Source organism: Amycolatopsis tucumanensis (assembly GCF_021654135.1).
Lineage (GTDB): Bacteria > Actinomycetota > Actinomycetes > Mycobacteriales > Pseudonocardiaceae > Amycolatopsis_E > Amycolatopsis_E tucumanensis.
This window is the reverse complement of record NZ_JAKGSD010000014.1, coordinates 117,758-163,979: the sequence shown is the minus strand read 5'-3', so window position 1 is coordinate 163,979 and position 46,222 is coordinate 117,758. Positions and strand designations below refer to the sequence as shown.

Genomic DNA, 46,222 nt, shown 5'->3' with positions numbered 1-46,222 from the left:
CGCCGACCGGCGGTGGGCTGCTCGGCTCGCGGCCAGGCTTCCTTCATCGGCAACTTGCCGGCCGCTCCGGCCCGTCGCGGGTCGTTGCCTTGACCGACGGCCGCGTTCCTCGGCGGCTGGCTAGGCCTCGTGGTCGGCCGGTTCCCGGTCGCCCCGGCCCGTCGTGCATGGTCAAGGCCCCGCCTGGCGGTCAGGCTTCCTCCGTCGGCAAGTTGCTGCCCGCTCCGGGCCCGTCGCGGGTGGTTGCCTTGACCTTCGGCCGCGTTCCTCGGCGGCTGGCTATGCCTCGTGATCGGCCGGTTCCCGGTCGCCCCGGCTCGTGGCGCGTGGTGAAGGCACCGACCGGCGGTGGGCTGCTCGGCTCGCGGCCAGGCTTCCTTCATCGGCAACTTGCCGGCCGCTCCGGCCCGTCGCGGGTGGTGGCCCTGACCGGAGGTCAGGTCCCTCGGTCGGCGGCCAAGCCGCAGCTCCCCGGCCGCCGCGGCCCGTCGCGCGTCGAGAACCGGCGGTCAGGCCTCCTCGATCGGGAGCTTCCCGGCCGCCCGGTCGGCGCGAAGCTGCGTCTTCAGCACCTTGCCGCTCGGGTTCCGGGGCAGCGCGGGCACCACCGCGATCTTCCGCGGCCGCTTGTACCGCGCCAGCCGGTCGAGGCACCACTTCTCCAGCTCGGCCGCCGTGGGCGCCTCGCCGGGCGAACGCGGTGAGATCACCGCCAGCGGCGTCTCGCCCCACTTCTCGTCCGGCACGCCGATCAACGCGACCTCGCCGATCTTCGGGTGCGCCGCCAGCACGTTCTCCACCTCGGCGCAGTAGATGTTCTCGCCACCGGAGATGATCATGTCCTTCTTGCGGTCCACCACGAAGTAGTAGCCGTCCTCGTCCTGCCGCACCAGGTCGCCGGAGTGGAACCAGCCGCCGCGGAAGGCCTCCGCCGTCTCGGCCGGCTTGTTCCAGTACTCCTTCATCACCATCGGGCTGCGGTAGACGATCTCGCCGACCTCACCGGGCTCGACGTCGTTCATGTCGTCGTCGACCACGCGCACCTCGACGTTGAGCATCGGCGTGCCGACCGAACCGATCTTGCGGATCGAGTCCTCCCCGCGCAGCAATGTGGTCACCGGGCTGCACTCGGTCTGCCCGAACGCCGTCGTCACCTCCGCCTGCGGGAACGTGTCGATCATCGTGCGCAGCAACGTCGTCGACGCGGGCGCCGCGCCCCACGAGATCTTCGACAGCGACGACAAGTCCCGCGAAGCGATGTCCGGCACGTTCACGATCGCCTGCCACTGCGCCGGCACCAGGAACACCGACGACACCCGCTCGCGCTCCATCAGGTCCACCACGGCCACCGGGTCGAACTGGCCGCTCGGCAGCAGCACCGTCCGCCCGCCGAGCAGCAGGTTCGGCAGCATCCCGGACAACCCGGCGATGTGGAACAGCGGCGCCGCGGCCAGCCACACCTTGTCGCCCGGCCCGGTGTCCAGCGAGGCCATGTTGCTGAAGGCGTGCATGAGCAGGTTGTGGTGCGTGAGCACCGCGCCCTTCGGCCGCCCGGTGGTGCCCGAGGTGTACATGATGAACGCGGCGTCCTGCTCGTCCACCGCGATCTCGTCGAACTCCGGCGACGCCGCGGCCAGCGCCTCCTCGTAGTCCTCCATGCCGTCGAACGCGCCGCCGAACACCAGGCACGGGCCCGGCTCCCCGACCTGCTCGCGTGCCTTGGCCAGCGCCGGGGCGAGCGGGGCGTGCACCACGCTGGCGCGCGCCCCGCTGTCGCTCAGCACGTAGGCGATCTCGTCGGCCACGAGCCGGAAGTTCACCGGCACGCAGATCGCGCCGAGGCGCGTCGACGCGAAGTAGACCTCGAGCACTTCCAGCGTGTTCAGGCCGAGCACCACGACCCGGTCGCCGTAGTGCACGCCCCGGTCCCGCAGCGCGTTCGCCAGCCGGCTCACACGCTGGTCGAACTGGCGGTAGGTGAGGGTGGTGCCCTCGAACGAGAAGGCGGGCTCGTCGCCCTGCTTGCGTGCGTGGCGGGCGAGCTGGTCGCCCATGGTCATCCCGCGCCCGAGGAGGCGTGGCACTTCGACAGCTCCGGACATCGGCAACCTCGGCGATCCGGTGGGTCAGGGTAACCGCGTTTCTACCGTGCGCCGAGGGAAACAGTCAACACTGACCGTCAGCGAAGAGCAGCCGGTGCGCCAGCGACTTCCACAACGCGACGTGCGGGTCGTTCGACGGCTGCCGCCGCCGTTCGAACGTGTAGGGCAGTGCCGCGCCACGCATGCTCGTGAACAACAGTTCCCGCAGCTCCGGGTAGTTCGGGTGCGTGCACACGGCCGGGCCCCAGATCCGGTCGCCGACCCGGCGGATCGCGTCACGCAGCGCCCGCTCCTCCGGCCGCAGCGCCGCGGCCAGCGCCTCGTTCGTGCGCGCCGCGGTCCACAGCTCGACGGCCGCCCAGAACACGGGCTCGTGGAAGGTCGTCCACAGCAGCTCGATGCACCGCTCGACCCGCCTCGGCCCCTCCGGTTCGCCGGCCAGCTGCTCCGCGACCTGGTCCTCGATCTGCGCGAGCCGGGTCGCGGTGAGGTGCTGCGTCGCCGCGACCAGCAGTTCGTCCCGCGACGGGAAGTGGTGCAGCAGGCGGCCACGCGACACCCCCGCCTTGGCCTGGATGGCCAAAGTGGACGCGCCCGCGTAGCCGAGTTCGACCAGGCACTCGACGGCCGTGTCCAGGATCAACGTGCGCGTGCTCGCCGCGCGGTCCTGCCGGGTCCGGGTTTCGGTCACCACACCGATCACCATAACCCGATAACAGTCGGTGTTGACTGTTACGCCGAATCCTTGCACTCTCGCAGGGGAGTTCAACGGTTCGAGGAGGAGCCGCATGTACCCGGGTACCCACGCCGACACCGACCCCGACAAACCGGCCGTGATCATGGCGGGCTCGGGGGAGCGGCTGACCTACGGCGAACTCGACGAGCGGTCCACCCGCCTCGCCGACGCCCTGACCAGCGCCGGACTCGGCGTGGGCGACACCGTCGCCCTGCTCAGCGACAACTCGGTCCGCGCCTACGAGGTCTACTGGGCCGCCATGCGCTCCGGCCGCTACCTGGCCGCGGTGAACAGCCACCTGTCGCCAGCCGAGGTCGCCTACATCGTCACCGACTCCGGCGCGAAGGCGCTGGTCGTCTCCGCCGCGCTCGGCCCGCTCGCCACCGCGGTGGCCGAGCTGCTCCCGGACGTCCCGGTCAAGCTGGTCTACGGCGGCGCGGCCGACGGCTACCGCGACTTCGACGAGTTCCTCGCCACCGGCTCGCCCGAGCGGCCGGCGGACCAGCCCGCGGGCGCCGACATGCTCTACTCGTCCGGCACCACGGGCCGTCCGAAGGGCATCAAGGTCGACCTGCCCGACCGCCAGGTGGACGAGCCCGGCGACGTGCTCACCCCCGTGCTGCAGCACATGTACGGCTTCGGCCCGGACACGGTGTACCTGTCCCCGGCGCCGGTGTACCACGCCGCGCCGCTGCGGTTCGGCGCGACCGCGCAGCGCCTCGGCGGCACCGTGGTGATGATGGAGCGCTTCGACGCCGAGGCCGCGTTGCGCGCGATCGAGACCTACCGCGTCACGCACAGCCAGTGGGTGCCGACGATGTTCGTGCGGATGCTGAAGCTGCCGGAGGAGGTGCGCGGCCGCTACGACCTGTCCAGCCACCGGGTCGCGGTGCACGCCGCGGCGCCCTGCCCGGTCGAGGTCAAGCAGGCGATGATCGGCTGGTGGGGGCCGGTCCTCTACGAGTACTACGCGTCCACCGAGGGCGCCGGGATGACGTTCATCGACAGCGAGCAGTGGCTCGCCAGGCCCGGCTCGGTGGGCCGCGCGGTGGTCGGGGTCGCGCACATCTGCGACGACGCGGGCAAGGAGCTGCCGACGGGCGAGGTCGGCACCGTCTACTTCGAACGCGACGAGGTGCCGTTCACCTACCACAACGACCCGGCCAAGACCCGCGAGGCGCAGCACCCCGAGCACGAGACCTGGACGACCACCGGCGATGTCGGCTACCTCGACGAGGACGGTTTCCTCTACCTGACCGACCGCAAGGCGTTCATGATCATCTCCGGCGGGGTGAACATCTACCCGCAGGAGGTCGAGGACGCGCTCGCCCTGCACCCGGCGGTGTACGACGTCGGCGTGATCGGCGTGCCGGACGAGGAGATGGGGGAGGCGGTCAAGGCCGTCGTCCAGCCCGCGCCCGGCGTCACGCCCGGCCCGGAGCTGGCAGCCGAGCTGCTGGCCTACGTCCGCGAGCGGATCGCCCACTACAAGGCGCCGCGCACCGTGGACTTCGTCGACGAACTTCCCCGCACCCCGACGGGCAAGTTGGTGAAGCGTCGGCTCAAGGAACGTTACGCGGCTCCGGCCGCCACCAAGTAGAAGGAGGAGCCGTGCGAGACGCGGTGATCGTGGAAGCGGTGCGCACCCCCGTGGGCAAGCGTGAGGGCGGCCTGTCCGGCGTGCACCCGGTGGACCTGTCGGCGCACGTGCTGCGCGGCCTCGCCGAGCGGTCCGGGATCGACCCGGCCGCGATCGACGACGTCGTGTGGGGGTGCGTGAGCCAGGCCGGTGAGCAGACCGGCGACATCGGCCGCAACGCCGTGCTGGCAGCGGGCTGGCCGGAGAGCGTGACCGGCGTGACCGTCGACCGGCAGTGCGGCTCGTCCCAGCAGAGCGTGCACTTCGCCGCCGCCGGGCTGATCGCGGGCCACTACGACGTCGTGGTGGCCGGTGGCGTCGAGTCGATGAGCCGGGTGCCGATGGGTTTCTCGGCGCAGGGCAAGAACCCGCTGGGCGACCAGGTGCTGGCCCGCTACGGCGGGGTGCGGCCCAACCAGGGCATCGGCGCGGAGATGATCGTCGAGCGGTGGGGCTTCAGCCGCACCCAGGTCGACGAGTTCTCCCTGGCCTCGCACGAAAAGGCCGCTGCCGCGCAGGACGCGGGCGCGTTCGACGAGCAGCTGCTGCCGGTCGCGGACGTCACCGCGGACGAGGGCGTGCGGCGGGGCGGGTCGCTGGAGAAGCTGGCCGGGCTCAAGCCCGCGTTCCGCGAGGACGGCGTCATCACCGCGGGCAACAGCTCGCAGATCAGCGACGGCGCCGCCGCCCTGCTGATGACGACCAGCGAGAAGGCCGCCGAGCTCGGCCTGCGGCCGATCGCGCGCGTGCACACCGCGGTGCTCGCCGGCGACGATCCGGTGATCATGCTGACCGCGCCCATCCCGGCCACGCGGAAAGCCCTGCAGCGCAGCGGGTTGTCGATCTCCGACATCGGCGTGTTCGAGGTCAACGAGGCGTTCGCGCCGGTGCCGATGGCCTGGCTGGCCGAGACCGGCGCGGACGCCAAGACCCTCAACCCGCACGGCGGCGCGATCGCGCTCGGCCACCCGCTCGGCGCGAGCGGCGCGCGCATCATGACCACCCTCGTGCACCACATGCGCGCCACGGGCATCCGCTACGGCCTGCAGACCATGTGCGAGGGCGGCGGCCAGGCCAACGCCACGATCCTGGAGCTGATCGCATGAGCGAGTTCCGCGAGAAGGTCCGCGCCTGGCTCGCCGAGAACGTCCCCGGCGACGAGGAACTGGCGACCGCCAAGCGGTTCCAGGCCGCGTTGTACGACGCCGGGCTGGCCGGAATCACCTGGCCGAAGGAGTTCGGCGGGCAGGGCCTCACCGCGGCCGAGCAGCAGGTCTTCGACCAGGAGTCGGCCCGCTACGACCTGCCCAACTCGGTGTTCCGGATCGGCATGGGCATGTGCGGGCCGACGATCCTCGACCTGGGCACGCCGGAGCAGAAGGCCCGCTACATCCCGCCGCTGCTGCGTGGCGACGAGATCTGGTGCCAGCTGTTCTCCGAGCCGGGCGCCGGGTCCGACGTCGCGAGCCTGCAGACCCGCGCGGTGCGCGACGGGGACCAGTGGGTGATCAACGGGCAGAAGGTGTGGACGACGGTCGCGCACCTGGCCGACTTCGGCGCGCTGCTCGCCCGCACCGACCCGGACGTGCCCAAGCACCAGGGCCTGACCATGTTCCTCATCGACATGCACGACCCGGCGGTCACCGTGCGGCCGCTGAAGGACATGACCGGGCGGGCGCCGTTCAACGAGGTGTACTTCGAGAACCTGCGCCTGCCCGCGGACGCGGTGCTCGGCCAGGTCGGCCAGGGCTGGCTCGCCGCGGTCACCATGCTCGGCCACGAGCGCGTGTCGATCGGCGGGTTCGTGCGCAAGCGGCACGACCCGCTGGCGCACGCGAACCTCGCCGAGACCGCCCGCCGCCACGGCCGCGACGCCGATCCCGTGGTGCGCGCCGAACTCGCGAAGCTCTACGCGGCGGAACGGGCGCTGGCCCTGTTCAACGTGCGGCTGCGGCAAGAGGCCGAGGCCGGGTCGCCGCCGGGCGCGCGCGGGTCGGTCGCCAAGCTCGCCGGCGCCCAGCTGCAGCAGCAGGCCGTCGCCGTCGCCGGGCTGATCGCCGGGCCGCGCGCGACGGCGTGGGAACCGGGCGACCCGGCAGGCGAGGAACTGGCGCTGGCGATCAACCAGACGCCGTCGTCGAGCATCGCGGGCGGCACCGACCAGATCCAGCGCACCATCATCGGGGACCGGATCCTCGGACTGCCCCGCGAACCCGTCGTCGACCGCGACGTGCCCTTCCGCGAGCTGCGGGTGGGCACGCAGCGACCCGCCTGAGAGGAGAGGGATCGTGCAGCTGGTGCTCGACACCGAACAGCAGCAACTGCGGTCGACGGTGCGCAAACTGCTCGCCGACCACAACAACGTCCGGTCCGTCGTGGACGGTGACGACGCTTACGACGCCGCGCTGTGGCGGCACCTGGCGGAGCTCGGCCTGACCGGGCTCGTCGTGCCCGAGGAGCTCGGCGGCGCGGGTGCGGGTCACGTGGAACGGGCCGTGGTGCTCGAAGAGCTGGGCCGCGCGCTCGCGCCGGTGCCGTTCTTCGCCTCCGCGGTGCTGGCGGTCGACGCGCTGGTGGCGCTGGGGGACACCGAGGTGCTGCCCGCGCTGGCGGCGGGGGAGAAGATCGGCGCGCTGGCGGTTTCGACGGAGTGGGGGCCCGCCCCGGTGAGCGCCACCGAACGTGACGGCGGCTGGGTGCTCGACGGGCACGCGCCGTTCGTCATCTCCGGTGACGTCGCCGACGTCTTCGTCGTCTACACCGCCGACGGGTGGTTCGTGGCCAAGGACGCGCAGCGGACGGCACTGACCACTTTGGACCCCACGCGCGGGCAGGCGAAGCTGGAGTTCGCCGCGACCCCGGCCCGCAGGCTGGACACCGCGGACCCGGCCGCCGTGCTGGAGGAGGTGCGGGACCTCGCGTCCGTGGCGCTGGCCGCCGAGCAGGTCGGCGGCATCGCGAAGGTGCTGGAAACCACGGTCGAGTACGCGAAGGTGCGGGTGCAGTTCGGCCGCGCGATCGGCTCGTACCAGGCGGTCAAGCACGCCTGCGCGGACCTCTACAGCACCAGCGAACGCGCGGAATCCCTGCTGCGCCACGCCGCGTGGGCCGCGGACCACGACCGGGAGGCGCTGCCGCTGGCCGCGGCCACCACGCAGGTGTTCACCGGGCCGGCCTACTTCGGGGCGGCGGCGTCCGGCCTGCAGCTGCACGGCGGCATCGGCTACACGTGGGAGCACGACGCGCACCTCTACTACAAGCGGGCCAAGAGCAGCGAGCTGTTGTTCGGCGGCCAGGACGTGCAGCTGGCTCGCCTCGCCGGGCGACTGGACGGTGCTCAGTGACGGACCAGCCGGTGCTGCTCGACCGGGCGGGGGCGGTGCTGACCGTGACCCTGAACCGGCCGCACCGCAAGAACGCGATCGACCAGCCGATGTGGGACGGGTTGTACGACGCGTTCCGCGACGCCGAACGGGACGACGACGTGCGCGTGGTCGTCGTCACCGGCGCGGGCGGCGACTTCTGCGCGGGCGCCGACCTGTCCGCGGCTCGGAAGGACCACCCGCTGACGCGGATGCACCGGGTCAACGACGTCGCGCTGGCCCTGAACGAGATCTCCAAGCCGACGATCGCGAAGGTCGACGGCGTCGCGGTCGGCGCGGGCTGGAACCTCGCGCTCGGCTGCGACCTCGTCGTGGCCACCGAACGGGCGCGGTTCAGTCAGATCTTCGCCAGGCGTGGGCTGTCGCTGGACTTCGGCGGCTCGTGGCTGCTGCCCCGGCTCGTCGGGCTGCAGCAGGCGAAACGGCTCGCGCTGCGCGCCGAGATGATCGGCGCGGCCGAGGCACTCGACCTCGGTCTGGTCACCTGGATCAAGCCGGCCGCCGAGCTGGATTCCTTTGTGGACGAGCTGACCGCCGAGCTGGCCGCGGCGCCGCCGGTCGCGCTGGCGCTGAGCAAGCGGCTGCTCGAAGAGGGCGCGAGCCGGACGCTGCGCGAGGCGCTGGAGGGCGAGGCGCGGGCGCAGACGGTGAACTTCGCGACCGAGGACGCGCCCGCCGCGTTCGAGGCGTTCCTCACCAAGACGGAAGCGGAATACACGGGACGATGGGCGGTGCGGTGAGCTACGACGAAATCACCTACGAGGTCTCCGACGGGATCGCCACGATCACGTTGAACCGGCCGGCGCGGCTGAACGCGTTCACGCTGGAGATGGCGCACGAGCTGGTCGCGGCGTTCGACGAGGTGGACGCCGACGACTCGGTGCGGGTGGTCGTGGTGACCGGCGCCGGGCGCGGGTTCTGCGCGGGCGCGGACCTCGAACGCGGCGCGGGCACGTTCGACAAGAACGCGATCGGCGACGTGAAGGGGTTCGGCGAGATCGACGGCGTGCCGCGCGACGCCGGCGGCGCGGTGGCGCTGCGGATCGCGGCGTGCAAGAAGGTCGTCATCGGCGCGTTCAACGGGCCCGCGGTCGGCGTCGGCGTGACCATGTCGCTGCCGATGGACATCCGGATCGCCAGTGAGAACGCCAAGTTCGGGTTCGTGTTCGCGCGGCGCGGGATCCTGCTGGAGGCCGCCTCCTCGTGGTTCCTGCCGCGGGTCGTCGGCATCTCGCAGGCGATGGAGTGGGTCGCGACCGGGCGGGTGTTCGACGCCGCCGAGGCCCGCGCGGGCGGGCTGGTCTCGCGGGTCGTGCCGCCGGACGAGCTGATCCCCGCGGCGACGGCGATCGCCCGTGAGGTCGCGGACAACACGTCGGCGGTGTCGGTCGCGGTGTCCCGGCAGCTGCTGTGGGGCATGCTCGGCTCGCCGACGCCGTGGGACGCCCACCGCGCGGACTCCAGCGTGCTGCTGCAGCTCGGTGCGGGCAAGGACGCGATGGAGGGCGTGATGGCGTTCCTGGAGAAGCGGGCGCCGGACTTCCCCGGCCGCGTCAGCACCGACTACCCGGACGGGGTCCCGCCCTTCCCCGGGACCCCGTGAGCCGGTGGCCCGGTCAGAAGCTGAGGTAACCGCCGTCGACGGTGATCGTGTCGGCGGTGTGGAACGCGCTGGCCGGGCTCGCCAGGTACACGGCGAGCGCGCCGAAGTCGTCGGGTTTGCCCCAGCGGCCGACCGGCATCCGCGGCAGCACCCGGCGCTGGAACCCTTCCGAGTCGAGCGCCGGGGCCGCCAGCGGCGTGTGCACCCAGCCGGGCAGGACCGCGTTGGCGCGGATGCCATGCCGGGCCAGCTCGACCGCGATCGACTTGATCATCGCGGTGAGCCCGGCCTTGCTCGCCGCGTACGCCTGCCCGCGCGGCTGGCCCTGCACCGCCGCGACGCTCGACGTGCCGACCAGGCTCCCGCCGGTGCCCTGCGCCAGCATCACCCTTGCCGCGGCGCGCAGGGTCAGGAACGCGCCGTCCAGGTCGACGCGGGTGACGCGGCGGAACTCCGCCAGCGACGTCTCGGTGAACCGGCTGCCGACCCCGCCGACACCGGCGTTGACGAAGCAGGAATCCAGGCGCCCCAGCGCTTCCACGCTGCGCGCCATAGCGGACTCCACCTGGTCCTCGTCGCCGACGTCGCAGCGCACGGCGAGGACCTTGATGCCGTGCCGGGACAGCTCGGCGACGGCTTCCTCGTTGCGCTCGGTGTTGGTGCCCCAGATCGCGACGTCGGCCCCGGCGGCGGCGAGCGCGCCGGCCATCGCGAGGCCGATCCCCGAATTGCCGCCGGTGATGACGGATGCGTGCCCGGTGAGGTCGAACGGGTTGGTCATCCGCGGATAGTGCCCCAGTTTTCCCCCGCCACGCAAGGAGTTGCCCCATGGACTTCGAGTTGCCCGCGGCGTTGCGGCAGCTGCTCGCCGACCTGGACCGGTTCCTCGAAGACGAGATCTGGCCGCTGCAACGGGAAGACGACAACGAGCGCTTCTTCGACCACCGCCGCGAGTTCGCCCGCACCGACTTCGAGGCGGGCGGCACCCCGCGCCGCGAATGGGAGGAGCTGCTGAGGGAGATGTTCCGGCGCGCCGACCGCGCGGGCTGGCTCCGGTATGGGCTGCCGAAGTCCGTCGGCGGCAGCGACGGCAGCAACCTCGACATGGCCGTGATCCGCGAGCACCTTGCCGCGAAGGGCCTCGGCCTGCACAACGACCTGCAGAACGAGTCCTCGGTCGTCGGCAACTTCCCGTTCGTGCACATGTTCCTCGCCGCGGGCACGCCGGAGCAGCAGAGCGAGTTCGTCGAGGACATGATCACCGGCCGCAAACGGGTCGCGTTCGGACTGACCGAACCGGACCACGGCAGCGACGCGACCTGGCTGGAGACCACTGCCGTGCCGGACGGCGACGGCTGGATCCTCAACGGCGCCAAGCGGTTCAACTCCGGCCTGCACTCGGCGACCCACGACGTGATCTTCGCCCGCACCTCCGGCGACGGCGGCGATCCCCGCGGCATCACCGCGTTCATCGTGCCCACCGACACGCCCGGATTCTCCGTCGACTTCCACTGGTGGACGTTCAACATGCCCACCGACCACGCCGAGGTCACGCTGTCCGACGTCCGCGTGCCCGCCACCGCGGTGTTCGGCGAGGTGGGCAAGGGCCTCGCGCTGGCACAGCACTTCGTGCACGAGAACCGGATCCGGCAGGCCGCCTCCGGCGTCGGCGCGGCGCAGTACTGCATCGACCGCAGCGTGGCGTACGCGCGGGAACGGCGGACGTTCGGCCGCCCGCTCGCCGAACGGCAGGCCATCCAGTGGCCCCTGGTCGAGCTGCAGACCGAGGCCGAGCTGGTGCGCACCCTCGTGCGCAAGACGGCGTGGGAGCTCGACCGCACCGACCACATGCTGATCAGCGACAAGGTGTCGATGTGCAACTACCGCGCGAACCGGCTGGTGTGCGACGCCGCCGACCGCGCGATGCAGGTGCACGGCGGGCTCGGCTACACGCGGCACACGCCGTTCGAGCACATCTACCGGCACCACCGCCGCTATCGGATCACCGAGGGCGCCGAGGAGATCCAGATGCGCAAGATCGCCGGCTACCTGTTCGGGTTCGCGGGGCCGGACAAGCGATGAGCGAGCTGGCGGAGGCGCTCGGACGGCGGCTGGGCGCGGCGATCACCGGACTGCGGCGGCTGAGCGGCGGGGCGAGCCGGGAGACCTGGGCGTTCACCGCCGAGCCGGGCGGGCGGCTGGTGCTGCGGCGGGACCCGCCGGGGGAGTGCCGCCCGGCGGAGATGGCGCGGGAGGCCGCGTTGATCCGGGCCGCGCGCGAGGCCGGGGTGCCGGTGCCGCGGCTGGTGGACCACGGGCCGGACGTGCTCGGCTCGCCGTACCTGATCACCGAGCACGTCGACGGCGAGACGATCCCCCGGCGGTTGCTGCGGGACCCGGAGTTCGCGGACGTGCGACCGAAGCTCGCCGCGGAGCTGGGGCGGGTCGCGGCGCGCATCCACACCATGCCCGACGTGCCCGGGCTGCCCGCGGCGGACCCGCTGGAGTCGCTGGTGGAGCTCTACGACGAGCTGGACCAGCCGTTGCCGTCGCTGGAGATCGGGTTGCGCTGGTTGCGGGACCACCGCCCGGAGCCGGCGGGGGACACCGTGGTGCACGGCGACTTCCGCACCGGCAATCTGATCATCGGCCCGGACGGGCTCGCCGCGGTGCTGGACTGGGAACTGGCGCACCGCGGCGACCCGCTGGAGGACCTCGGCTGGTTGTGCGTCAAGGCGTGGCGGTTCTCCTCGCCGCTGCCCGCGGGTGGGTTCGGCACGCGGGAGGAGCTGCTCGACGGGTACGCCGAGGTCGCCGGGTTCCGCCCGGATCCCGCGGCGGTGCACTGGTGGGAGGTGTTCGGGACGTTCCGGTGGGCGGTGCTCTGCCTGCGGCAGGCCGACCGGCACCTGAGCGGGCGGATCCGGTCGGTGGAGCTGGCGGCGGTCGGGCGGCGGGTGTGCGAGCAGGAGCACGACCTGCTGACGGCGCTCGGCACGCCTGCCGTCCCGGTGGACGCGGTGCCGGACCCGGCGCCGGACCTGCACGGCAGGCCGACCGCGGCGGAGCTGGTGGAGGCGGTGGCGGAGTTCCTGCGGGCCGACGTCATGCCGGGCACCGAGGGGCGGGTGTCGTTCCAGACGCGGGTGGCGGCGAACGTGCTGGGCATCGTGTCCCGCGAGTTGCGGCTCGGCGCCGCGCAGGAGCGGCGGCACGTGGACCGGCTCGCGGCGCTGGGGTTCGCGAAGCACGCGGAGCTGGCGCGGGCGGTGCGGTCAGGCGTCGTGGCGGTGGCGGACGTGGTCGCCGCGGTGCGTGCCGACGTGACGGACCGGTTGCTGGTGGCGAACCCGAAGTACCTGGAGACGGCGTGAAGGAGATCGTGAGCGGGCTGCGGTTCCCGGAGGGGCCGGTCGCGCTGGACGACGGTTCGGTGCTCGTGGTGGAGGTCGAGCGCGGCACGGTGTCGCGAGTGTGGCCGGACGGGACGGTCACGGTGGTCGCCGACTGCGGTGGCGGTCCGAACGGCGCGGCGATCGGACCGGACGGCGCCGTGTATGTCTGCAACAACGGCGGCTTCACCTGGCACCGGCGCGACGGGCTGACGATGCCCGGCGGCCAGCCGCCGGACTACCGCGGCGGGAGCGTCCAGCGCGTGTCCTGGGACGGCTCGGTGACGGTGCTGTACGAGTCGGTGGACGGCAGGCCGCTGCGCGGGCCGAACGACCTGGTGTTCGACGCGCACGGCGGGTTCTACTTCACCGACCTGGGCAAACAGCGGGAGCGGGACAGCGACCGCGGCGGGCTGTACTACGCGCGGGCGGACGGCTCGCTGGTCGAGGAGATCGCGTATGGCTTCACCGGGCTCAACGGGGTGGGCCTGTCACCGGACGGTTCGCGGGTGTACGCGGCGGAGACCGTGACCGGCCGGGTGTGGTTCTGGAACGTGGACGGGCCGGGCCGGATCTCGCGTGCGCGGGGCGAGGTGCGCGGCCCGGCGGGCGGGGTGCGCGGTCCGGCGGGCGCCACGCTGCTGCACGGCTTCGGCGGCTACCAGTTGCTGGACTCGCTCGCGGTGGATTCGGCGGGCAACATCTGCGTGGCGACGATCATGACGGGCGGGATCAGCGTGCTCAGCCCGTCGGGTGAGCTGCTGGACGTGGTGCGCCCACCGGAGCCGGACCCATTCGTGACGAACATCTGCTTCGGCGGCCCCGACCTGAGGACGGTGTACATCACCGCGTCCGGCACCGGCAAGCTCTGGGCCGCGGACTGGCCACGCCCCGGCCTGCGGCTCAACTACGCGGGCGCCGCGCCGCGGTGACGGCCACGCGCAAACCACTCGCCCGGGTGGGCTTTTCCGAGCACCGGCGCGGGGCGGCCGTTCCGGAGCCACCCGCCCGGGGTGGCTGTCCTGGAGCCACCTGGCCTGGGTCGCGGCTCGACTGCGTGCGCGTCGGGCGGCGTGGGACGGTGTGAGCTCCTCGCCGAGGGTGGCCTTTTCCGGGTTCACCCACTCGGTTTGCGGCTCGACTACGCCGGTGCCGCGCCGCAGTGACGGCCCGGGACAGTGCGCAAGCCCTTCGCCCGGGGGTGGCCTTTCCGGGGTCACCCACTCGGTTGCGGCTCAACCACGCGGGCGCCGCGCCGCCACGCGCGAGCCATCGCCCGGGGTGGTCATTTCCGAGCACCGGCGCGGGGCGGCCGTTCGGAGCCACCCGCCCCGGGCTGCGGCTCAACTGCCCTTCGTGAGCTTGTCCAGCTGGGTCTGCAGCTCGTCGAGCCGCGCGTGCAGCAGCGCGACCTCCGCCGACAGCAGCGGCACCAGCTCCGGCGCCGACGTCGTCGCGCCGGTCGTGAAGGCGACCGCCCGGTCGTCCCGGTGCACCGGCACCCCGGCCAGGCGGCTGAAGTGCTCCAGCGTGAGCGGCGGGCGGTTGCCCGCGCACGTCGAGCACACCGGCAGCAGCTTGCGCCACCCCACGACCCCGGTGCCGGTCGCCACGAACACCTGCGCCGGCCACCCGCACGCGCACAACCCGGCGTGCACGGCCGTCACCGTCTGCTTCGAGTACCGCACGCCCCGCTCGTACAGGAAGTAGCGCCCCGCGGCGTCCACCTCCAGCAGCACGCTCTGCTGGTACTGCGGATCGCAGGCCAGTGCGCGGGCGTCGGCGAGTTCGTGGAAGCAGTAGAACCCGCAGTCGCACAGGCGGGACGGGCTCTGGTGACGGCTGCTCTGCGCGCACTTCGCCTCGGCTGTCACCCGGTAGGCGTGCGTGCGCCCGAGCGACACCCCGGTGAACCCGGCTTCGGTGCCGTCGGCGGAGAGCATCGGGTAGGCGAGCTTGTAGCCGCGCAGCGGGACGTCGCGCCGTTCCTGGGGCGTGCGGCGCAACGACAGCCTGCCCGCCATGGCTCAGCGGTCGGCGGTGACGGGGGCGGGGCGCTCCGGTTCGGGGGTTTCGGCGGTTTCGCGCGGCTCCTCGACCGGGGTGACCTCTTCGGCCTTGGATTCCTCGACGACGCCCACGGCAAGCTTCCGGCCCAGTCTCATCGCAGCCTCCTCGCGGATCACGGGTGCGTTTTTCCAGCGTGACCCGTGAACGCGGCGATGTCCAGAGCTATTCGAACCGCGCGGTGTCCCCAGCACCCTTTCGGACGATCTCCGGCTCGCCGCTGGAGAAGTCGATCACCGTGGTGGGCTCGGTGCCGCAGTCGCCGGAGTCGACCACCGCGTCGACCACGTGGTCCAGCTCGTCCTTGATCTCCCAGCCCTGGGTGAGCGGTTCCTCGTGGTCGGGCAGCAGCAGGGTGCTGGAGACCAGTGGCTCGCCCAGCTCGTCGAGCAGCGCCTGGGCGACGACGTGGTCCGGGATGCGCACGCCGACGGTCTTCTTCTTCGGGTGCAGCAGCCGGCGCGGCACCTCCTTCGTGGCGGGCAGGATGAACGTGTAGCTGCCTGGGGTGGCGGCCTTGATCGCGCGGAAGACGGTGTTGTCGACGTGCGCGAACTGGCCGAGCTGGGCGAAGTCGCGGCAGACGAGCGTGAAGTGGTGCCGGTCGTCGAGGTGCCGGATGGCGCGGATGCGGTCCAGCCCGTCGCGGTTGCCGAGCTGGCAGCCCAGGGCGTAGGCGGAGTCGGTCGGGTAGACGATCAGGCCGTCCTGCCGCAGCAGGTCGACGATCTGGCCGATCGACCGGCGCTGGGGGTTGTCCGGGTGCACGTCGAAGTACTTCGCCATGGGTAGAGCTTAGGATCACGCCGCCGCCGCGGCTGCCTGGGTGCGCTGCGCCCAGGAACGTCGCGGCCTGGTCGCCGTCCGGCCGTCTCCCGAAACTGAGTGTGACGGAAGGGAGAACACCATGTCGGTTGTGGTCATCACCGGGGCGAGCAGCGGGATCGGCGCGGCCACCGCGGAGGCGCTGGCGGCGGCGGGGCACCAGGTCGTGCTGGGCGCGCGCCGGGAAGAGCGGTTGAAGGAGCTGGCCGCGCGCATCGGCGGCTCGTACCGGAGGCTGGACGTGACGGATGCGGAGGACGTGCGGTCCTTCGTGGACTGGGCGGTGGCCGAGCACGGCCGGGTCGACGTGATCGTCAACAACGCCGGCGTGATGCCACTGTCCGCTTTGGACCGGCTGAAGCTGGACGAGTGGAACCGGATGATCGACGTGAACATCCGGGGCGTGCTGCACGGCATCGCGGCGGGGCTGCCGGTGATGCGGCGGCAGGGTGGCGGCCACTTCGTGAACGTGGCGTCGATCGGGGCGCACGAGGTGGTGCCGACGGCGGCGGTCTACTGCGCGACGAAGTACGCGGTGTGGGCGCTGTCGGAGGGGCTGCGCCAGGAGACGGGCCCGGACATCCGGGTGACGACGATCTCGCCCGGCGTGACGGAGTCGGAGCTGGCGGACAGCATCACGGACGCGGAGGCCGCCGAGGGAATGCGGACGTACCGCGCGGGGGCGATCCCGGCCGCGGCGATCGCCCGGGCGATCACGTTCGCGATCGAGCAGCCCGCGGAGGTGGACGTGAACGAGATCATCGTCCGCCCGGCGGCTTAGCCGTAATCCAATCGCGACGTTGAACAGTGTTGCACCGAGCCGCTGGCTCCCGATCCAACTGACGTCTCCACGGCAAGCAGGCAGGGGCAGTCGGTGAAATCGAGAACTCGCTGGGAAATCGGCGTCGCGGTGGTCGGTGCGCTGGTGGTCGCCGGTGTGACGGTCGGCGTGACGGCTGCCCTCGACGGGACAGACGCTCCGCGCTCGGCCGGCTCGCCGGCGGCCACCACGTCGCGGTCGCCGGTCTTTTCGTCCACGGTGACGGCTGCGGCGCCGTCGAGCACGCCCGTAGCGCCGCTCATCCGGTCGCACGTGACCTCGATGGCCGCGGTCGACGACGCGGCGATCATGGACCTCGTCCGGACTATGTGCACGAAGCTCAGCGGCGGCGCTGATCCCAGAGCCCTGTTCGAGAGCGGCGTGAACTCCGGCTTCTCCGAGAGCGACTGGCAGGCGTTCATGGCCATGTCGGCGGCGCTGCACTGTCCCGCGAACAGTTCGAAGGTCACCTACGACGCGGTTGGCTGGCACCCCGGCGACAAACCCAAGCCCAAGAAGTCCATTTCCGAGGGCACGTTCGAAGTCGGGGTGGACATCGAAGCGGGCAAGTACAAGGGAAACTGCCCCAACGGTGGTTATTGGGCCCGCTACGCCGACGATTCCGGCAGCGACATCATCGCCAACGACCTCACCGAAGGGGCGTCCACGATGCAGTTCACCGCCAGGAAGGGCGAGTTCGTGTCGGTCAGCCGCTGCACCTTCACCAAGGTGAACTAGCTACCGCAGCAGGGAACCCAGTCGCTGGGCCGCCTCGACCACCGTGCGGCCCAGCGACTCCTCGTCGGGCGCGGAGAACAGTGACAGGCCGATGCTGACCTCCCGCCCGGGCACCACCGCGGAGATCCCGATGATCGACGGCGCGATTTCCCCGTAGGACACGGCGAAACCACGCTTGCGGGCCAGCGCGACCTCCTCCCGCTCGCCCTCCGCCGCCGGGGCCGCGGCCAGCAGTGCCAAGCCTGCCGAACCGCGGTCGATCGGGTCCACCTGGCCGGGCCGGAAGCTCACGTGCATCCGCGCCTGCCGCGGCTCGACGATCATCAGCATCCGCACCTCGTCCGCGCCCTCCCGCACCACCAGGTGCGCCGTCGCCTGGGTGACGTCCGTCAGCTCCTCCAGCACGGGCCGCGCGAGCGTCCGCAGGTCCTGCTCCACCGGCTCGGCCAGCCGCACCAGGCCCGTCCCCAGCGAGATCCGCTTGAACCGGTCCCGCCGGCACAACCGGTGCGCCTCCAGCGTCCGCACGAGCCGGTGCGCCACCGTCCGGTGCACGCCCACCCCTTCCGCGATCTCCGTCAGCGTCATCCCCTGCGGGTGCGCGACGAGCAGCTCGAGGATCTGCAACCCGTTGTGCAGCGTTTTCGACATCCCCGAGTCGACTTCGGACACGCGGGCACCCCCTTGACGACGAACGGACCGCGACCTACTGTTTCCGTAGTTCGCACGCTGCGTGCGATAATAGCACGCGAATCGCAGCGCGCAAGCCCCCGGAGGAGGTCGTCGTGGACGTGGAGACGCTCGTGCTCGTGCACCAGCTGTACGGCGCGCAGAGCCACTACATCGACGAGGGCCGGGCCACCGAGTGGGCGCACACCTTCACCCCGGACGGCGAGTTCTGCTCACCCAGCTATCCGGCTCCGGTGACCGGCACCGCCGAGCTCACGAAGTTCGCCGAGGACTTCGCCGCACATCAAGGCGTCACCCGGCACGTCCTCACCAACCTGCACGTCACGCCCGCGGACGACGGCCTCACCGCGCGCGCCTACCTGCAGATCGTGCGCACCCTCCCGGACAGCCCGCCCGAACTCCTCCGCCTGACCACGATCACCGACCACCTGGTCCGCCACGCGGGCACGTGGCGCATCCGCCGCCGGACGGTGCGCCGCGACGACACGAAGGAGAACCGATGACCGACACACGCGCCCAGCACGAGCCGACGACGGCCGTCTACCCGGAATTCGCGGGCAAGGTCGCGGTCGTCACCGGCGCGGCCCGCGGCATGGGCGCGCGCTTCACCGCCGCCCTGGCCACCCGCGGCGTGCACGTCGTCGGCGCCGACATCAACGAAGAGCAGATGCTGGAGACCGCGAACGAACTCACCGCGGAAGTCGCGAGCAGCGACAAGCCCGGCCAGATCATCGGCGCCCGCATCGACGTCACCAAGCCCGAGGACCACGAAACCGTGGCGCAGCTGGCGCTGGAGCGGTTCGGGCGCATCGACTTCTGGGTCAACAACGCCGGCATCTTCCCGTTCGCACTCGCCGACGAGATCACGCCGGAGCAGATCAACGCGACCCTGTCGGTCAACGTCGAGGGCGTCCTCTACGGCGCGCAGACCGCGGCGCGGCACATGGAACCCGGCGGCGCGATCGTGAACATGTCGTCGGTGTCCGCCGTGCGCGTCCGCCGCGGCCGGGCCGCCTACTGCACCTCCAAGGCCGCCGTCGCGCACCTCACCGAATCGCTCGCCGTCGAGTTCGGCGACCGCGGCATCCGGGTCAACGCGATCGCCCCCGGCTACATCGACACCGAGATGACCCGCTGGGTCAAGGAGGACCCGGCCGCGCTGCGGCACGCGCTCGACGTCGTGCCGCTGCACCGGCTCGGCTCGCCCGAAGAGGTCGTCGGCCCGCTGCTGTTCCTGCTCTCCGAAAGTGCCCGCTACGTGACCGGCCACAGCATCGCCGTCGACGGCGGGTCGCGGCATGTCTGAGTACCCGGACACGGTGCTCGTCACCGGCGCCGCCGCCGGCATGGGCGCCAGCCACGCCCGGGCCCTGGCGAAACACGGCACGCACGTGTGCCTCGCCGACATCGCCGACGCCACCCCGGTCGTCGAGGAGATCGAGAACGACGGCGGCTCGGCGTCCGCGCACGCACTGGACGTCACCGACCCGCGGGCGTGGGCCCGCGTCGTCGAGGAAATCCGGAAAACTCGCGGCCGTCTCACGGGCCTCGTCAACAACGCCGGCATCTCGCGCCGCCTGGAGTTCCTGGACACCACCGACGAGGTCTGGGAACAGGTCCTCCGCATCAACCTGTCCGGCCCGTTCTACGGCATGAAGGCCGTCGCCGGACTGATGCGCGACTCCGGCGGCGGCTCGATCGTCAACATCTCCTCGATCTCCGGTCAGATCGGCTACTTCTCGCCCGCCTACAGCTCCAGCAAGTGGGGGCTGACCGGACTGTCCAAATCGGCCGCGGGCAACTTCGCCAAGTGGGGCATCCGGGTCAACTCCGTCCACCCCGGACTCGTCGAGACCGCACTGCTCGCCGGTGCGGACTCGTTCGTCGAATCCGCGGTGGCCAGCATCCCGGCCGGGCGCATGGCGCAGCCCGCGGAGATCACCGAGGCCGTGTTGTTCCTGCTCTCGGACAGGTCCAGCTACATGACCGGCAGCGAGGTCACCGTGGACGGCGGCCTGGTGTCCAACGGCCTCTACCACCGCATTCTCGCCGAGACCGGAGGAGACCTGGCATGAACGACGACTGGGAAGTGGTGGTCGTCGGCGGTGGCGGCGCCGGGCTCGCCGCGGCCACCTCCGCCGCCGAGCGGGGTGCGTCGGTGCTGTTGTTCGAGTCCGAGACCGAACTCGGCGGGTCGACCCAGCTGTCCGCGGGCATGTTCACCGCCGCCGGCACGAGCGTGCAGGCCGCGCTGGGCGTCGAGGATTCCGCGGAGCGGTTCTTCCAGCACTACATGGACCTCAACTCCTGGCAGCTCAAACCCGGGCTGATCGAGGCGTTCTGCCGCCACTCGGGCCCGACGCTGGAGTGGCTGATCGGCCTCGGTGTGGAGATCCCGGCGAAGGTGTCCGGCAACGCGCACACGCCGGGACTGTGCCAGGCCGGGGTCGAGGACGTGTGGCGCGGCCACGTGCCGAAGGACCAGGGCTACGGCGTCGTGCAGGTGCTCGCCAAGGCCGCCCGCGCCCGGGGCGTCGAGATCGTCCTCAACACCCGTGTCGAGCGGCTCGTCGAAGACGACGGCCGGGTCCGCGGCGTCGTCGCCGACGGCATCGAGGTGCGGGCGGGCGCGGTGGTGGTCGCCAGCGGCGGGTTCGCCCGGGACCCGGAGCTGCTGGCCCGCTACTACCCGGCGGCGCTGCGGGCGGGCGAGGACCTGTTCGTCGTCGCCGCCGAGGGCAGCCGTGGCGACCACCTGCGCTTCGGTGAGCAGGTCGGCGCGGGCGTCACTGGCGACGGTTGGGGCCTGCTGCTGCCCACCGCCTACTTCCAGCGGCTGCACCACTGGCAGTCCGGGTTCCCGCCGAAGTCGCGGATCTACGTCAACGTCGCAGGCCGCCGGTTCATGGACGAGGACGCCTCCTACGCGGTGTCCAGCGGCATCATCGAGCGGCAGGGCGGCGCCGCGTGGGTGATCTTCGACGAGCGTGCCCGCCGCACCCTGCCCGCCGGGTACGCGCACTGGGACGCCGGCCACGTGCTGGCCGAGGCGGAAGCCGGGCGCACGCTGCGCGCCGGTAGCCTCGACGAACTGGCCGGCAAGGCCGGGATCCCCGCCGACGCGCTGGTCGCGACCGTGCGCCGATGGAACGAGCAGCTGCCGTCCGGCCACGACCCGGAGTTCCTGCGGCACCGCACGCTCGCCAACAAGGGCTCGGCCGGCCACCCGGACCCCATCGGCGAACCTCCGTACTACGCGGCGCGCCTGCTGCCCGCGGAGCTGGTGTGCACGCACGCCGGACTGGAGATCGACGCGCGTGCCGCGGTGCGCGACGAACGCGGCGAGGCCATCGCGGGCCTGTTCGCCGCGGGCGAGGCCGGAGCCGGCGTGCTCGGGCAGCGCTACGTCGGCGGCGGCAACGCGGTCGCCAACGCCCTGACCATGGGCCGCCTCGCCGGCGTCAACGCCGCGGCCTGACTTCGCGAGACACTCAACGAGGAGAGACATGAGCGAAACCACCGCTGCCGGGGAACTCGGCAGCCGGACGATCCGCAAGGTCAGCAAGAGAGTCCTGCCGCTGGTCGCGCTGCTGTACGTGTTCAACTACATGGACCGGTCGAACATCAGCTACGCCCAGCTGGGCATGCAGCACGAGCTGCTGATCACCACGGCCGTGTTCGGCACCGCGTCGGCGATCTTCTTCCTCGCCTACGTGGTGTTCGAGATCCCCAGCAACATGATCATGAAGAAGATCGGCGCGCGGATCTGGCTCGCGCGCATCGCGATCAGCTGGGGCATCGTCACCGCCGTCACCGGGTTCGTGCAGAACATCCCGCAGCTTTACATCGCGCGGATCGTGCTCGGCGTCGCCGAGGCCGGGCTCTACCCGGGCCTGCTGCTGTACCTGACGCTGTGGTTCCGCCCGAAGGAACGCGGCCGCGCCATCGCGACGCTGGCGATCGCGCAGCCGATCGCGATGATCCTCGGCAGCCTCACCGGCGGCCTGATCCTCGACCACATCAGCTGGTTCGGCCTGTCCGGCTGGCGCTGGGTGTTCATCCTGCAGGGCCTGCCCGCGGTGCTGGTCGGCCTGATCGTCCTGGTCTACCTGCCGAACAAGCCCAGCCAGGCGCGTTTCCTCTCGCGCGAGGAGAGCGAGTGGCTGGAGACCGAGATCAACTCCGACTACGCACCCGAGCAGAAGGAGACCTTCCTCGGCCAGCTGCAGGTCATGAAGGACCGCAAGGTGCTCTACATGGCCTTCGCGAACCTGTTCGCCGCGTGCGGCCTGTACGGGTTCACCTTCTTCCTGCCGCAGATCGTCAAGCAGATGGACCCGTCCTACTCGGCGACCAACATCGGGTTCCTCGGCGTGATCCCGTGGATCGTCGGCGCGGCCGGCATGCTGCTGGTGGCCCGCAACTCCGACCGGACGGGGGAGCGGCGCGGGCACGTCGTCGCGATGATGCTGCTGGCCGCGATCGGCCTGTTCGGCACGATCCAGTTCCGGCACACCCCGGTGGCGGCGCTGATCTGCCTGTCGCTGGTCGCGATCGGCGTGCTCGGCTACCTCGCGCCGTACTGGGCGCTGGCCTCGCGGGTGCTGTCCAAGGAGCACACCGCGGTCGGGCTGGCCGCGATCAACTCGATCGCCGCGCTGGGCGGGTTCTTCGGGCCGTACGTGATCGGCAAGAACGCCACCGCCGACGACGTGTCGGTGGGCCTGTACTTCCCGATCGCGTGCCTGGTCGTCTGCGCGGTGATGCTGTCGTTCCTCAAGGTGACGAAGGAACGGCGTGGCGCCCCGGCAGCTCGCGAGGTAGTTTAGATATTAACTACTTCCTCCGGCGATAGGGTTGCGGTCATGGCGGACGGTGGTGTTGGTGAGCTCGACTTCTGGTCCTTCGTCGAGCTCGCCAACCGCAGGCTCGCCGAGGAGTTCGGCTTCCGGCACCAGCTCGCCACCGAGGTGCTGCTGACGCTGAACCGGGCCTCCAACATCGTCACCTACGACCTGGAGGCCAGCGTCCACCGGCCGCGCGGCCAGTCCTGGTCCGGGTTCCGGCTGCTGTTCGTCACCTGGCTGGCCGGCCCGCTGGAGGCGAAGAAGGCCGCCGAGCTGACCGGCATGAGCCGCGCGGCGGTGTCCAACCTGTCGAAGACACTGGTGGCCGACGGGCTGCTGGAGCGCACGCCCGGCGAGCACGACGGCCGCTCGGTGCTGCTGTCGCTGTCCGAGCGCGGCCGCGCCGAGATGGTCGAGGTGTTCCGCGAGCACAACGAGCGCGAGCACGAGTGGACCAGCGTGCTCACCGAGGCCGAGCAGCGCATTCTCGTGATGCTGCTGGACAAGCTGATCACCAACCGCGACCAGTTCGACGTGCGCGGTCGCAACTGACCCTTGCGCGTCGGCGAAGTAGTACATACATTTACTACATCGGACCGGCAAGGAGGCGAGGTCATGGCGTACTACCGGCAGGTCGGTGCGGTTCCGCCGAAGCGGCACACGCAGCACCGCACGCCCGAGGGTGGCCTGTACTACGAGGAGCTGATGGGAGAGGAGGGCTTCTCCAGCGACTCGTCGCTGCTCTACCACCGCAACATCCCGTCGGCGATCGTCGACTCGGCGGTCTGGGAGCTCCCGGACCTGACCACCGAGGCCAACCACCCGCTCCGGCCGCGGCACCTCAAGCTGCACGAGCTGTTCCCCGGCGAGGAGTGGAAGTCCAACGACGTCGTCACCGGGCGCCGGCTCGTGCTCGGCAATGGCGACGTGCGCATCTCCTACGTCGTGGCGGGCGAGGCGTCCCCGCTGTACCGCAACTCGATCGGTGACGAGTGCGTCTACATCGAGTCTGGTGAGGGCGTCGTCGAGACCGTGTTCGGCGTGCTGCCGTTCCGCCAGGGCGACTACGTGATCCTGCCGCGCGCCACCACTCACCGCTGGGTGCCGGACGGCCCGGTGCGGGCGTACGCGATCGAGGCGAACTCGCACATCACGCCGCCGAAGCGGTACCTGTCCAAGTACGGCCAGCTGCTGGAGCACTCGCCCTACTGCGAGCGCGACCTGCACGGGCCCACCGAGCCGCTGCTGGTCGAGGGCACCGACGTCGAGGTGCTGATCAAGCACCGCGGCAGCAGTGGGATCGTCGGCACCCGGTTCGTGTACCCGCAGCACCCGTTCGACGTGGTCGGCTGGGACGGCTGCCTGTACCCGTACACGTTCAACGTCAGCGACTTCGAGCCGATCACCGGCCGCGTGCACCAGCCGCCGCCGGTGCACCAGGTGTTCGAGGGCGACAACTTCGTCATCTGCAACTTCGTGCCGCGCAAGGTGGACTACCACCCGCTGTCCATCCCGGTGCCGTACTACCACTCCAATGTGGACTCCGACGAGGTCATGTTCTACTGCGGCGGCGACTACGAGGCGCGCAAGGGCTCGGGCATCGGGCAGGGCTCGATCTCGCTGCACCCGGGCGGGCACTCGCACGGCCCGCAGCCGGGCGCCTACGAGCGCAGCATCGGCGTGGAGTACTTCGACGAGCTCGCCGTCATGGTCGACACGTTCCGCCCGCTGGAGCTGGGTGAGGGCGGCCGCGCGGCCGAGGACCCGAACTACGCGTGGACCTGGGCCGGGCGGGGGCCGAAGTGAGCGTGTTCGCCGGGTTCCTCGACGACGCGGCGGTGTTCCCGCCCGGTCTGAAGCCCCTGCCGCGGGCGGTGCCGGACCACGCCGCGCACCTCGCGTCGGGCTACGGCGACCTGGTCGGCCCGCTGGTCCTGGCCGCGCCCGCGCTCGCGGAGCTCGGTGCGGTCGCTGCGGAGCCGCTCGACCTGTCGGTGACCGCGCCGGGCGGCCCGGCCCAGCTGCCGGACGCTCTGGGCCGGGCCGCCGACCTGCCGGTGCGGCTGGCCGGGTTCGAGGTCGCGGTGCCCGCGGAATCGTCGGTGCCGGACTTCTTCCGCGCGCTGGAGGTGGCCGGTGACGTGCCGGTGTTCGTCGAGGTGCCGCGGGACTCCCGCCGCGCCGAGGTGATCGCGACCTGCGCGAAGACCGGGCACGCCGCGAAGTTCCGGACCGGCGGGGTGAAAGCGGAGCTGTACCCGGACGAGGCGGAGCTGGCCGCGGCCGTGCACGCCGTGGTGCGGGCGGGGGTGCCGTTCAAGGCGACCGCCGGGCTGCACCACGCGGTGCGGAACACGGACCCGTCGACCGGGTTCGAGCAGCACGGGTTCCTGAACCTGCTGCTGGCGACGGCGGCGGCCCGCTCCGGTGCGGGCGAGGACGAGCTGGCCGCGTTGCTCGCGGAGCGGGACGGCGCGCGGGTGGCCGAACTGGTGTCCCAAGTGGATTTCTCGGCGCGGGAGTCGTTCCGGTCGTTCGGGACCTGCAGCATCGACGAACCGGTGGCCGAGCTGGTGGACCTCGAACTGGTCCCGGCTTCGGTGCTGGAAGGAGGAGTGACGGCGTGACCACGATCGACATCCCCGAGGGGTCGCTGTTCGGGCTGGACAACCTGCCCTACGGCGTGTTCTCCACGCCGGGGACGCAGCCGCGGGTCGGCGTGCGGGTGGGCGACTCGGTGGTCGACCTGGCGGTGGCGCTGGGCGACGACGTGTTCGCGCGGCCGTCGTTGAACGCGTTCATGGCGCAGGGCTACGACCGGTGGGTCGAGGTCCGGGCGCGTGTTTCGGACCTCGTGCGGGGTGAGGTGCCCGCCGATGCGGTCTTCCCGGTGTCCGAAGTGGAGCTGCACCTGCCCGTCGAGGTCGCGGACTACGTGGACTTCTATGCCTCCGAGCACCACGCGTCCAACCTGGGACGGCTGTTCCGGCCGGACGCCGAGCCGCTGATGCCGAACTGGAAGCACCTGCCGGTGGGCTACCACGGGCGGTCCGGGACGGTCGTGGTGTCCGGGACGGACATCGTGCGGCCGTGCGGGCAGCGCAAGGCGCCGGACGAGGCCGCGCCGACGTTCGGCGAGTGCCGCAGGCTGGACATCGAGGCCGAGCTGGGATTCATCGTCGGGGTGCCGTCGCCGCTCGGTTCACCGGTGTCCACGGAGGACTTCCCGCGGCACGTGTTCGGCGCGGTGCTGGTCAACGACTGGTCGGCGCGGGACATCCAGGCCTGGGAGTACGTGCCGCTGGGCCCGTTCCTCGGCAAGAGCTTCGCGACGTCGATCTCGCCGTGGGTGGTGCCGCTGCTGGCGCTGGAGGCCGCGCGGGTCCCGACGCCGGAGCAGTCGCCGGAGCCGTTGCCGTACCTGCGGGAGTCGTCGCCGTGGGGGCTGGACATCGCGTTGTCGGTTTCGTGGAACGGGCAGGAGGTCAGCCGCCCGCCGTACCGGGAGATGTACTGGTCGCCGGCGCAGATGCTGGCGCACATGACGGTCAACGGGGCGTCCTCGCGCACGGGCGACCTGTACGCGTCCGGCACGATCTCCGGCCCGGAGAAGAACCAGCGCGGCGCGTTCATCGAGCTGACCTGGGGCGGCAAGGAGCCGATCGAGCTCAACGGCGAGCCGCGAACGTTCCTCCTGGACGGCGACGAGGTGGTCATCTCGGCGACCGCCCCGGGCACGGAAGGCCGCATCGGTTTCGGCGAGGTGCGGGGGAGGATCCTGCCGGCCACCGAAGCCAAGCGCTGAGCCCTCCGGCTCCGGCCTGGTGCGGGTCGCCAGGCCGGAGCCGGCGGTGTCACAAGACCCGCCGCCGCACCCGCCACAGGCCGGCCGCCAGGAGCAGAGCGCCCAGCACCACGTGGATCCCGCTCTCGATCCCCTGGAAACGCCAGAACCGGTCGGCCGGGTGGAACGCGGCCCGCTGCACCGCCACCCCCTGGTTCTCCAGGCAACTCCGCGCGGTGTCGGCGGACGTGCAGGCGGACGGTTCGAAGGCGACCTCGTGGCCGCTTGCGTCGTAGTACGCCGCCCCGAGCCGCCACGCGTCGTACGGGACGGGGTTCTCCGCGGTGACGGGGGCCGTGGCCAGGGCGGGCGCGGCGTAATCGGCCCTCGCGAGGTTCGCGACCCCGATCACGACCACCAGGTAGACGAGCAGCGTCGCGGCCATCGCGGCGAGCGTGCTGCGGAAGAATAGCCCCGCCGTCGCGCCGATGGCGAACGCGAGTGCGGTGTAGGCGCCCAGGACCGGCCCCTGCGTTTCGAAACCCGGTGTCATGATCGCTCCGCGGGTCACGTAGTGCAGCGGTTCGAAGGCCCACGCGCTCACCAGGCCGAGCGCGAACATGCCGAGCAGGACCGGCGTGCCCACCACGAGCACCTTGCTCGCCCACCAGCGGAACCGGCTCACCGACTGCGTCAGCCCGAGGATGTGGGTCCCCTGCTCGAACTCGCGCGCGAACAGTGGCGCACCGGTGAACATGCCGAGCAGCACGGGGAGGCCGAGCAGCACCATCGGGAAGTTGCGCGCGAAGCTCTGGAACTCGTCCTCGAACTCCGCCATCGCCGGGGCGGTGCACCGTCCACTGTCGACCAGATGGCACCCCTCGATGCCGTGGGCCGCCAGGTAACCGGTCGCTTGCGCGTGCTCGACGACCAGCACCGCCGCGACGGCAGCGATCAGCCCGAGACCGAGCAGCAGCTGGAGGCGGTGCAGCCGCCAGGTCACCCAGGTCACGCGGCCACCTCCCGCGCGCGTGCCGCGGCGCTGCCCGCCCGCAGGTGCGCCATCACCAGTTCCTCCAACGTGGGTTCGTGTGATTCCCAGCCGGGAGCGGGCGAGTGCCCCCGCACCAGGGCCGTGACCTGGCGTGCCGTCGTGCGCCGCTCGACCACCGTGTCCGCGGCGAGGTCGCCGTCCGCGGGGCCGACCAGCAGCCGGTGCCCGGCGAGCAGGTCCGCCACGTCGCCGCACAGCCGTGTCCGCCCGTCGGCGAGCAGCACCAGGTGATCGCACACGTTTTCCAGGTCCGACAGCACGTGCGAGGAGAGCAGCACGGTCATTCCGGTGTCGGCGGCTTCGGCCATCAAGGTCCGCATCACCTCGTCCCTGGCGATCGGGTCCAGATCCGCGAGCGGTTCGTCGAGCATGAGCACGCGCGGCCGCCGGCCGAGTGTCACCGCGAGCGCCACCCGCGTGCGCTGGCCGCCCGACAACGTGCCGATGCGCGCCGTGCGCGGGACACCGGCCTCGTAGACGAGCCGCTCCGCGTACGCCTGGTCCCACGTGGTGTTGAGCGCCCGGCCCGCGCGCAGCATGTCCGCGACCGTGAATCCGCGGTACAACGGCTTGTCCTGAGCCAGGAAGGCCAGGTCCGCGGGAATCCCGCGCCTGTCCGGCGCGCGGCCCATCACCCGCACCTGCCCCTCGGTCGGCTCCAGCAGGCCGGCGGCGAGCGCCATCAACGTCGTCTTGCCCGCGCCGTTGGGGCCGACCAGCGCGCTGATCCGGCCGTGTGGCACGGAAAAGTCGCAGTCCCGTAGCGCCCAGCCCCGGCGGTAGCGCTTGCCGAGGTCGGCCGCCGTCAAGGCGTCACTGCTCGCCATGCCCCCTCCTTCACGTCCAGTGGTGTTCGTCGAGTACCGACTTGACCAGCGCTTCGATGTCCTCCCGCTCCAGCCCGGCCGCGCGGGACTCCCGGATCCAGCTCTCCAGCTTCTGGCGCAGCACGGCGCCGTCCACCGCGTCGCCGTGCCCGAGGGAACGCCGGACGAAGGTGCCGAGCCCGCGCCGCGCTTCGACGAGCCCTTCGCGTTCGAGTTCGCGGTACGCCTTGAGCACCGTGTTCGGGTTGATGGCGATGCTGCTCACCACCTCCTTGGCGGTGGGCAACCGGTCGCCCGGCCGGAGCCGGCCGAGCCGCAACGCCTGTTCGACCTGCTGCACCAACTGCAGGTAGGTGGCTACGCCGCTGCGCCGGTCGATCCGGAACTCGATCACAAGAACCCTTTCACTAATCAAGTAGTGAAAGGGTAGTACACGACGGCTCCGCCGAGCCACCGGTGTGCCCGGTCAGCGACCGGTGAACTTCGCCTTCCCCGGACCTTCCTCCAGAAACGACCGCACCGCGTTGCGCAGGTCCTCTGTGCGGTACAGGTCCGCCGCGATGGACGTGATGTGCTTGTTCGCCTCGGCGACGCCGCCGTTCGCGAAGTGTGACAGCACCTTCTTCGTCGCCGCGTGGGCGCGTGTCGGGCCCTCCGCCAACGATGCCGCGAAAGCGCGCGCCGCCTCGTCGAAACCGGCGTCCGGCAGCACCCGGTTCACCACGCCCCACCGCGCCAGCTCCGCCGCCGGGTAGCGGTCGCCCGTCGTCACGAACTCCGCGGCCCGCCCGACGCCCGCCCGCGCGGCCAGGCGCTGCGTGCCGCCCATCGTCGGGGTCAGGCCGACGACCTTCTCGACCAGCCCGAACGACGCCCGCTCCGCCGCCAGGATCAGGTCGCACGCCACCGCGACCTCGAACGCCCACGTCAGGCACAACGCGTGCGCCGCGAACACCGTCGGGATCTCCAGCGCCGCGATCCGGTCCGGCAGCGCCAGCATCCGGTCGAACAGCTCCTTCGCCTGCTCGGGCGTCTCCTGCGCGGCGAACAGGGACACGTCGACGCCGCCGCTGACGACCTTGCCCTCGGCGCGGATCAGCAGCGCCCGCGCGTCCCCGAGGCGGTCCAGCGCGGCGTCGAAGTCCGCGTGCAGCTCCAGCGTGTACAGGTTGAGCGGCCCGGCGTCGACCGTCAGGACGGCCAGTCCGGTGGGCTCGAGGTCCAGGCGCACAGTCACAAGGCCGCAGACTAGACGGCCGCGCCCGGACGCACAGTGATCACCGCCGCATTGCCGACCGCCACGCGCGGCACTGCGGCCCCCGACAGCGGGTCCACCCCGGCCGTCGCCACCCGGATCGGGCCGCCGTGCGTCACCACGACCAGCTCCTCCCCGGCGTGCCGCGCCGCCAGCCTGCCCAGCGTCCGCCGCACCCGCAGGTGCAGGTCGGCCACGCTCTCCCCGCCTCCGGGCGGCAGCCGCAGCGGGTGCGCCCACAGGCCGTCGATCACCGGCCGCACCTCGGCGAACCGCCTGCCCTCGAGCGCGCCCAGCCGCTGCTCCCGCAACCCGGCGTCGACCAGCACCGGCAGCCCCAGCCGGGCCGCGATGATCTGCGCCGTCTCCCGCGCCCTGGGCAGATCGCTCGACACGAGCACCGTCCCGGTCACGTCCAGCGCGGCCGCCTGCGCCCGCCCCGCCGCGGTCAGCGAACCCGCGCGCGGCGACTGCCCCTGCACGCGGCCGGCGACGTTCCACGCGCTCTGCCCGTGCCGCACCAGGTGCACGGCCATCAGTACTGCAACCGCGGGTCGTCGTAGTTCTTGAACTCCAGCACGTTGTTCGACGGGTCCACCAGGAACAACGTGCGGTGCTGCTCGGCCGTCCCCTCGAACCGCAGCGACGGCCCGGACAGCACCTTCAGCTTCCGGTGCTCGACGACCCGCACCAGCCGGTCGAAGTCCTCGGCCCGCGCGAAGCTCACCCCGAAGTGCCGCGGGTACGCCACCGCCTCCGCCGGCACGTTCTCCGACAGGTGGCAGACGAGCTGGTCGCCGAAGAAGTCGAACGTCACGCGGTCGTCGTAGCGGCGGGCCAGTTTCGCGCCGAGGCCGAACACGTAGAACTCGACGGCCTCGTCGAGGTCGCGGGCGGGAATGGCGACGTGGCAGGCGTCCCTGGGGTCACGCATGGACGGTCCTTTCGAGAGTGGGGGTGAGCTGGATCAGGGTGTCGGCGCGCAGCCCGCGCCGCAGGGTTTCCACGCCGAGCACGTCGGTGGTGGCGATGTTGCCGAGGTTCACCGACGGCCCGAGCGCCTGGATCAGTTCGACCTGCAGGTCCTTGGTCGGCGCCTCGAACAGCAGGCGCCGGTGGTCGACCGCGGAGATCACCGCGTGCAGCACGTCCTCGCGCACGTGCCCGTCCGGCCGGGCCAGGCCGCTGCGGCCGCTCTCGCGCGTCTCGGTGATCACGAAGTCCGCGCCCGCGGCGAGGTCCTCGGCGATCGCGGCGACCCAGTCGCCCGGCCCGAGGCTCGCCGAACGGCCCGCGTCCTTGTAACCGACCTCGGCGAGCACCGGCCGGTACCGGGTCATCCGCTCGACGTAGAACGCCTTGTCGTGCTGCGACAACGGGATCGTGCCGTTGGACACCTCGATGTGGGTCGCCCCGGCGTCGTCGACGAACGCCAGGTAGTCGTCCAGCCGGTCGCGCACCAGGTAGTGCTCGAACAGCGTGCCGCCGAAGTAGCAGCCGATCCCGGCTTCCCGCAGCACGGCGATCTTGCGGTGCAGGTCCCTGGTCACCAGCGCGGTGCCCCAGCCGAACTTGAGCAGGTCGATGTGGTCGCCGTGGCTGGCCACCAGGTCGGTGAACGCGCCGGTCGGCAGACCGGGGTCGATCACCATGGTCACACCGGTGTTCATCGGGTTCCTCCTGTGGGGACGAGGGCGGGCGCGGGCACGCGAGCGCGCGGCCGGGGCCGCCCGGTGAGGGCGAGGCTGGCCGGGGTGCGCCGCGCCAGTGCGGTGACCAGGCCGGATGCGGAGTAGACGAGCGGGACGACCACCAGCACCAGCACGGGCAGCAGCACCGCGTCCGGCGGTTGCGCGGGTCCGGCGGCGACGACCGCGAGGAGCAGGCCCTGCAGCAGCAGCGGGTGGAGCAGGTAGACGCCGAACGACGCGTCGGAGGCCGCCCGGACCAGACCGCGCCACGGCGTCCCGCGCTCCGTCCACACCAGACCGAGCGCGAGGAACGCCAAGGCCACGGCGAAACTCTCCACCACGACGACGGGCTGGAACACGATGCTGGCCACCAGCGGCGGTGTCCCGGCCGAGTAGACCTGTCCCAAGTAGACACCCACACCGAGCGCCAGCGCCGCCACGCAGCCGCCGAGGACCAGCGGAACGTGCGCGCGGGTCCACGCCACGAGCCGTTCCCGGTGCGTCCCGGCCAGCGCGCCGGCCAGCACGTAGCCGAGGTAGCTGGGCAGCCAGGCGTCCGGCGCGTGCACCCACCCGGACAGCCCGCCGAGGTCCCACTGCTGCTGCACGGCGAGCGAGAACACCAGCTGGAACGCCACCGCGAAGGCCAGCAGCGCCCAGTGGTACCGCCGGGTCACCGCGATCAGCGCCCGGACGAGCGGCCACACCAGGTAGATCTGCATCGACACGAGCAGGAAGTACAGGTGGTAGCGCGCGGTGCCGGTGAGCAGCTCGGGGACGAACGCCGTCGCCGAGTACGGTCCGCCGTTCGCCAGGAAGTAGACGACCGTCCACAGCAGATACGGCACGACCACGAACAGGTAGCGCCGTCGCCAGAACTCGCGCCACCGCGGCTTGCGGACTGTGCTGTAGGTGAGCACGAACGCGGTCAGCAGGAAGAACACCTCGCGGCTGACGTGGAAGACGACGATCAGCCCGCCGATCGGCACGCCCGGCGCGAACGGCGCCAGCGCCAGCACGTGCAGGCCGATCACCAGCCCGACGGTCAGGACCCGCACCAGGTCGACGTAGTGCAGGTGCGCGCCGCCCCGGCTCACCGGCCGCCCGCCGCGGCGCGCAGTTCACGGCGCAGCACCTTCCCGGTCGGGCCGAGCGGCAGGGCCGTCGTCACCTCGATCACCGACGGCCGCTTGTAGCGGGCCAGCCGCTGTTCGCACCAGCCGTGCAAAGCCCGCGCCAGCCCGGGTTCCGGCCGTCCGGTCACGAACGCGACGGGAACCTGGCCGAGGCGCTCGTCCGGCGCGCCGACGACCGCGACCGCGGTGACCGCCGGGTGCGCGAGCAGCACGTCCTCGATCTCGTGCGGGTAGATCTTCTCGCCGCCGCGGTTGATGACGTCGTCCACGCGCCCGGCGAGCGTCAGGTACCCGTGCTCGTCGAGCACGCCCACGTCACCGGTCGGCAGCCACCCGTCCGGCGTCCGGGCCGGGCGGATCCGTTCGCCGAGACCGTCCAGTTCGAGGTACCGGCTCACCACTTGACGGCCGCGCAGCCGAACCTCGCCGCGTTCGCCCGACGGCAGCACCGCGCCGTCCGGCCCGGCCACCACGACACCGACCCCGACGGGCAGGCCGACCGAGCCGGCGCGGCGCAGCCGGGGTTCGAGCGGGTTCGCGGTGATCTGCCCGGCGGCCTCGGACATCCCGTAGGTCTCCAGCACGCCGACGCCGGTGCGCTCCGTGAAGCGCCGCGCGATCTCCGGTGACAACGGCGCCGACGCCGACCGCGCGAACCGGATGCGGCGGACGACGTGCTCCGGCGGCGCGGGCTGCCCGGCGAGCGAGGCGAGGATCGCGGGGACGGTGTTGAGCCAGGTCGGCGACCAGCGCCCGACGCGGTCCCAGTGGTCGACGGCGCTGAACCTCCGGTCGAGGACCAGCGAGCCGCCGCTGACCACGGTCGCCAGCAGGCCCATCACCTGCGCGTTCACGTGGAAGAGGGGGAGTGGCGTGTACCCGCGCTCGCCGGGGCCGAACCGGTGGTGCCGGGCGACGCGGCGAGCGGCGCGCACGAGCTGCCACTCGCTGAGCGGGATCCCCTTGGGCGCGCCGGTGGTGCCGGAACTGGTGAGCAGCACCGCGGGTCGCAACGCGGTGCCGTCGGCGCGGATGCGACCGGTCCGGACGGGACGCGGGCCGTCGCGGTCGAGCGCCCAGGTCGGGTGTCCGGGCACCAGGTCCGGCTGGTCGGTCGCGACGACCGCGGCGCGCAGCCGGTCGAGGGCGGTGCCCAGTTCGGCGGCGGTGAGCCGGGGATCGACCGGCGCGGCGGTCAGGCCCGCGGCGAGGCAGCCGAGGTAGGCGGCGGTGAACGCCAGCGGATCCGCTGCCACCAGGCCGATCCGGGTGCGGGGCGGCAGATCGCGGGCGAGTTCGCGCCAGCGCCGCGCGGTGGCCGCGACCGAACGCCAGGTCAGCTCGCGCCCGTCCGCGCCGTCGAGGAAGGCCACCTCGTCCGGCCGGTCCTGGGCGCGCACCTCCAGCATCCGGGAAATCACGGCCATCTGCACTCCTCTGGTTCGGCGAACGACCCGGCCGAGTGTCGTCCCCCTTTCTGGGCGGCCGGTGAGAGCCGCCTGAGAAAACGCTGTGCTCACCCGCGCCCCACGGAATTCCGGTCAAACTGATTCCGTGCGGTGGTGGAAAGCGTTCCTGGTGAGCGTCCTGTGCGTGCTGCTCGTCGGCGGTTCGGTTTCCGCTGTGGCGCAAGGAGTTTCGATGACGACCCGGGTGGTGGCGGGGCGGACTTATCTGGCGGTGCGGGCGGAATCCGCCCATTCCGGACTGCCGTTGCTGGTGGTGTTGCACGGTCGTGGAATGGATGTCCGGAATATGGCGACCCGGACCGGTTTTCTGCGGTTCGCGGAAAACGGGCTCGCCGATGTCGTGTATCCGGCGGGAATCGGGCAGTCGTGGAACGCGGGCAGCGGTTGCTGTGGTCTGGCCGCCCGTCGGCACGTCGACGACACGGCGTTCGTGCAGGCGGTGGTCGCGGACGCCACGCGGGCGTTCGGCACCGATCCGCGGCGGATCTACCTCGTCGGTTACAGCAACGGCGGGCGGCTCGCGTTCCACCTCGCGTGCGTCTCGCCGGCCACCTTCGCCGCGTTCGCGACCTACGGCGCCGCCCCGCCCACGACGTGCGCGAACCGCGCCGCGGCCGGGTTGTCCGCGCTCGTCGCCGCCGGGACCGCGGACCGGATCCTCCAGCACGGCGCCCAGGTGGTGCAGCACGCGACCACGACCTGGCGGGCACTGAACTCCTGTCCGGCGCACTCCTCGACGCGGCGGACCGGCCCGGCGGTGGTGACGACGTGGCGCGGCTGCCACGGCGGAGCCGCCGTGCAGTCCATCGTGTTCCCCGGTCTCACCCACGCCTGGCCGTCCTCCGTGGCCGGGCTGATGTGGAACTTCCTGTCCCGTCAGGTCAGGCACGGCGGTGTCAGCGCGATGTCAGCGCGGTGACCGGCCGCCCGGCGACGGTGGACGCATCGGATTCCGGGACACGGAACAACACGGAGGAGATGTGTCATGCCTGCTTCCACCTCACCGGAGCACGGGCGCCTGACGCGCCGAACCGTTCTGCAGGGCGCCGGTGGCGCCGCCGCGCTCACCCTCGCCGGGGCCGGAACCGCCTCCGCGGAAAGCCACGAAGGCGACCGCGGTGAGCGTGGCGTCGCCCGCGGCTGGGGGAAGGTCGCCGACGCGTTCCGCGCGAACTTCGACGGCCCTGGCGAGGTCGGCGCGGCGTGCAGCGTCTACGTGGACGGCCGCCTCGTGGTCGACCTCTGGGACGGCCTCGCCGATCGCGAGGCGAACCGGCCGTGGCGCGCGAACACCATCGCCCAGGTCGCCTCGACGACGAAGGGCGCCACCGCGATCTGCGCGCACCTGCTGGTGCAACGCGGTCTGCTGGACCTGGACGCGCCGGTGGTCCGGTACTGGCCGGAGTTCGGCGCGCGCGGCAAGGACACGATCCCGGTGTGCCGGCTGCTGTCTCACCAGGCCGGCCTGCCGGTTGTGGACGGGCCGCTGACCTTCGCGGACGCGTGCGCCTGGCACCCGGTCATCCGGGCGCTCGAAGCGCAGCCGCCGCTGTGGCAGCCCGGCACCGAGCACATCTACCACGCCCACACCTTCGGGTTCCTGGTCGGCGAGGTGGTGCGCCGGATCACCGGCAAGTCGCTCGGCACCTTCTTCGCCGAGGAGGTGGCCCGCCCGCTCGGGCTCGACGCGTGGATCGGCCTGCCGGAGAAGCACGAACGGCGGGTCGCGCGGATCCACGACGCCGCCCCGTTCACCGTGGACGAGCTGCTCGCCGGGTTGATCAAGGTGACCGGGCTCGACGCCGACACGGTCACCGCGTGGGTGAACGCTCAGTACAGCCCGGGTTCCGTCGCCATCCGCGCGGGCGAGCTCGGCGGCGCCTTCGACAACACGACCAGCTACTTCACCACGCGTGCCTGGCGTGCGGCGGAGTTCCCGGCCGCGAACATGGTCGCCGACGCGCACTCGATCGCCCGGATGTACGCCGCCACCGTCAGCCGCGTCGACGGTGTGCGGCTGCTCAAGCCGTCGACCGTCGGCACGGCGACCGAGATCCAGACCGACCGCACGCGCATGCACGGGCTGCCGCCGGGGCTGAGCCTCCCGGCCGACCGCTCCTTCAACATGTCGCTGGGGTTCTGGCGGGCCTGCCCGCCGTACCCGATGCTCGGACCGCGGTCGTTCGGCCACCCGGGCTCTGGTGGATCGGTGGGTTTCGCCGACCCCGACGCCCGTGTCGGGTTCGGCTACGTCCCCAACCTGTGGAACTACCGCCCGGACGACCCGCGGGCGACGAACCTGGCCGACGCGGTCCGGGCCTGCCTCGGGTGACGCTCCTGCCGTCCGGGTGCTCGGCCGGTCAGGCGCACGGCTGCAGGGCCGGCGCGGGCACCCGGCGGCGCAGCAGTTCGGGCAGCACGGTCAGCAGCCCGAGCGCCGCGAGGCCGGCGCCGAGCCACAGCGGCGCGCGCAGCCCGGACGTCTCGATCGCCAGCCCGCCGAGCGACGACCCGAGGATGACGCCGAGCGTGATGAACGACGAGTGCACGGTGTTGACCAGCGGCCGGGCGTTGCCGGCGCGCTGCACGCGGGTCACCATCGCCGGGTTCATCGTCACGCCCACCAGCCCGATGCCGAGCATCGTCACCACCGCGGGCGCGGGCAGGTCGGCGAGCACGGCGAACGCGGCGAGGAAGACCAGGTTCAGCGCGAGGCCGGCCACCAGAACAGGCAGGGTGTGCCGGTCGGCGAGACGCCCGACGACGACGTTGCCCACGACCGTGGCCGCGCCGTAGGCGACGAGCAGCAGCGGCACCGTGCCGCCGTCGAACCCGGTGACCTCGGTGAGGATCGGCGTGAAGTAGCTGAACGCGGAGAACGTGGCGCCGATGATGAGCGTGCTGGTCGACAGCGCCAGCCACAACCGCGGGGCGCGGAACACGCCCAGTTCTTCGCGGAAGGTGCCGCCCTCGGTGGACGTGGCGAGCGCGGGCACGCCGGCGAGCGTGGCCAGCGCCGCGACCACGGCCAGCACGCCGATCGCCCAGAACGCCGCGCGCCAGCCGAGGTTCTCGCCGACGACCGTGGCGAGCGGCAGGCCGAGCAGGGTGCCGAGCATCAGGCCGTTCATCACCACGGCGATCGCGCGGCCGCGGACCTCCGGGCGGGTGAGCTGCGCGGTCAGCGAGATGCCGATGCCGAAGAACGCCTGCGCGGCGACGCCGGTGACGACGCGGGCGACCAGCATCGTGCCGTAACCGCTCGCGGTCGCGGCCAGGACGTTGCCCGCCAGGAAGACCGCGAACAACAGCATCAGCGCGGTCTTCGGGGCGAGCCGCATCAGGGCGACGGTGAGCACCGGGCCGCCCGCCGCCATCGCGACCGCGAACGCGGTGATCAGGTAGCCGATCTGCGGCACCGTGACGCCGAGCCCGTCGGCCAGCTGGGGCATGAGCCCGGCGACGACGAACTCGCTCGTGACCATCGCGAACACGCCGAGGCTCAGCACGTAGATCGCGCGTGGCATGCGCACTCCTCTCATAGACAACCGTACGTTCCAGAATCGGGTCAAGCCGCGAGGGCTTTCAGGCGAGCAGCGACAAGGCCTGGTCGACGGCTTCGTCCAGGCGGCGGATGTCGTCGGTCTTGCCGACCACGCGGATGCCCTGGATGAACGTGACGAGGAAGCGGGCCAGCGCCCGCGGGTCCTTGTCCGGCGGGAGGTCGCCCTCCTGCTGGGCGCGGGAGAGGGTGCCGGCCAGTGCGGCCTCCAGCTCCCCGAAGGCGATGTCCACCCGGCGGGCCGCCTTCGCGTCGCGTGGCAGCAGCTCGGTCGCGGTGTTGGTGACCAGGCAGCCCTTGCGCTCCGCGTCCTCGCGGCACTCGGTGACGTAGGAGTGGACGAAGTCGCGGACCGCGTCGAGCGCGGGGCCGGGCCGGTTGAGCGCGGTCATCGTCTCGGTGCCGCGCAGTTCGCAGTACCGGTCCAGCGCGCGCAGGTACAGGTCGTGCTTGCTGCCGTAGGTGGCGTACAGGCTGGCGCGGTTGACGCCGACGTGGTCGACCAGGTCCTGCATCGAGGTGGCCTCGTAGCCCTGTCGCCAGAACAGCTCCAGCGCCGCGTGCAACGCGGCGTCCGGATCGAACTCCTTGGTCCTCGCCATGATCGGCAGCGTAGCGCATTGCCAACCGATCGTTCCAATAACCCTGGTCTGTGTGCGCTCCTTCTGCCCGATTATCGAGTTGATCGTCAACCAAGGGACGCGCGAATGTTGCACAATCGAATGATGGATCCGCCCGGGTGGGCGGTGACCGGAAGTCATCGGGAGGCGTGAACTGATGAGCCGCACGGGGCAGGCCGCGCGCGAAGCGGTACCGCCCGAAGCGGTGCTGACCCCTGCCGCGGTGGCGAGCAGGCTTGGTGTCGCGGTCGCGACACTGCGCAGCTGGGACCGCAGGCACGGGCTGGGGCCGAGCTCCCGCGAACCGGGGCGGCACCGCCGGTACACGGTCGGCGACCTGCGACGGCTGGAGCGCGTGGTGCACCTGGTGCGCCAGGGCGTGCCGGTGGCGAGCGCGGCCGCGAGCGTGAGCGCGGGTGCGGCGCCGCCGATCGCCCCACCCGGTCAGGTGCCCGACCGGGTGGCGAGCCGTCGGCGGCGGTCACTGCGCGGAGCCGCCGAGAAGCTCGACCCGGACGCGTTCCGCCGCATCGTGGTCGGCTTCCTCGACCGGCACGGCACCGTCGACACGTGGCAGAAGCTGCTCGTCCCGTTCCTGCAGGAGCTGGGCGAGCGGTGCGCCGAGCCGGGCGGGCCCGTCGAGGTCGAGCACCTCGCCACCGACGGGATCATCGCCGCGCTGCACGCGGTCCCGCCGGGCAACACCGGTTCGGCTTCAGTGCTGCTGGCGTGCGCGCCGGACGAACAGCACTCGCTGCCGCTGGAGGTCCTGCGGCACGCGCTCGCCGAACGCGGCCGCGGCACCATCTCGCTCGGCGCGCGCGTGCCGCCGCGGTCGCTGCTCACGACCGTGACCGTGCGCAAACCGGCGGCGACGGTCGTGTGGGCGCACACGCCCGAGCTGGCCAGTCAGGTCCCGGCGGGCGAGCTGACCGGCACGCGGCTGTTCGTGGCCGGCCCCGGCTGGGACGGCCTCGCCCTCCCCGACGGGACGCGGCACCTGCGCGACCTGGCCGAGGCGGTCGAGGCCCTGGCCTGAGCGTCAGGGGTTGACGCCGGTCAGCGCGAAGAACTCCTGGCGGGACCGGGCGTCTTCGCGCAGCGTGCCGAGCAGCGTCGAGGTGACGGTGCTCGAACCCGCGGCCTGCACGCCCCGCAGCGTCATGCAGGTGTGCTCGGCCTCGATCACCACCCCGACGCCCTTCGGGTGGACGTGTTCGGCGAGCCAGTCCGCCACCTGCTTGGTGAGCCGTTCCTGCACCTGCGGGCGCCGCGCGAAGTGCTCGACGATGCGGGCCAGTTTGGACAATCCCAGGATGCGCTCGCCGGGCAGGTACCCGACGTGCGCGACGCCGACGAACGGCAGCAGGTGGTGCTCGCACACCGACCGCACCGGGATTCCCCGCGCCAGCACCAGTTCGTCGTACCCCTCGTCGTTGGGGAACGTGGTCAGGTCGAACGGCCGCGGCGAGAACAGCTCGGCGTAGGCGCGGGCCATCCGGCCGGGCGTCCCGCGGAGGCTTTCCGACTCCAGCGACACCCCCAGTGCTTCGAGGAACTGGGCGGCGTGGAGCTCGGCGGCGGCGAGGTCCACGCCCTCGGCGGGCTCGTGGACGACTCGCAGGGCGGTTTCGGACTGCACGTGCTGCCTTTCGATCGGGTGGGTCAGTGGGCTGGGCGGGTGCGGTGGGCCGGCGGCGAGCGGTACCCCTCGGCCTGCACGTCCTCGGCGGCGACGCGGACGCCGAAGCGGTAGGCGAGCTTGCCGCCGAGGTAGCCGGACACCGCCAAGGCGGCGAGCGCGGCCGCGGACAGCACCAGCGGGCCGATGCCGACCCGCCCGTCGAGCTCGCCCTGACGCCAGAAGAAACCGGCGACGAACGCGCCGGTGACGGTGAGGTTGAGCCCCATGTGCGTGAGCCCGGTCCGGAAGGCCCGGGTGCCGCGCGGCACCGCCATCAGGTCGAGCGCGCCGGTGGCCGCGGCCAGCACCGCGCCGATGACCCCGATGGCGATGAGCCAGACCGATCCGCGCGTCAGGAACCCCGGCCCGGCGACGATCCGGGACCCGATGTCGAACACCAGGCTGCTCACCCACGCCCCGATCGGCACCGTCACCAGGATCGGGTGGAACGGGTGACCGTAGGGCCCGGCGAGCACGGCGCTCGCCGGCCGTTTCGCGTCTGCCATGACGACCTCCGGCTACTCGGTTTTCGCCAATGAAGTTTGGTCTTATCGCTCCGGAACGTCAAGAGTGCGCAATTGCGCATGTGAGATTGGGTGATATCGTGATCCGATGAGCGAGGGGCCGATCCGGGCGCTGGCCGCGCTCGACGACGAGCTGCGGCGCAGCATGTACGCCTTCATCCGCCAGGCCCGGCGCCCGGTCACGCGGGACGAGGCCGCCGCGTCCGCCGGCATCTCGCGCAAGCTCGCCGCGTTCCACCTCGACAAGCTCGTGGCGGCCGGGTTGCTGCGGGCGCGCTACGAGTTCGTCGGCGAGCGCCGGGGCGCGGGCCGCACCCCCAAGGTCTACGAGCCCTCCGGCGAGGAGGTGCGGGTCAGCATCCCACCCCGCCACCACGACCTGCTCGCGGACATCCTCCTCGGCGCGGTGCTGGACGAAGGCGAACACGAGACCGCCCGCGACGCCGCGCTTCGCGTCGCCCGTGAGCGGGGCCGCGCGGTCGGGACCGCCGAGCGCGAGCGGACGCGGCCGGGCCGCCTCGGCGCCGAGCGGGCGCTGACCGTCGCCGCGGAAGTCGTGGAACGGCACGGTTTCGAACCCAGCCGCGAGTCCCCGGTCTGCGTGCGGCTGCGCAACTGCCCGTTCCACCCGCTGGCCGCGCGCGAGCCGGCCGTGGTGTGCGGCATCAACCAGTCCTTCCTCGGCGGCCTGCTGGACGGCCTCGACGCGACGAGCGTGGAGGCGGCTTTGGAACCACGCGCGGGGGAGTGCTGCGTGGAACTGCGCGCCAGGTCCTGAGCACTCGAGCCGGCGCCCCGCCGGTGACGAACCACCCGGTGATTCGGCGTGGTGTCCTGTCGGTCATGGCAGTTTGGCGGGCGCTGCGCCGGGTGCTCCACGCCAGGAATCCTGTGTTCACGCGGTGCCGGATGTTGTTCATCGTCGCGGTGCACGCGTGCTTGCTGACCGCGTTCCAGCGGCTGACCCCGGCGAGCGGCCGCTTCCTGCGGCACGTGCCGCTGTGCGGGGTGGGTGGCGCTGGCATGGTGATCGTCGTCGTCGCGGTCGGCCTGCGCTTGGCCCGCGGCGACCGGTTGGCGCGCGTGACGCTCGGCTGAGTGACAACTCCGGGGTGTTGTGACAGCGTGGCGGCATGGTCGAACCTGCCGTCCGGGTCGAGCGCAGCGGCCCCGTCTGCACCGTGATCCTGTCGCGCCCGCACGCGCGCAACGCCGTCGACGGCCCGACCGCGCAGGCGCTGCTGGAGGCTTTCGAGGCGTTCGACGCCGACGACTCCGCCGCGGTCGCCGTGCTGTGGGGCGAGGGCGGCACGTTCTGCGCGGGCGCCGACCTCAAGGCGATCGGCACCGAGCGCGGCAACCGGCTGGGCGAGGACGGCCCCGGCCCGATGGGACCGACGCGGCTGCGGCTGGGCAAGCCGGTGATCGCCGCGATCGCCGGGCACGCCGTCGCGGGCGGGCTGGAACTCGCGCTGTGGTGCGATCTGCGGGTCGCGGCCGAGGACGCGGTGTTCGGGGTGTTCTGCCGGCGCTGGGGAGTGCCGCTGATCGACGGCGGCACCGTGCGGCTGCCGCGGCTGATCGGGGTCAGCCAGGCGATGGACCTGGTGCTGACCGGTCGCCCGGTGCCCGCGGAGGAGGCGCTGCGGATGGGCCTGGCGAACCGGGTCGTCCCGGCGGGCACCGAACGCGCCGCGGCGGAGGAACTCGCGGCGGCGATAGCCGGTTTCCCGCAGACGTGCCTCCGCGAGGACCGGCTGTCACTGCTGGAGCAGGATGGCATGGACGAGCAGGCCGCGATGGCGAACGAATGGCGGCACGGCCTGACCTCACTGGCCGCCGACGCGGTGCGGGGAGCACAACGCTTCGCGGCGGGCGCCGGGCGGGGTGGCTCGTTCGACTAGCGCTGCCGCCCGGAGCACCACCAGCGCGCCGGCCCCGGCGGCTCGATCGGCTAGTTGTTCTCGTTGATCGCGTTGTTCGTGCCGGTCACCAGCCAGCGCGCGACCTCGTGCAGCTTCCGGTTCGTGTTCTGCGAGGCGCGCACCAGCAGGTCGAACGCCTGGTCGTCGGTCACCTGGTGGCGTTCCATCAGGATGCCCTTGGCCATCGAGATGACGTCGCGCGACTCCAGCGCGCTGCGCAGCTGCGCCTGGGCCCGCGACCCGGCCAGCGCGACGGCCGCGTGCGCGGCGAACAGGCCGCACACGTGCTCGGCGGATTCGTCGAACGCGTCCCGCTGGGTGGAGAACAGGTTGAGCGCGCCGAGCAGCGTCTTGCCGGTGAACAGGCGCACCGCGAGCATCGAGTTGATCCCCAGCTCGGCGGCGGCGTAGCCGAACTTGGGCCAGCGCTCGTCGGCGGCGATGTCGGCGGTGCGGTACACGATGTCGGTGTACACCGCGTCCACGCAGGGGCCCTCGCCCAGCTTGTGCTGCAGCTCGTCGAGGCGCGCGACCCGCTCGCTGGACGGTGCGACGGACTTCAGGCTGCCCGACTCCAGCAGGGAGACGCCGGCGTCCTCGGTGCCCGGGACCGTCGCCGCGACGGCCTGCACGATGTTCGCGACCGTCTGCTCGACGTCCGGCTCCGGTTCGAGCGTGCGCACGACCGCGCTGAGCGCGTCCGCGAGCTCGAGGTCGGCCGGCTTGATGAGTTCGTCCGTCACCTGGACAGTCTTATCCATGGGGCTGGGGCGGCGACAGGGGCTGCCCCCGCGTTTCAGATTCCCGGGTCCCTCGGTCGGCTGACGCGGTCCCGCCGGAGGGCCGCCGCGACGCAGGCCGCGGAGGCGAGCACGAGCAGCCCGGCCAGCACCCACGCCCAGGCCGCGCCCATGGTGACGGCCAGGTAGACCTCGGCGGCGGCGGTGCCCGCGAACGCGAGCGCCACGAGCAGCCAGAACCACCGGATGGCGGATGCGCGCATGGGAACCACTCCTTGCCGGGTTGCTTCGCCTATCGCGCCCCGGCGGTGTGGGGTTACCTGCGTCGCTATTCGCAGTACTTGAGCAGCGGCAGGATCGCCCGTTCCGGCAGCTCCGCCGGTTCCGCGCAGGCCGCCAGCCGCGCCAGCAGGTCGTCCTCGTCGAGACCGGTCCCGATCAGCACCAGCCGCGTCGCCGGGGCCTCCGCACCCCACGGCGACCGGTGGAACCGCAGGTACGGGCCGACGGTCTGCAGCAGGAACCGGTCGTCGTAGCCGGGCACGGCGAACCGCACCGGCCCCTTCATCCGGTACAGCCCGGCCGGCCGCTCGGTCAGGAACGCCAGCAGGTGCCGCGGGTGGAGCGGCGTGTCGGACGAGAACTCGACGCTGCGGTAGGCGTCGTGCAGGTGCTCGTGGACCTCGCTGTCGGAGTGCCGCAGGTCGTCGAACGACAGCTGCCGCGCCACCGGCTTTCGCTCCCGCGCGTCGAACAGCAGACCGGGGTCGATCGCGCCGAACGCGGACCGCACCACCGGGCGGCCCTCGCTCACCTTGCGCACCAGCTCGACCAGGCCGGGATCGTCGCGCCGGTCGGTCTTGTTCAGCACCACCAGGTCGGCGAAGCGCAGGTGCTCGTCCAGCTCGGGGTGGCGCACCCGGTTGGCCTCGAACTCGACCGCGTCGACCACCTCGACGAGCCCGCCGTAGGCGACGCGCGGGTTCTCGCTGGACAGCAGCATCCGCACCAGGTCGCGCGGTTCGGCGAGGCCGCTGGCCTCGATGACGATCGCGTCGATGCCCAGCTCCGGCTCGGCGAGCCGCTCCAGCATCCGGTCCAGGCCCGCGGTGTCGACCGCGCAGCACAGGCAGCCGTTGCCCATCGGCAGCATGGCGTCGACCTGCCCGGCGACGGCCAGCGCGTCCACGTTGACGCGGCCGAAGTCGTTGACGATCACGCCGATGCGGTGGTCGCGGGCGTGCGTCAGGAGGTGGTTGACCAGTGTCGTCTTGCCCGAGCCCAGGTAACCGGCGACCAGGACCACGGGAATCGCCTCGGAAGTGCTCACCGCGCGACACCCTAGCGCGCGATGGGCCACGCCAGTGGGAGCGCCGCCCCGGCCGGTCGCGGTGTGGTGGGTGGGCGGTCGTGGGGGTGTGTTGTGGTTGAGCAGGCGGGTGGGGGTTGGCCGCGCGGGTGGTGCTGCCGCACCGGAACGGCGCGGCCGAGCAGGCGGGGGCTCAACCGCGGTACCGGTCTGCGTCTCCAGGCGGCCCGCCCGCGTGGCGGGTGACCTGGACCTCAACCGCGCCAGTGGTACTGCCGCTCCGGCCGCCCGGTGCCGCCGTAGCGCAGCCGTACCTCGGCCCGTCCGGCGGCCACGAAGTGCTCCAGGTACCGCCGCGCGCTCGGCCTCGACAGGTCCGTCACCCCGGCGCACTCGCTCGCCGACAGCCCGTCCGGGTGGGCCTGCAGAGCCTGCCGCACCAGCTCGGCCGTCTGCTCGGTCAGCCCCTTCGGCAGCGCTTTCGGCGTACGGGCCCCGAAGACCGCGTCCACGTCCTCCTGCCCGGCCGTGCTGCGCTGCGCCAGCCGGTGCAGTTTCCGCCGCAGCGTCGCGAACTCCTCCAGCTGCGCCTGCAGCGCCGACGACGGGAACGGCTTGATCAGGTAGTGCAGCGCGCCACCACGCAGGGCGCCCCGCACGGTCTCCACGTCCCGCGCGGCCGTGATGATCAGGACGTCGATGTCCTGCGTCGCCGGGTCCGCCCGCAGCTGCCGCAGCACCGACAGGCCGTCCACGTCGGGCAGGTAGATGTCCAGCAGCACCAGGTCCGGGTGCAGCTCCCGCGCCGCACGCAGCGCCTCGGCCCCGGTGTGCGCCACCCCGGCGACGGTGAACCCCGGCGCGCGGGACACGTATCCACTGTGGACCTTCGCGACCATGAAGTCGTCGTCCACCACCAGAACCCGCATCACCGGGACACCTCCGCTCGCGTCGGCAGGACGGCGGTGAACACCGCGCCGTCGGCGTTGTGCACGGCCACCGAGCCGCCGCGGCGCAGGCAGGTCTGCCGCGTCAGCGCCAGCCCGAGCCCGCGCCTGCCGCCGTGCTCGGCGGCCTTCGTGGTGAACCCGTGGGTGAACACCTCGGTCGCGATCTCCGGCGCCACCCCCGGCCCGGAGTCCCGCACCACCACCGAAACCGCGTCCGCGTCCTGCCGGATCTCCACCTCGATCCAGTCGCCGTCCCGGCCGGCCAGCGCGTCCAGGGCGTTGTCGACGAGGTTGCCGACCACGGTCACCAGGTCCGCCGACAACCGGTCGTCCACATCGTCCAGACCGGTCCCGGGCGCGAGCCGCAGGCCGACGCCCCGCTCGGCGGCCAGGCTGGCCTTCGCGATGAGCAGCGCCGCGACCGCCGAGTCGGCGATGTGCGCGGTGACCTCCTCCTGCCACTTCGTCTGGGCCTCGCTGACCAGGTCGACGTAGTGCCGCACCTCGTCGTACTCGCCCAGCTCGATCAGCCCGGCGATGGTGTGCAGGCGGTTGCTGAACTCGTGGGCCTGCGCCCGCAGCGTGTCCGTGGCCCGCGACGTGGCCTCCAGCTCCTCGCGCAGCGCGGCCAGCTCGGTGCGGTCCCGCAGCGTCACGACGGCGCCGCGCGCGATCGGCATCCGGTTGAGCGCCAGCACCCGCCCCGCTCGCAGGCCGATCTGGTCGACGCCGTGCGCGCGTCCGGTGAGCACGTCGGTGAGCCGCTCGTTGAGCCCGAGCTCCTCGACCGGCCGCCCGACGCAGTCCGCGGGCAGCGCCAGCAGGTCGCGGGCCTGGTCGTTGACGAGCG

At 72.1% G+C, this 46,222-nt stretch carries 52 protein-coding genes (1 of these 52 only partly in view); 26 read left to right on the top strand and 26 right to left on the bottom strand.

What is annotated here, in order from left to right:
- Positions 1-509 precede the first annotated feature (509 nt).
- Together L2C96_RS16765 and L2C96_RS16760 are read right to left on the bottom strand one after the other, a co-directional pair.
- On the bottom strand, positions 510-2,102 hold the full coding sequence (locus L2C96_RS16765; RefSeq protein WP_237336857.1) for a long-chain-fatty-acid--CoA ligase: 1,593 nt from the start codon (positions 2,100-2,102) through the stop codon (positions 510-512).
- 64 nt (positions 2,103-2,166) lie between these two features.
- The gene (locus tag L2C96_RS16760) at positions 2,167-2,796 is read right to left on the bottom strand and encodes a TetR/AcrR family transcriptional regulator (protein WP_237336856.1); all 630 of its coding nucleotides are present in this window, start codon (positions 2,794-2,796) and stop codon (positions 2,167-2,169) included.
- Between the two features lie 94 nt (positions 2,797-2,890).
- Between L2C96_RS16760 and L2C96_RS16755 the strand changes: the two genes are divergently transcribed.
- Genes L2C96_RS16755 through L2C96_RS16730 form a run of 6 tightly spaced genes read left to right on the top strand, consistent with a single transcriptional unit; the run spans position 2,891 to position 9,463 of the window.
- On the top strand, positions 2,891-4,438 hold the full coding sequence (locus L2C96_RS16755; protein ID WP_237336855.1) for an acyl-CoA synthetase: 1,548 nt from the start codon (positions 2,891-2,893) through the stop codon (positions 4,436-4,438).
- Between the two features lie 11 nt (positions 4,439-4,449).
- On the top strand, positions 4,450-5,583 hold the full coding sequence (locus L2C96_RS16750) for a thiolase family protein (protein WP_237336854.1): 1,134 nt from the start codon (positions 4,450-4,452) through the stop codon (positions 5,581-5,583).
- Positions 5,580-6,752: an acyl-CoA dehydrogenase family protein gene (locus tag L2C96_RS16745; RefSeq protein WP_237336853.1), complete on the top strand. Its 1,173-nt coding sequence runs from the start codon at positions 5,580-5,582 to the stop codon at positions 6,750-6,752. Before L2C96_RS16750 ends, L2C96_RS16745 begins: the two co-directional genes overlap by 4 nt.
- Before the next feature lie 13 nt (positions 6,753-6,765).
- Positions 6,766-7,821, top strand: a complete 1,056-nt coding sequence (locus L2C96_RS16740) for an acyl-CoA dehydrogenase family protein (protein WP_020416718.1) — start codon at positions 6,766-6,768, stop codon at positions 7,819-7,821.
- Entirely contained in the window at positions 7,818-8,600 is a 783-nt protein-coding gene (locus L2C96_RS16735; protein WP_020416719.1) for an enoyl-CoA hydratase/isomerase family protein, read from the top strand. The genes L2C96_RS16740 and L2C96_RS16735 overlap by 4 nt, the downstream gene beginning before the upstream one ends.
- Complete coding sequence (locus L2C96_RS16730; protein ID WP_020416720.1) at positions 8,585-9,463, top strand: crotonase/enoyl-CoA hydratase family protein; 879 nt, start codon at positions 8,585-8,587, stop codon at positions 9,461-9,463. The genes L2C96_RS16735 and L2C96_RS16730 overlap by 16 nt, the downstream gene beginning before the upstream one ends.
- 13 nt (positions 9,464-9,476) lie before the next feature.
- Here L2C96_RS16730 and L2C96_RS16725 read toward each other — a convergent pair whose 3' ends face one another.
- Positions 9,477-10,244, bottom strand: a complete 768-nt coding sequence (locus tag L2C96_RS16725) for an SDR family NAD(P)-dependent oxidoreductase (protein ID WP_020416721.1) — start codon at positions 10,242-10,244, stop codon at positions 9,477-9,479.
- Positions 10,245-10,291: 47 nt separating this feature from the next.
- Here L2C96_RS16725 and L2C96_RS16720 point away from each other — a divergent pair, with 47 nt between their 5' ends.
- From L2C96_RS16720 to L2C96_RS16710, 3 genes are read left to right on the top strand one after another with little or no spacing between them, the layout of a single operon-like run.
- Complete coding sequence (locus L2C96_RS16720) at positions 10,292-11,545, top strand: acyl-CoA dehydrogenase family protein (RefSeq protein WP_020416722.1); 1,254 nt, start codon at positions 10,292-10,294, stop codon at positions 11,543-11,545.
- Positions 11,542-12,837 carry a phosphotransferase family protein gene (locus L2C96_RS16715; protein ID WP_237336852.1) on the top strand — a complete coding sequence of 432 codons (1,296 nt, stop codon included), beginning with the start codon at positions 11,542-11,544 and terminating at the stop codon, positions 12,835-12,837. The genes L2C96_RS16720 and L2C96_RS16715 overlap by 4 nt, the downstream gene beginning before the upstream one ends.
- Positions 12,834-13,787 carry an SMP-30/gluconolactonase/LRE family protein gene (locus L2C96_RS16710; RefSeq protein WP_237336851.1) on the top strand — a complete coding sequence of 318 codons (954 nt, stop codon included), beginning with the start codon at positions 12,834-12,836 and terminating at the stop codon, positions 13,785-13,787. Before L2C96_RS16715 ends, L2C96_RS16710 begins: the two co-directional genes overlap by 4 nt.
- Before the next feature lie 411 nt (positions 13,788-14,198).
- Here L2C96_RS16710 and L2C96_RS16705 read toward each other — a convergent pair whose 3' ends face one another.
- The 3 genes from L2C96_RS16705 to L2C96_RS16695 form a co-directional block, all read right to left on the bottom strand.
- Positions 14,199-14,879, bottom strand: a complete 681-nt coding sequence (locus L2C96_RS16705) for a hypothetical protein (protein ID WP_020416725.1) — start codon at positions 14,877-14,879, stop codon at positions 14,199-14,201.
- 3 nt (positions 14,880-14,882) lie between these two features.
- Positions 14,883-15,020: a hypothetical protein gene (locus L2C96_RS16700; RefSeq protein WP_237336850.1), complete on the bottom strand. Its 138-nt coding sequence runs from the start codon at positions 15,018-15,020 to the stop codon at positions 14,883-14,885.
- A gap of 67 nt (positions 15,021-15,087) precedes the next feature.
- Entirely contained in the window at positions 15,088-15,708 is a 621-nt protein-coding gene (locus L2C96_RS16695; protein WP_237336849.1) for an L-threonylcarbamoyladenylate synthase, read from the bottom strand.
- Between the two features lie 121 nt (positions 15,709-15,829).
- Here L2C96_RS16695 and L2C96_RS16690 point away from each other — a divergent pair, with 121 nt between their 5' ends.
- Positions 15,830-16,528 carry an SDR family oxidoreductase gene (locus L2C96_RS16690; protein WP_027935665.1) on the top strand — a complete coding sequence of 233 codons (699 nt, stop codon included), beginning with the start codon at positions 15,830-15,832 and terminating at the stop codon, positions 16,526-16,528.
- Here L2C96_RS16690 and L2C96_RS16685 read toward each other — a convergent pair.
- On the bottom strand, positions 16,525-16,878 hold the full coding sequence (locus L2C96_RS16685; protein ID WP_237336848.1) for a hypothetical protein: 354 nt from the start codon (positions 16,876-16,878) through the stop codon (positions 16,525-16,527). The genes L2C96_RS16690 and L2C96_RS16685 overlap by 4 nt on opposite strands.
- Here L2C96_RS16685 and L2C96_RS16680 point away from each other — a divergent pair.
- Entirely contained in the window at positions 16,850-17,305 is a 456-nt protein-coding gene (locus L2C96_RS16680; RefSeq protein ID WP_237336847.1) for an Rv1352/Rv1906c domain-containing protein, read from the top strand. The genes L2C96_RS16685 and L2C96_RS16680 overlap by 29 nt on opposite strands.
- Here L2C96_RS16680 and L2C96_RS16675 read toward each other — a convergent pair whose 3' ends face one another.
- Positions 17,306-17,977, bottom strand: coding sequence for an IclR family transcriptional regulator (locus L2C96_RS16675; RefSeq protein ID WP_020416729.1), 672 nt, complete (start codon positions 17,975-17,977; stop codon positions 17,306-17,308).
- 113 nt (positions 17,978-18,090) lie between these two features.
- Here L2C96_RS16675 and L2C96_RS16670 point away from each other — a divergent pair, with 113 nt between their 5' ends.
- The 9 genes from L2C96_RS16670 (at position 18,091) to fahA (ending at position 26,647) form a co-directional block, all read left to right on the top strand.
- A complete protein-coding gene (locus tag L2C96_RS16670; protein WP_237336846.1) occupies positions 18,091-18,498 on the top strand; it encodes a nuclear transport factor 2 family protein in 408 nt (135 codons plus the stop codon).
- Entirely contained in the window at positions 18,495-19,301 is an 807-nt protein-coding gene (locus L2C96_RS16665; RefSeq protein ID WP_237336845.1) for an SDR family NAD(P)-dependent oxidoreductase, read from the top strand. The genes L2C96_RS16670 and L2C96_RS16665 overlap by 4 nt, the downstream gene beginning before the upstream one ends.
- A complete protein-coding gene (locus L2C96_RS16660; RefSeq protein WP_237336844.1) occupies positions 19,294-20,070 on the top strand; it encodes an SDR family NAD(P)-dependent oxidoreductase in 777 nt (258 codons plus the stop codon). Before L2C96_RS16665 ends, L2C96_RS16660 begins: the two co-directional genes overlap by 8 nt.
- Positions 20,067-21,473 (top strand): FAD-dependent oxidoreductase, encoded by a 1,407-nt coding sequence (locus tag L2C96_RS16655; protein WP_272882703.1) that lies wholly within the window; start codon positions 20,067-20,069, stop codon positions 21,471-21,473. The genes L2C96_RS16660 and L2C96_RS16655 overlap by 4 nt, the downstream gene beginning before the upstream one ends.
- Before the next feature lie 28 nt (positions 21,474-21,501).
- Positions 21,502-22,824, top strand: a complete 1,323-nt coding sequence (locus L2C96_RS16650) for an MFS transporter (RefSeq protein ID WP_237336843.1) — start codon at positions 21,502-21,504, stop codon at positions 22,822-22,824.
- A 36-nt stretch (positions 22,825-22,860) separates the two neighbouring features.
- Positions 22,861-23,394: a MarR family winged helix-turn-helix transcriptional regulator gene (locus L2C96_RS16645; RefSeq protein WP_020416735.1), complete on the top strand. Its 534-nt coding sequence runs from the start codon at positions 22,861-22,863 to the stop codon at positions 23,392-23,394.
- 63 nt (positions 23,395-23,457) lie between these two features.
- Positions 23,458-24,648, top strand: coding sequence for a homogentisate 1,2-dioxygenase (locus L2C96_RS16640; RefSeq protein WP_237336842.1), 1,191 nt, complete (start codon positions 23,458-23,460; stop codon positions 24,646-24,648).
- The gene (locus L2C96_RS16635; protein ID WP_237336841.1) at positions 24,618-25,469 is read left to right on the top strand and encodes a hypothetical protein; all 852 of its coding nucleotides are present in this window, start codon (positions 24,618-24,620) and stop codon (positions 25,467-25,469) included. The genes L2C96_RS16640 and L2C96_RS16635 overlap by 31 nt, the downstream gene beginning before the upstream one ends.
- Positions 25,466-26,647, top strand: coding sequence for a fumarylacetoacetase (fahA, locus tag L2C96_RS16630; protein WP_237336840.1), 1,182 nt, complete (start codon positions 25,466-25,468; stop codon positions 26,645-26,647). The genes L2C96_RS16635 and fahA overlap by 4 nt, the downstream gene beginning before the upstream one ends.
- 49 nt (positions 26,648-26,696) lie before the next feature.
- On the opposite strand, the gene L2C96_RS16625 is transcribed toward fahA, so the two are convergent.
- From L2C96_RS16625 to L2C96_RS16585, 9 genes are all read right to left on the bottom strand, one after another.
- On the bottom strand, positions 26,697-27,638 hold the full coding sequence (locus tag L2C96_RS16625) for an ABC transporter permease (RefSeq protein ID WP_237336839.1): 942 nt from the start codon (positions 27,636-27,638) through the stop codon (positions 26,697-26,699).
- Positions 27,635-28,507 carry an ABC transporter ATP-binding protein gene (locus tag L2C96_RS16620; RefSeq protein WP_237336838.1) on the bottom strand — a complete coding sequence of 291 codons (873 nt, stop codon included), beginning with the start codon at positions 28,505-28,507 and terminating at the stop codon, positions 27,635-27,637. The genes L2C96_RS16625 and L2C96_RS16620 overlap by 4 nt, the downstream gene beginning before the upstream one ends.
- A gap of 10 nt (positions 28,508-28,517) precedes the next feature.
- Positions 28,518-28,901 carry a GntR family transcriptional regulator gene (locus L2C96_RS16615; protein ID WP_237336837.1) on the bottom strand — a complete coding sequence of 128 codons (384 nt, stop codon included), beginning with the start codon at positions 28,899-28,901 and terminating at the stop codon, positions 28,518-28,520.
- Positions 28,902-28,973: 72 nt separating this feature from the next.
- Positions 28,974-29,738: an enoyl-CoA hydratase/isomerase family protein gene (locus L2C96_RS16610; protein ID WP_237336859.1), complete on the bottom strand. Its 765-nt coding sequence runs from the start codon at positions 29,736-29,738 to the stop codon at positions 28,974-28,976.
- A gap of 17 nt (positions 29,739-29,755) precedes the next feature.
- Positions 29,756-30,298, bottom strand: coding sequence for a histidine phosphatase family protein (locus L2C96_RS16605; RefSeq protein ID WP_237336836.1), 543 nt, complete (start codon positions 30,296-30,298; stop codon positions 29,756-29,758).
- A complete protein-coding gene (locus L2C96_RS16600) occupies positions 30,298-30,696 on the bottom strand; it encodes a VOC family protein (RefSeq protein WP_237336835.1) in 399 nt (132 codons plus the stop codon). Before L2C96_RS16600 ends, L2C96_RS16605 begins: the two co-directional genes overlap by 1 nt.
- Positions 30,689-31,432, bottom strand: coding sequence for a phosphosulfolactate synthase (locus L2C96_RS16595; protein ID WP_237336834.1), 744 nt, complete (start codon positions 31,430-31,432; stop codon positions 30,689-30,691). The genes L2C96_RS16600 and L2C96_RS16595 overlap by 8 nt, the downstream gene beginning before the upstream one ends.
- Positions 31,429-32,550 carry an acyltransferase gene (locus tag L2C96_RS16590; protein WP_237336833.1) on the bottom strand — a complete coding sequence of 374 codons (1,122 nt, stop codon included), beginning with the start codon at positions 32,548-32,550 and terminating at the stop codon, positions 31,429-31,431. The genes L2C96_RS16595 and L2C96_RS16590 overlap by 4 nt, the downstream gene beginning before the upstream one ends.
- Positions 32,547-34,016, bottom strand: coding sequence for a class I adenylate-forming enzyme family protein (locus L2C96_RS16585; RefSeq protein ID WP_237336832.1), 1,470 nt, complete (start codon positions 34,014-34,016; stop codon positions 32,547-32,549). Before L2C96_RS16585 ends, L2C96_RS16590 begins: the two co-directional genes overlap by 4 nt.
- 214 nt (positions 34,017-34,230) lie before the next feature.
- Between L2C96_RS16585 and L2C96_RS16580 the strand changes: the two genes are divergently transcribed.
- Together L2C96_RS16580 and L2C96_RS16575 are read left to right on the top strand one after the other, a co-directional pair.
- Positions 34,231-34,977, top strand: coding sequence for a CE1 family esterase (locus tag L2C96_RS16580; RefSeq protein WP_237336831.1), 747 nt, complete (start codon positions 34,231-34,233; stop codon positions 34,975-34,977).
- A gap of 66 nt (positions 34,978-35,043) precedes the next feature.
- On the top strand, positions 35,044-36,390 hold the full coding sequence (locus L2C96_RS16575; RefSeq protein WP_237336830.1) for a serine hydrolase domain-containing protein: 1,347 nt from the start codon (positions 35,044-35,046) through the stop codon (positions 36,388-36,390).
- A 28-nt stretch (positions 36,391-36,418) separates the two neighbouring features.
- Here the strand turns inward: L2C96_RS16575 and L2C96_RS16570 are convergent, their stop codons facing one another.
- A complete protein-coding gene (locus L2C96_RS16570) occupies positions 36,419-37,585 on the bottom strand; it encodes an MFS transporter (protein WP_237336829.1) in 1,167 nt (388 codons plus the stop codon).
- 58 nt (positions 37,586-37,643) lie between these two features.
- Complete coding sequence (locus tag L2C96_RS16565) at positions 37,644-38,222, bottom strand: TetR/AcrR family transcriptional regulator (protein ID WP_020416751.1); 579 nt, start codon at positions 38,220-38,222, stop codon at positions 37,644-37,646.
- Positions 38,223-38,397: 175 nt separating this feature from the next.
- On the opposite strand from L2C96_RS16565, the gene L2C96_RS16560 reads away from it, so the two are divergent.
- Positions 38,398-39,279, top strand: coding sequence for a MerR family transcriptional regulator (locus L2C96_RS16560; protein ID WP_237336828.1), 882 nt, complete (start codon positions 38,398-38,400; stop codon positions 39,277-39,279).
- A gap of 3 nt (positions 39,280-39,282) precedes the next feature.
- Here the strand turns inward: L2C96_RS16560 and folE are convergent, their stop codons facing one another.
- Positions 39,283-39,882, bottom strand: a complete 600-nt coding sequence (folE, locus tag L2C96_RS16555) for a GTP cyclohydrolase I FolE (RefSeq protein WP_020416753.1) — start codon at positions 39,880-39,882, stop codon at positions 39,283-39,285.
- A gap of 23 nt (positions 39,883-39,905) precedes the next feature.
- The gene (locus tag L2C96_RS16550) at positions 39,906-40,430 is read right to left on the bottom strand and encodes a DUF2231 domain-containing protein (protein ID WP_237336827.1); all 525 of its coding nucleotides are present in this window, start codon (positions 40,428-40,430) and stop codon (positions 39,906-39,908) included.
- A 106-nt stretch (positions 40,431-40,536) separates the two neighbouring features.
- Here L2C96_RS16550 and L2C96_RS16545 point away from each other — a divergent pair, with 106 nt between their 5' ends.
- From L2C96_RS16545 to L2C96_RS16535, 3 genes are all read left to right on the top strand, one after another.
- The gene (locus tag L2C96_RS16545; protein ID WP_020416755.1) at positions 40,537-41,226 is read left to right on the top strand and encodes a helix-turn-helix transcriptional regulator; all 690 of its coding nucleotides are present in this window, start codon (positions 40,537-40,539) and stop codon (positions 41,224-41,226) included.
- Positions 41,227-41,291: 65 nt separating this feature from the next.
- Positions 41,292-41,546, top strand: a complete 255-nt coding sequence (locus L2C96_RS16540; RefSeq protein WP_237336826.1) for a hypothetical protein — start codon at positions 41,292-41,294, stop codon at positions 41,544-41,546.
- Positions 41,547-41,581: 35 nt separating this feature from the next.
- Entirely contained in the window at positions 41,582-42,352 is a 771-nt protein-coding gene (locus tag L2C96_RS16535) for a crotonase/enoyl-CoA hydratase family protein (RefSeq protein WP_020416757.1), read from the top strand.
- Between the two features lie 50 nt (positions 42,353-42,402).
- Here the strand turns inward: L2C96_RS16535 and L2C96_RS16530 are convergent, their stop codons facing one another.
- The 5 genes from L2C96_RS16530 to L2C96_RS16510 all read right to left on the bottom strand — a co-directional run.
- Positions 42,403-43,116: a GAF and ANTAR domain-containing protein gene (locus L2C96_RS16530; RefSeq protein WP_237336825.1), complete on the bottom strand. Its 714-nt coding sequence runs from the start codon at positions 43,114-43,116 to the stop codon at positions 42,403-42,405.
- 53 nt (positions 43,117-43,169) lie between these two features.
- Positions 43,170-43,376 carry a hypothetical protein gene (locus L2C96_RS16525; protein ID WP_237336824.1) on the bottom strand — a complete coding sequence of 69 codons (207 nt, stop codon included), beginning with the start codon at positions 43,374-43,376 and terminating at the stop codon, positions 43,170-43,172.
- A gap of 65 nt (positions 43,377-43,441) precedes the next feature.
- Positions 43,442-44,443, bottom strand: coding sequence for a CobW family GTP-binding protein (locus L2C96_RS16520; protein WP_504903513.1), 1,002 nt, complete (start codon positions 44,441-44,443; stop codon positions 43,442-43,444).
- Between the two features lie 233 nt (positions 44,444-44,676).
- The gene (locus L2C96_RS16515) at positions 44,677-45,354 is read right to left on the bottom strand and encodes a response regulator (RefSeq protein WP_027935668.1); all 678 of its coding nucleotides are present in this window, start codon (positions 45,352-45,354) and stop codon (positions 44,677-44,679) included.
- A protein-coding gene (locus L2C96_RS16510) for a sensor histidine kinase (protein WP_237336823.1) crosses the window boundary here: on the bottom strand, positions 45,351-46,222 show its 3' portion. It continues 688 nt past the right edge of the window; 872 of the gene's 1,560 nt are visible here — the last part of the coding sequence; the start codon falls outside the window, past its right edge; it ends in the stop codon at positions 45,351-45,353. The genes L2C96_RS16515 and L2C96_RS16510 overlap by 4 nt, the downstream gene beginning before the upstream one ends.

Coding starts and splice junctions, on each gene's coding strand:
- L2C96_RS16580 (WP_237336831.1), top strand. CDS start 34,231: ATGACGACCCGGGTGGTGGCGGGGCGGACTTATCTGGCGGTGCGGGCG.
- L2C96_RS16620 (WP_237336838.1), bottom strand. CDS start 28,507: ATGGCGAGCAGTGACGCCTTGACGGCGGCCGACCTCGGCAAGCGCTAC.
- L2C96_RS16695 (WP_237336849.1), bottom strand. CDS start 15,708: ATGGCGAAGTACTTCGACGTGCACCCGGACAACCCCCAGCGCCGGTCG.
- L2C96_RS16755 (WP_237336855.1), top strand. CDS start 2,891: ATGTACCCGGGTACCCACGCCGACACCGACCCCGACAAACCGGCCGTG.
- L2C96_RS16605 (WP_237336836.1), bottom strand. CDS start 30,298: ATGGCCGTGCACCTGGTGCGGCACGGGCAGAGCGCGTGGAACGTCGCC.
- L2C96_RS16650 (WP_237336843.1), top strand. CDS start 21,502: ATGAGCGAAACCACCGCTGCCGGGGAACTCGGCAGCCGGACGATCCGC.
- L2C96_RS16730 (WP_020416720.1), top strand. CDS start 8,585: ATGGGCGGTGCGGTGAGCTACGACGAAATCACCTACGAGGTCTCCGAC.
- L2C96_RS16665 (WP_237336845.1), top strand. CDS start 18,495: ATGACCGACACACGCGCCCAGCACGAGCCGACGACGGCCGTCTACCCG.
- L2C96_RS16560 (WP_237336828.1), top strand. CDS start 38,398: ATGAGCCGCACGGGGCAGGCCGCGCGCGAAGCGGTACCGCCCGAAGCG.
- L2C96_RS16595 (WP_237336834.1), bottom strand. CDS start 31,432: ATGAACACCGGTGTGACCATGGTGATCGACCCCGGTCTGCCGACCGGC.
- L2C96_RS16640 (WP_237336842.1), top strand. CDS start 23,458: ATGGCGTACTACCGGCAGGTCGGTGCGGTTCCGCCGAAGCGGCACACG.
- L2C96_RS16575 (WP_237336830.1), top strand. CDS start 35,044: ATGCCTGCTTCCACCTCACCGGAGCACGGGCGCCTGACGCGCCGAACC.
- L2C96_RS16585 (WP_237336832.1), bottom strand. CDS start 34,016: ATGGCCGTGATTTCCCGGATGCTGGAGGTGCGCGCCCAGGACCGGCCG.
- L2C96_RS16600 (WP_237336835.1), bottom strand. CDS start 30,696: ATGCGTGACCCCAGGGACGCCTGCCACGTCGCCATTCCCGCCCGCGAC.
- L2C96_RS16725 (WP_020416721.1), bottom strand. CDS start 10,244: ATGACCAACCCGTTCGACCTCACCGGGCACGCATCCGTCATCACCGGC.
- L2C96_RS16705 (WP_020416725.1), bottom strand. CDS start 14,879: ATGGCGGGCAGGCTGTCGTTGCGCCGCACGCCCCAGGAACGGCGCGAC.
- L2C96_RS16690 (WP_027935665.1), top strand. CDS start 15,830: ATGTCGGTTGTGGTCATCACCGGGGCGAGCAGCGGGATCGGCGCGGCC.
- L2C96_RS16680 (WP_237336847.1), top strand. CDS start 16,850: ATGGCCGCGGTCGACGACGCGGCGATCATGGACCTCGTCCGGACTATG.
- L2C96_RS16660 (WP_237336844.1), top strand. CDS start 19,294: ATGTCTGAGTACCCGGACACGGTGCTCGTCACCGGCGCCGCCGCCGGC.
- L2C96_RS16765 (WP_237336857.1), bottom strand. CDS start 2,102: ATGTCCGGAGCTGTCGAAGTGCCACGCCTCCTCGGGCGCGGGATGACC.
- L2C96_RS16540 (WP_237336826.1), top strand. CDS start 41,292: ATGGCAGTTTGGCGGGCGCTGCGCCGGGTGCTCCACGCCAGGAATCCT.
- L2C96_RS16700 (WP_237336850.1), bottom strand. CDS start 15,020: ATGAGACTGGGCCGGAAGCTTGCCGTGGGCGTCGTCGAGGAATCCAAG.
- L2C96_RS16745 (WP_237336853.1), top strand. CDS start 5,580: ATGAGCGAGTTCCGCGAGAAGGTCCGCGCCTGGCTCGCCGAGAACGTC.
- L2C96_RS16550 (WP_237336827.1), bottom strand. CDS start 40,430: ATGGCAGACGCGAAACGGCCGGCGAGCGCCGTGCTCGCCGGGCCCTAC.
- L2C96_RS16715 (WP_237336852.1), top strand. CDS start 11,542: ATGAGCGAGCTGGCGGAGGCGCTCGGACGGCGGCTGGGCGCGGCGATC.
- L2C96_RS16570 (WP_237336829.1), bottom strand. CDS start 37,585: ATGCCACGCGCGATCTACGTGCTGAGCCTCGGCGTGTTCGCGATGGTC.
- L2C96_RS16565 (WP_020416751.1), bottom strand. CDS start 38,222: ATGGCGAGGACCAAGGAGTTCGATCCGGACGCCGCGTTGCACGCGGCG.
- L2C96_RS16545 (WP_020416755.1), top strand. CDS start 40,537: ATGAGCGAGGGGCCGATCCGGGCGCTGGCCGCGCTCGACGACGAGCTG.
- L2C96_RS16655 (WP_272882703.1), top strand. CDS start 20,067: ATGAACGACGACTGGGAAGTGGTGGTCGTCGGCGGTGGCGGCGCCGGG.
- L2C96_RS16645 (WP_020416735.1), top strand. CDS start 22,861: ATGGCGGACGGTGGTGTTGGTGAGCTCGACTTCTGGTCCTTCGTCGAG.
- L2C96_RS16720 (WP_020416722.1), top strand. CDS start 10,292: ATGGACTTCGAGTTGCCCGCGGCGTTGCGGCAGCTGCTCGCCGACCTG.
- L2C96_RS16685 (WP_237336848.1), bottom strand. CDS start 16,878: ATGATCGCCGCGTCGTCGACCGCGGCCATCGAGGTCACGTGCGACCGG.
- L2C96_RS16535 (WP_020416757.1), top strand. CDS start 41,582: ATGGTCGAACCTGCCGTCCGGGTCGAGCGCAGCGGCCCCGTCTGCACC.
- L2C96_RS16525 (WP_237336824.1), bottom strand. CDS start 43,376: ATGCGCGCATCCGCCATCCGGTGGTTCTGGCTGCTCGTGGCGCTCGCG.